This window comes from Arthrobacter pascens, from assembly GCF_017052465.1.
Classification (GTDB): Bacteria; Actinomycetota; Actinomycetes; order Actinomycetales; family Micrococcaceae; genus Arthrobacter; species Arthrobacter pascens.
In genome coordinates, this window is sequence record NZ_JAFHKT010000148.1 from 56964 (window position 1) to 114317 (window position 57354).

The 57354-nt window shown below is 67.1% G+C and carries 50 protein-coding genes and 1 pseudogene (2 of these 51 running past the window's edge); 24 read left to right on the forward strand and 27 right to left on the reverse strand.

The window, feature by feature from the left end:
- The 4 genes in view from JYA52_RS16470 to JYA52_RS16485 are tightly spaced (at most 9 nt apart) and all read right to left on the reverse strand, a layout consistent with a single transcriptional unit that may run on beyond the window.
- Positions 1-146, reverse strand: partial view of an ABC transporter ATP-binding protein gene (locus JYA52_RS16470; RefSeq protein WP_205654241.1) — the 5' end (the start) only. 631 nt of this gene lie to the left of the window's left edge; the window shows 146 of its 777 coding nt (coding positions 1-146); its start codon is at positions 144-146; its stop codon lies off the left edge, out of view.
- On the reverse strand, positions 143-1174 hold the full coding sequence (locus JYA52_RS16475; RefSeq protein WP_205654242.1) for an ABC transporter ATP-binding protein: 1032 nt from the start codon (positions 1172-1174) through the stop codon (positions 143-145). The genes JYA52_RS16470 and JYA52_RS16475 overlap by 4 nt, the downstream gene beginning before the upstream one ends.
- Complete coding sequence (locus JYA52_RS16480; RefSeq protein ID WP_205654243.1) at positions 1171-2139, reverse strand: branched-chain amino acid ABC transporter permease; 969 nt, start codon at positions 2137-2139, stop codon at positions 1171-1173. Before JYA52_RS16480 ends, JYA52_RS16475 begins: the two co-directional genes overlap by 4 nt.
- A gap of 9 nt (positions 2140-2148) precedes the next feature.
- The gene (locus JYA52_RS16485; RefSeq protein ID WP_205654527.1) at positions 2149-3432 is read right to left on the reverse strand and encodes a branched-chain amino acid ABC transporter permease; all 1284 of its coding nucleotides are present in this window, start codon (positions 3430-3432) and stop codon (positions 2149-2151) included.
- A gap of 486 nt (positions 3433-3918) precedes the next feature.
- On the opposite strand from JYA52_RS16485, the gene JYA52_RS16490 reads away from it, so the two are divergent.
- Entirely contained in the window at positions 3919-4821 is a 903-nt protein-coding gene (locus JYA52_RS16490; RefSeq protein ID WP_205654244.1) for a Bax inhibitor-1/YccA family protein, read from the forward strand.
- Between the two features lie 29 nt (positions 4822-4850).
- On the opposite strand, the gene JYA52_RS16495 is transcribed toward JYA52_RS16490, so the two are convergent.
- The 5 genes from JYA52_RS16495 to JYA52_RS16515 are packed head-to-tail and all read right to left on the reverse strand — an operon-like array spanning position 4851 to position 10352.
- Positions 4851-5825 carry a DMT family transporter gene (locus JYA52_RS16495; RefSeq protein ID WP_205654245.1) on the reverse strand — a complete coding sequence of 325 codons (975 nt, stop codon included), beginning with the start codon at positions 5823-5825 and terminating at the stop codon, positions 4851-4853.
- Positions 5826-5827: 2 nt separating this feature from the next.
- A complete protein-coding gene (locus JYA52_RS16500) occupies positions 5828-7066 on the reverse strand; it encodes an acetyl-CoA C-acetyltransferase (RefSeq protein ID WP_205654246.1) in 1239 nt (412 codons plus the stop codon).
- A 21-nt stretch (positions 7067-7087) separates the two neighbouring features.
- Positions 7088-8245: a galactokinase gene (gene galK / locus JYA52_RS16505; RefSeq protein WP_205654247.1), complete on the reverse strand. Its 1158-nt coding sequence runs from the start codon at positions 8243-8245 to the stop codon at positions 7088-7090.
- Positions 8242-9405, reverse strand: coding sequence for a galactose-1-phosphate uridylyltransferase (gene galT, locus JYA52_RS16510; RefSeq protein ID WP_205654248.1), 1164 nt, complete (start codon positions 9403-9405; stop codon positions 8242-8244). Before galT ends, galK begins: the two co-directional genes overlap by 4 nt.
- Positions 9402-10352, reverse strand: a complete 951-nt coding sequence (locus tag JYA52_RS16515; RefSeq protein ID WP_205654249.1) for a DeoR/GlpR family DNA-binding transcription regulator — start codon at positions 10350-10352, stop codon at positions 9402-9404. The genes galT and JYA52_RS16515 overlap by 4 nt, the downstream gene beginning before the upstream one ends.
- Before the next feature lie 134 nt (positions 10353-10486).
- Here JYA52_RS16515 and JYA52_RS16520 point away from each other — a divergent pair, with 134 nt between their 5' ends.
- From JYA52_RS16520 to JYA52_RS16535, 4 genes are all read left to right on the forward strand, one after another.
- The gene (locus tag JYA52_RS16520; protein ID WP_205654250.1) at positions 10487-11446 is read left to right on the forward strand and encodes an aldose 1-epimerase family protein; all 960 of its coding nucleotides are present in this window, start codon (positions 10487-10489) and stop codon (positions 11444-11446) included.
- A 69-nt stretch (positions 11447-11515) separates the two neighbouring features.
- Positions 11516-12838, forward strand: a complete 1323-nt coding sequence (locus tag JYA52_RS16525) for an AI-2E family transporter (RefSeq protein WP_205654251.1) — start codon at positions 11516-11518, stop codon at positions 12836-12838.
- A gap of 3 nt (positions 12839-12841) precedes the next feature.
- Positions 12842-14080 carry a threonine ammonia-lyase gene (gene ilvA, locus JYA52_RS16530; protein ID WP_205654252.1) on the forward strand — a complete coding sequence of 413 codons (1239 nt, stop codon included), beginning with the start codon at positions 12842-12844 and terminating at the stop codon, positions 14078-14080.
- 9 nt (positions 14081-14089) lie between these two features.
- Positions 14090-14701, forward strand: a complete 612-nt coding sequence (locus JYA52_RS16535) for a rhomboid family intramembrane serine protease (RefSeq protein WP_205654253.1) — start codon at positions 14090-14092, stop codon at positions 14699-14701.
- A 90-nt stretch (positions 14702-14791) separates the two neighbouring features.
- On the opposite strand, the gene greA is transcribed toward JYA52_RS16535, so the two are convergent.
- Together greA and JYA52_RS16545 are read right to left on the reverse strand one after the other, a co-directional pair.
- On the reverse strand, positions 14792-15286 hold the full coding sequence (gene greA, locus JYA52_RS16540) for a transcription elongation factor GreA (protein ID WP_205654254.1): 495 nt from the start codon (positions 15284-15286) through the stop codon (positions 14792-14794).
- A 163-nt stretch (positions 15287-15449) separates the two neighbouring features.
- Positions 15450-15920 carry a DUF4307 domain-containing protein gene (locus JYA52_RS16545; RefSeq protein WP_240460442.1) on the reverse strand — a complete coding sequence of 157 codons (471 nt, stop codon included), beginning with the start codon at positions 15918-15920 and terminating at the stop codon, positions 15450-15452.
- Between the two features lie 82 nt (positions 15921-16002).
- Between JYA52_RS16545 and mca the strand changes: the two genes are divergently transcribed.
- The 3 genes from mca to JYA52_RS16560 all read left to right on the forward strand — a co-directional run bounded on the left by mca (position 16003) and on the right by JYA52_RS16560 (position 19516).
- Positions 16003-16908, forward strand: coding sequence for a mycothiol conjugate amidase Mca (mca, locus tag JYA52_RS16550; protein WP_205654256.1), 906 nt, complete (start codon positions 16003-16005; stop codon positions 16906-16908).
- Between the two features lie 123 nt (positions 16909-17031).
- Positions 17032-17355 carry a hypothetical protein gene (locus JYA52_RS16555; RefSeq protein WP_307869407.1) on the forward strand — a complete coding sequence of 108 codons (324 nt, stop codon included), beginning with the start codon at positions 17032-17034 and terminating at the stop codon, positions 17353-17355.
- Positions 17333-19516: a thioredoxin domain-containing protein gene (locus JYA52_RS16560; RefSeq protein WP_205654257.1), complete on the forward strand. Its 2184-nt coding sequence runs from the start codon at positions 17333-17335 to the stop codon at positions 19514-19516. Before JYA52_RS16555 ends, JYA52_RS16560 begins: the two co-directional genes overlap by 23 nt.
- Here the strand turns inward: JYA52_RS16560 and trhA are convergent.
- Complete coding sequence (gene trhA / locus JYA52_RS16565) at positions 19497-20138, reverse strand: PAQR family membrane homeostasis protein TrhA (RefSeq protein WP_205654528.1); 642 nt, start codon at positions 20136-20138, stop codon at positions 19497-19499. The two genes, JYA52_RS16560 and trhA, sit on opposite strands and share 20 nt — an antisense overlap.
- Before the next feature lie 254 nt (positions 20139-20392).
- On the opposite strand from trhA, the gene JYA52_RS16570 reads away from it, so the two are divergent.
- Positions 20393-21154, forward strand: a complete 762-nt coding sequence (locus JYA52_RS16570) for an isoprenyl transferase (RefSeq protein WP_205654529.1) — start codon at positions 20393-20395, stop codon at positions 21152-21154.
- A gap of 272 nt (positions 21155-21426) precedes the next feature.
- Positions 21427-22869 carry an RNA 5'-3' helicase PhoH2 gene (gene phoH2 / locus JYA52_RS16575; protein WP_205654258.1) on the forward strand — a complete coding sequence of 481 codons (1443 nt, stop codon included), beginning with the start codon at positions 21427-21429 and terminating at the stop codon, positions 22867-22869.
- Positions 22870-23096: 227 nt separating this feature from the next.
- Here phoH2 and JYA52_RS16580 read toward each other — a convergent pair whose 3' ends face one another.
- Positions 23097-23741 carry a GNAT family N-acetyltransferase gene (locus tag JYA52_RS16580; protein WP_205654259.1) on the reverse strand — a complete coding sequence of 215 codons (645 nt, stop codon included), beginning with the start codon at positions 23739-23741 and terminating at the stop codon, positions 23097-23099.
- Positions 23742-23775: 34 nt separating this feature from the next.
- Positions 23776-24567, reverse strand: coding sequence for a hypothetical protein (locus tag JYA52_RS16585; RefSeq protein ID WP_205654260.1), 792 nt, complete (start codon positions 24565-24567; stop codon positions 23776-23778).
- Between the two features lie 58 nt (positions 24568-24625).
- Here JYA52_RS16585 and JYA52_RS16590 point away from each other — a divergent pair, with 58 nt between their 5' ends.
- Positions 24626-25198, forward strand: coding sequence for a prepilin peptidase (locus JYA52_RS16590; RefSeq protein ID WP_205654261.1), 573 nt, complete (start codon positions 24626-24628; stop codon positions 25196-25198).
- Positions 25199-25365: 167 nt separating this feature from the next.
- Here JYA52_RS16590 and JYA52_RS16595 read toward each other — a convergent pair whose 3' ends face one another.
- The 3 genes from JYA52_RS16595 to JYA52_RS16605 all read right to left on the reverse strand — a co-directional run bounded on the left by JYA52_RS16595 (position 25366) and on the right by JYA52_RS16605 (position 28195).
- Entirely contained in the window at positions 25366-26787 is a 1422-nt protein-coding gene (locus JYA52_RS16595) for a class II fumarate hydratase (protein ID WP_104172724.1), read from the reverse strand.
- Between the two features lie 87 nt (positions 26788-26874).
- On the reverse strand, positions 26875-27489 hold the full coding sequence (locus JYA52_RS16600; protein WP_205654262.1) for a carbonic anhydrase: 615 nt from the start codon (positions 27487-27489) through the stop codon (positions 26875-26877).
- A 10-nt stretch (positions 27490-27499) separates the two neighbouring features.
- Positions 27500-28195 (reverse strand): DUF4245 domain-containing protein, encoded by a 696-nt coding sequence (locus JYA52_RS16605; RefSeq protein WP_205654263.1) that lies wholly within the window; start codon positions 28193-28195, stop codon positions 27500-27502.
- A 191-nt stretch (positions 28196-28386) separates the two neighbouring features.
- On the opposite strand from JYA52_RS16605, the gene glpX reads away from it, so the two are divergent.
- Both glpX and JYA52_RS16615 read left to right on the forward strand, forming a co-directional pair.
- Positions 28387-29409 carry a class II fructose-bisphosphatase gene (gene glpX, locus JYA52_RS16610; protein WP_205654264.1) on the forward strand — a complete coding sequence of 341 codons (1023 nt, stop codon included), beginning with the start codon at positions 28387-28389 and terminating at the stop codon, positions 29407-29409.
- Positions 29410-29566: 157 nt separating this feature from the next.
- A complete protein-coding gene (locus JYA52_RS16615; RefSeq protein ID WP_240460445.1) occupies positions 29567-30502 on the forward strand; it encodes an endonuclease domain-containing protein in 936 nt (311 codons plus the stop codon).
- Positions 30503-30547: 45 nt separating this feature from the next.
- Here the strand turns inward: JYA52_RS16615 and JYA52_RS16620 are convergent, their stop codons facing one another.
- From JYA52_RS16620 to JYA52_RS16640, 5 genes are read right to left on the reverse strand one after another with little or no spacing between them, the layout of a single operon-like run.
- The gene (locus tag JYA52_RS16620; protein ID WP_205654266.1) at positions 30548-31516 is read right to left on the reverse strand and encodes a lipid II:glycine glycyltransferase FemX; all 969 of its coding nucleotides are present in this window, start codon (positions 31514-31516) and stop codon (positions 30548-30550) included.
- A 5-nt stretch (positions 31517-31521) separates the two neighbouring features.
- Positions 31522-32772: a mannose-6-phosphate isomerase, class I gene (gene manA, locus JYA52_RS16625; protein WP_205654267.1), complete on the reverse strand. Its 1251-nt coding sequence runs from the start codon at positions 32770-32772 to the stop codon at positions 31522-31524.
- Between the two features lie 36 nt (positions 32773-32808).
- Entirely contained in the window at positions 32809-34434 is a 1626-nt protein-coding gene (locus JYA52_RS16630) for an LCP family protein (RefSeq protein ID WP_205654268.1), read from the reverse strand.
- Between the two features lie 9 nt (positions 34435-34443).
- Positions 34444-35031 (reverse strand): 5-(carboxyamino)imidazole ribonucleotide mutase, encoded by a 588-nt coding sequence (purE, locus tag JYA52_RS16635; RefSeq protein ID WP_205654270.1) that lies wholly within the window; start codon positions 35029-35031, stop codon positions 34444-34446.
- Positions 35028-36176, reverse strand: coding sequence for a 5-(carboxyamino)imidazole ribonucleotide synthase (locus JYA52_RS16640; RefSeq protein WP_240460472.1), 1149 nt, complete (start codon positions 36174-36176; stop codon positions 35028-35030). The genes purE and JYA52_RS16640 overlap by 4 nt, the downstream gene beginning before the upstream one ends.
- 244 nt (positions 36177-36420) lie before the next feature.
- On the opposite strand from JYA52_RS16640, the gene JYA52_RS16645 reads away from it, so the two are divergent.
- Positions 36421-36984: a GtrA family protein gene (locus JYA52_RS16645; RefSeq protein ID WP_205654274.1), complete on the forward strand. Its 564-nt coding sequence runs from the start codon at positions 36421-36423 to the stop codon at positions 36982-36984.
- A 12-nt stretch (positions 36985-36996) separates the two neighbouring features.
- On the opposite strand, the gene JYA52_RS16650 is transcribed toward JYA52_RS16645, so the two are convergent.
- Positions 36997-37695 carry a TIGR03089 family protein gene (locus JYA52_RS16650; protein WP_205654276.1) on the reverse strand — a complete coding sequence of 233 codons (699 nt, stop codon included), beginning with the start codon at positions 37693-37695 and terminating at the stop codon, positions 36997-36999.
- A gap of 391 nt (positions 37696-38086) precedes the next feature.
- Here JYA52_RS16650 and JYA52_RS22530 point away from each other — a divergent pair, with 391 nt between their 5' ends.
- From JYA52_RS22530 to JYA52_RS22535, 3 genes and pseudogenes are all read left to right on the forward strand, one after another.
- Complete coding sequence (locus tag JYA52_RS22530; protein WP_240460446.1) at positions 38087-38632, forward strand: WhiB family transcriptional regulator; 546 nt, start codon at positions 38087-38089, stop codon at positions 38630-38632.
- Between the two features lie 29 nt (positions 38633-38661).
- Entirely contained in the window at positions 38662-42015 is a 3354-nt protein-coding gene (locus tag JYA52_RS16660; RefSeq protein WP_205654530.1) for a glycosyltransferase, read from the forward strand.
- Positions 42008-43717 (forward strand): annotated as a pseudogene (locus tag JYA52_RS22535) (DUF5719 family protein); the annotation flags it as partial. The gene JYA52_RS16660 and the pseudogene JYA52_RS22535, both read left to right, overlap by 8 nt.
- Before the next feature lie 7 nt (positions 43718-43724).
- On the opposite strand, the gene JYA52_RS16665 reads toward JYA52_RS22535, so the two are convergent.
- On the reverse strand, positions 43725-44237 hold the full coding sequence (locus JYA52_RS16665) for a metallopeptidase family protein (protein WP_205654277.1): 513 nt from the start codon (positions 44235-44237) through the stop codon (positions 43725-43727).
- 121 nt (positions 44238-44358) lie between these two features.
- Between JYA52_RS16665 and JYA52_RS16670 the strand changes: the two genes are divergently transcribed.
- From JYA52_RS16670 to JYA52_RS16690, 5 genes are all read left to right on the forward strand, one after another.
- Positions 44359-44748: a DUF3499 domain-containing protein gene (locus JYA52_RS16670; protein ID WP_205654279.1), complete on the forward strand. Its 390-nt coding sequence runs from the start codon at positions 44359-44361 to the stop codon at positions 44746-44748.
- A gap of 76 nt (positions 44749-44824) precedes the next feature.
- Positions 44825-45091 (forward strand): Trm112 family protein, encoded by a 267-nt coding sequence (locus tag JYA52_RS16675; protein ID WP_205654280.1) that lies wholly within the window; start codon positions 44825-44827, stop codon positions 45089-45091.
- 52 nt (positions 45092-45143) lie between these two features.
- Positions 45144-46631: an adenosylhomocysteinase gene (gene ahcY / locus JYA52_RS16680; protein WP_205654282.1), complete on the forward strand. Its 1488-nt coding sequence runs from the start codon at positions 45144-45146 to the stop codon at positions 46629-46631.
- A 169-nt stretch (positions 46632-46800) separates the two neighbouring features.
- A complete protein-coding gene (locus tag JYA52_RS16685; protein WP_205654284.1) occupies positions 46801-48033 on the forward strand; it encodes a L,D-transpeptidase in 1233 nt (410 codons plus the stop codon).
- 150 nt (positions 48034-48183) lie between these two features.
- Positions 48184-49401, forward strand: coding sequence for a TIGR01906 family membrane protein (locus JYA52_RS16690; RefSeq protein WP_307869410.1), 1218 nt, complete (start codon positions 48184-48186; stop codon positions 49399-49401).
- A 6-nt stretch (positions 49402-49407) separates the two neighbouring features.
- Here the strand turns inward: JYA52_RS16690 and JYA52_RS16695 are convergent, their stop codons facing one another.
- Entirely contained in the window at positions 49408-51114 is a 1707-nt protein-coding gene (locus JYA52_RS16695; protein ID WP_205654288.1) for a dolichyl-phosphate-mannose--protein mannosyltransferase, read from the reverse strand.
- A gap of 207 nt (positions 51115-51321) precedes the next feature.
- Here JYA52_RS16695 and rsmI point away from each other — a divergent pair, with 207 nt between their 5' ends.
- Positions 51322-52143 (forward strand): 16S rRNA (cytidine(1402)-2'-O)-methyltransferase, encoded by an 822-nt coding sequence (rsmI, locus tag JYA52_RS16700; protein WP_307869426.1) that lies wholly within the window; start codon positions 51322-51324, stop codon positions 52141-52143.
- A 185-nt stretch (positions 52144-52328) separates the two neighbouring features.
- Positions 52329-53828 carry an NAD-dependent succinate-semialdehyde dehydrogenase gene (locus tag JYA52_RS16705; RefSeq protein WP_205654290.1) on the forward strand — a complete coding sequence of 500 codons (1500 nt, stop codon included), beginning with the start codon at positions 52329-52331 and terminating at the stop codon, positions 53826-53828.
- On the opposite strand, the gene JYA52_RS16710 is transcribed toward JYA52_RS16705, so the two are convergent.
- Complete coding sequence (locus JYA52_RS16710; protein WP_307869411.1) at positions 53825-56353, reverse strand: transglutaminase TgpA family protein; 2529 nt, start codon at positions 56351-56353, stop codon at positions 53825-53827. The genes JYA52_RS16705 and JYA52_RS16710 overlap by 4 nt on opposite strands.
- Positions 56350-57354: the 3' portion of a DUF58 domain-containing protein gene (locus JYA52_RS16715; RefSeq protein WP_205654292.1), read on the reverse strand. 423 nt of this gene lie beyond the right edge of the window; 1005 of the gene's 1428 nt are visible here — the last part of the coding sequence; its start codon lies beyond the right edge, outside the window; the stop codon is at positions 56350-56352. Before JYA52_RS16715 ends, JYA52_RS16710 begins: the two co-directional genes overlap by 4 nt.

Here is a 57354-nt window from a genome sequence, read left to right on the forward strand (position 1 = left end):
ATCAGCTCGCCCTTGCGGGCCTCGATGCTGCAGCCGTTGAGGATGTTCACGCCGGGCAGGTATCCGGCCACCAGGTTGGTGACTTTGACGACCGAGCCGTCTGCTGCTGCGGTGCTTGCGGCCGGAGCCGCGCTTGTGGCGCTCATGCTTTGTCCTTCTCTGCGTGGCCGGGGTCCGAAATGCCGGTCCTGAGGTCGGGTGCTACGACGTCCACGGCAATGATGCCGGCGTCTTCGGTGCCGACGATCGACTCCTCATCCGCCACGAGTACCTGCTCCAGCGCCCTGATGCCCTCAGAGTCGCCAAGGTCGACGTCGTGGTGGGCGCCCAGGTAGGCGTCAATCACGGCCGGATTCTTCATGACTTCGCCTGGCGGTCCCTCGGCTACGATCTTTCCCTCAGCCATGACAACAACCCAGTCCGCGATGTGGCGCACCATGTTCATGTCGTGTTCCACGAAGAGGACGGTCATGCCCTCCGCCTTGAGGTTCTTGATGTGGTCCAGCAGGGACTGCGTCAGGGCGGGATTGACGCCTGCCATGGGCTCATCGAGCATCACCAGTTTCGGGCTGACCATGAGGGACCGCGCCATTTCGAGCAGCTTGCGCTGACCGCCGGACAGCGACGCCGCGTAGTCGTCCTTCTTCGTGTCGAGCTTGAACTTCTCCAGCAGGACGTTGGCCTGCTCGGTGATCTCTTTCTCCCTGCCGCCCCACATGCCCTTGAAGAGGGCCTTGGACAGCCGTTCACCGGGCTGCTGGGAGCCGCCGAGGCGCATGTTCTCCATGACCGTCAGTTTGCCCATGACCTTGGTGAGCTGGAAGGTCCGGACCATGCCCATGCGCGCCACCTTGTAGGAGGACACGCCGGCAATGCTTTGCCCTTCGAACTGCCACTTGCCGGAGTTCGGGGTGTCGAAGCCGGTGAGCAGGTTGAAGAGGGTGGTCTTGCCGGCCCCGTTGGGGCCGATCAGGGCGGTGATCTTGTGACGCGGGATCTCAAGGTACTCGACGTCGACGGCGTTGATGCCGCCGAAGCTGCGGGTCACGTTTTCGGCGACGACGATCGGATCCCGTTTCTTGCAGCCGGGGGTGTTCTCGCCGACGGCGATAGCGCGGGCGTCGTTCATGTAGTCGACGCCTGCTTCCATTGAATCTTGGCTGTGCTTGCTCATGCGAACGCCAGCTCCTTCTTATTGCCAAAGACACCCTGCGGCCTGAAGATCATCAGCAGCATCAGGGCGATGCCCACGAGGATGTAGCGCAGCTGGCCTGCCTGGACCGTGGTCAGCCAGGTCACTGCGCCGGATTCGATAAGACCGTACAGAATGCCCTGTGTCAGGGACAGGACCACCCAGAACATCATGGCGCCGATCACCGGCCCCAGAACTGTCGCCATGCCGCCCAGCAACAGGCAGGTCCACAGGAAGAACGTCAGCTCCGTGCCATAGTTGGCGGGCTGGACGGCGCCGCGGGGAAGCGTGAACACCATTCCGGCGAACGCGCCAAGGATGCCGCCGATGACGAGCGCCTGCATCTTATAGGCGTACACGTTCTTGCCGAGGGACCGCACGGCATTCTCGTCCTCGCGGATGCCCTTCAGGACCCGGCCCCAGGGGCTGCGCATGAGGAGCCAGACAATGAGGCAGCAGACGGCGGCGAGGGACCAGCCGATGACCCTGATGAAGAAGTCGCGGTTGTTCATGCCCAGGTAGGAGCCTTCGGGGAACGGGTTCATGGCGTAGAACCCGCCCTCGAATGCGGCCAGTCCGTTGGCCGACCCTGTGACCGACGTGAGCTGGTTGGTGGTGACCACATAGCGCACGATCTCGGCCGCCGCGATGGTGACGATGGCGAGGTAGTCGGCGCGGAGGCGGAGGGTGGGGATACCCAGCACCAGGGCAAACAGCACGGAGCACACGACTGCGATGAGCAGCCCCACGAAGAATGGAACGCCGAAGCTCAGGGTGGAGATGGCAAAGCCGTAGGCGCCCACGGCCATGAAGCCTGCCTGGCCGAAGTTCAGCAGGCCCGAGTAGCCGAAGTGAACCGCAAGGCCGAGCGCGGCGAGCGCGTAGGCCGCCGTCGTCGGGCTGAACAGTTCACCGGCTGCGCTGGAAAGTATGAATCCGAAGTCCATGGCTGTCTCCTAACCCACGCGCTCGCGACGGCCCAGGATGCCCTGGGGACGGAACAAAAGGACAACAATCATGATGAACAGTGCTCCCACGTACTTAAGGTCGGCGGCGAGGCCGAACACGGTGGTCAGTTCGACGAAGATACCGACGATGACTGATCCGATCAGGGCGCCAAAGACGGTCCCAAGGCCGCCCAGCGTAACTCCGGCGAAGATGAGCAGCAGGATCTGGGAGCCCATGTCGAACGTGACGCCGGGACGGTAGTACGCCCAGAGGATGCCCCCGAGCGACGCGAGGATGCCGCCGACGATCCAGACGAGCCGGATGACGCCGTCAACGTCGATCCCTGACGCGGCTGCCAGTGCCGGGTTGTCCGCCACCGCGCGGGTGGCCTTGCCGAGCCGGGTCTTCAGGAGCACGATGCCGATCAGGGCGATGACGATGGCGCTGATCACCAGCGACCACAGGTTGTTAGGGGAGATCGAGACCGGACCGATCTGTATTTCCGAACTTTGCGCGAACGGGAGCTGCTGGGTGGCGCCTCCGAAGTAGAACTGGATGATATACCGGACCGCCAGCGCCAGGCCGATGCTGACGATCATCATCGGGACGAGGCTGGTGCCCCGGCTCCGCAGCGGTTTCCAGAGGCCGCGGTCCTGGGCGTAGCCGAAGAGGCCGCCGCCGAGGAGGGCAAGGATGATGGCCAGCCAGAACGGCAGGTTCATGGCGTTGAAGGCAAAGACCAGGACGGCGCCGAGGGTGACCATCTCGCCGTGGGCAAAGTTGGTGAGCCCGGTGGTGCCGAAGATGAGGGACAGCCCCACAGACGCGAGGGCAAGGAGGAGCCCGAAGCTCAAGCCGGCCACCAGGCGGTTAAGGAGGTTCTGGCCAAAGTCCTGCTGCTGGACCACGATGCCCTTGCCAAAGGCAAAGATCACTGAAAGGTTCGAGGTCTGGCTGAACGTGACATTGCGCGGGTTGGCCTGGCCCTCGGCGAGCTTGATGCCCTCCGGGAGGGTGGATTCATCCAGTTCCACTTCATAGGTTCCCTGGGTGGGAACTCCAATCCGCCAGGATCCGTTGGCACCCGAGGTTGCGGTTCCAGTGAAGTCAGCGTTCTTGGCGGTGATCTTCACGCCTTCGAGGGGTGCGCGTGCATCGTCACGGAGGAAGCCGCTGATGCTGTTTTGGAACTGCTGGTTCGACGGGGGTGGTGTCGGAGAGGGGGTGGCGGCCTGCGATGCGGGTGCAGCTACCAGCAGGAGCGCCAGGACAGTGGCGGCGATTGCCCCCATGGCCTTCAGCAGTCCGGCTGGCCGTCTGCGCGGCAGGCCTCTCGGTGTGCGTCTCAAATTGAAAACCTCCACATGGGGGTGGTCTGGGTTGCGTCGTTGCAACCGCTGCGAACGGAGAAGGTGACGGGGTGGTGCCGTGATGCGGTTGACTGGTTGTGATATGTGTCACCTTACTTCGCTCATGTTACAGCGCGGGCAGTACAAAGTTTGCTGTCCGGCGTCGCCACCAGATAGCGATCAGATAACAACTGTGAAGCGGGACGGGAGCATTAATTCAGCTCATCTAATGAAAACTTTTGTTGTGTCCCAGTATTCCTAAACAGTCCGTTGGGCTGCCCCTCCGGGGGCGTTCCGACGGCGTGTGGCAGGTCACGATTCCGTGTCGGCGCGGGCGCCGGCGGAACTATACCTGCCGCTGGGGCGTGGGAATTGATAGTTTGAACTAAGGAAAGATCCACAAACCCCTTTATTTGGAGGACACCCGCAATGGCACTTGGCGGAAACCCGATCTTCAACGGAAAGAACTTCCGTGGAGCCACCCAGGCACCGCCTGTTCCGCAGGCGTACGGCCAGAACCGGTACGGCCAGGGCGGCTACGGCCAGACCCCCGTCATGGACGCACCAGGCTGGGCTGCCCAGCAGAACATGACGCAGGACCAGCTGCAGCAGATGTACAACCGGCCGGCAGCAGGACCGGCCGAAACCGGGCGGATGACCTATGACGACGTCATCGTCAGGACGGCGGCCTGCCTCGGCGCCGTGATGGCCGGTGCTGCCGTCACGCTGTTCGTGAGCATGCCCCTGGCCAGCATGCTGATGATCGTGGGCGCACTGGGCGGCTTTGTGCTGGCCCTCGTCAACACGTTCAAGAAGCAGCCCTCTCCGGCACTCATCCTGGCCTACGCCGGCCTCGAGGGACTGTTCCTCGGCGGGCTGACCCGCATCCTGGACGGCATGTTCCCGGGCGTCGGACTGCAGGCCGTCATCGGCACGCTCTCCGTGTTCGCTGTGACGCTGCTGCTCTTCAGGAGCGGCAAGGTGCGCGCCACCCCCAAGGCCATGCGTTTCTTCATGATCGCCATGATCGGCTACGCCGTGTTTGCCCTGGTCAACATGGTGATGGTCTGGACCGGCGCCGTGCAGTCCCCGTTCGGCCTCAGCACGAGCATCCAGATTTTCGGCATTCCGCTCGGTGTCTTCATCGGCATCCTCGCCATCGGCCTCGCCGCTTTCTCGCTGATCATGGACTTCACGAGCATTGAAGCCGGGGTCCGGGCAGGCGCCCCCGAACGGTTCTCGTGGACGGCGGCGTTCGGCCTTACCGTCACGCTGGTCTGGCTGTACGTGGAAATCATCCGCCTGCTGTCCATCCTCCGCGGCGAAGAATAGAACGCAACGCCGGCAGACGCCGTCGTGCTCTAACTAGCCGAGAGGGCCCCGCTGGACGCGGGGCCCTCTTTGCGTCTGCGGGTGTTCGTCAGGACGACGCCGGCGATGACGACGAGGCCGCCGATGACCTGGGCGGCGGAATACGGGTGGCCGGTGAGGATGGTGATCGCGGCCGTGAACACGGTGATGAGGTTCAGGAACACGCCGGCGCTGCCGGCGGGGATGACGGTCAGGGCGCGGTTCCACAGCAGGTACGACAGCACCGAGGGGAAAAGCGCGATGAAGGCCAGGGACGTGATCGCTTCGGCCGTGGCCGGCAGGGCGGGCCCGCCGGTGGCGAGGCTGATCGGCGTGAGCACGGCGACGGTGACCGCGGCCTGGACGGCGGTGCCGGTGATCGGCGGCACCTTCGGGGCCAGGCGCCCGGTGACCGTGTAGCCGGTCCAGGCGGCAATGGCGCCGATCATGAGCAGCTCGCCGGGCCCGAACCCGGTGCCCAACAGGGCGGCCGGGTCGCCGCCGCTGAGGACGACGAGGACGCCCACCAGGGCGATCAGCACACCGCCGATCGCCGTCGGGGTCAGTCGCTCGCGCAGGAAGATGGTGGCGGCCAGGGTGATCAGTGCCGGGTTGAAGGCGTTGATGAGGGACGCGCTGAACGCGTCGGTGTGCTCCAGTGCGGCGTACAGCAGCAGGTTGTAGCCCAGCAGCCCGAACGCGCTGAGGGCGATCAGCCACGGCCACGCGGCCGCCACCTGCCGCCACTGCGGACGCTCGACCACCTGCGCGATCACCAGCAGCGGGACCAGGGCAAGAGCCCAGCGCAGCAGGACGAGACTGAGGGGGTCGATGCTCTCCACCGCGCCGGCTCCGACGACGTAGTTGCCGGCCCAGAAGAGCGTCGCCCCCAGCAGCGAGGCGACCGCGATGCCCACGGCGCGCCGGGGGGTGCGGCCGGCCGGCGGGGCGTTTGTGTGGATGGTGCTGGTATCCGGGGCTGTCATTTTCAGCTAAGGCGTTCCAGCACCAGCGCCATGCCCTGTCCGCCGCCCACGCAAAGGGTCGCCAGGCCCAGGGTGCCGCCCGTTTCGCGGAGGCCGTTGAGCAGCGTGGTGGTGATGCGTGCTCCGGTCATGCCAAAGGGGTGGCCCAGGGCAATGGCGCCGCCGTGGATGTTGAGCTTCGCGGCGTCGATCCCCAGTTCACGGGCGCTGGCCACCACCTGCACGGCGAAGGCCTCGTTGAGCTCCACGAGGTCGATGTCGCCGATCTGCAGCCCGGCGGCAGCCAGCGCCCGCCGCGTGGATTCCACCGGCCCCATCCCCATCAGTTCGGGGGAGAGGGCACTGGCGCCGGTCGAGACGATGCGGGCCAGCGGCTCCAGCCCCAGTTCCCTCGCCCGGGTGTCGCTCATGATGACCATGGCGGCGGCACCGTCGTTGAGCGGGCAGGCGTTGCCGGCCGTGACGGTTCCGTCCCGGCGGAACACGGGCTGCAGGGCACTGACGGCTTCGAGGGTGACGCCGGGCCTCGGCGAATCGTCCCGGTCAACGACGGTGCCGTCGCGCCGTTCATAGGGCGTGATCTCCCGGGCGTAGAACCCGGAGGCGATGGCCGCCTCGGCCCGGTTCTGGCTCAGCACTGCCCAGGAGTCCTGCTCTTCGCGGCTGATGCCGTAGGACGTGGCCACATTCTCGGCCGTCTGCCCCATCGCGATGTAAATGTCCGGCATCCGCCCGCCCAGCCGCGGGTCCGTCCACGGGGTGTTGGACTCGGCCCGTGCCGCGGTCCGCTGGCGCGCCGGTTCAAACAGCCGGTTGTGGTTGCCCGCGTCGGTTTCGCCCGCCCCTGCCCAGTTCTGGTACCGGGAGACGGCTTCGACGCCGCCGCTCACGAAGGCATGGCCTTCTCCCGCCTTGATCGCGTGGAAGGCCATACGGACGGTCTGCAGGCTTGAGGCGCAGAACCGGTTGACGGTGGAGGCGGGCACCGTGTCCAGGCCGGCCAGGATGGTGACCACCCGCGCCATGTTGGAACCGGCCTCGCCGCTGGGCTCGGCGCATCCCAGGTAAAGGTCGTCCAGCCCGGGGCCGCTGTTTCCGGTCGGATCGAAGGACGGCAGCTTTGCCAGCGCAGCGGCCACCATGGCGGCCGCCATGTCATCCGGGCGCTCGTCCTTCAGCGAGCCCTTGAAGGCGCGGCCGATCGGGCTTCTGGCGGTTGAAACGATGACTGCTTCCGGCATGCGCCCAGCCTACGCCCGCAGCTAGGCCAGCCGCATCGCCCCGGCTGCGGGGGTGACAGTGAAGATGTCGGGCGCGGTAAATCCCGCCCGGGCAAAGGCCTGTTCGACGGCGGTCCGCACCCGCTGCTCCTCTGCCGCCGGCGTCAGGGCGATGGCAGCCCCGCCGAACCCGCCGCCCGTCATCCGCGCGCCGATGGCGCCGTTCGCCCGGGAGGTTTCGACCGCCAGGTCCAGCTCCTCACAGGAAATCTCAAAATCATCCCGCATGGAAACATGGCTGGCGTACAGGAGCGGCCCGATCGCGGACGGACCGTGCCGGCGCAGCTGCTCGACAGTCTGCAGGACCCGGTCGTTTTCGGTGACTATGTGGCGGACCCTGCGGAAAGTGACCTCATCCAGGAGGCCGCTGGCTTCCTCAAGGTCACCCGGGGCGACGTCCCGCAGCGCCTTGACGCCAAGCACCTCAGCGCCCAGTTCGCAGGAAGCGCGGCGGGAGGCGTACCCGCCGTCGGCATGGGAATGGGAAACCTTGGTGTCGATCACCAGCATGACCAGGCCGGCAGTTTCGGCCTCGAACGGCACCAGCTCGACGCTCTGGTCGCGGCAGTCCAAGAATACGGCATGCCCTGCCGAGCCGCGCAGCGAGGCGGACTGGTCCATGATGCCCGTGGGTGCACCGACGAAGTCGTTCTCGGCGCGCTGTGTGGCCAGGACCATGTCTTCCGGGCTGAGGCCCGCACCGGTGATGTCGTTCAGTGCCGAGATCACAGCGCACTCGATGGCATGGGACGAGGAGAGCCCGGCGCCCAGGGGCACGCTGGACTGCAGCAGCAGGTCCAGCCCCGGGACGTCGATGCCGCGCTGCTGCAGCGACCACATGACACCGAGGGGGTATTTGGTCCAGCCCTTGGCGGACTGTGCCTCCAGGTGCGCCGTATCGGCCGTCGTCATGCCCTGGTCCCCGTAGGTGGACAGGAGGCGGACCGTTGAGTCGGAACGGACTCCCACGGCGATGCGAGCCGTCCTGTCGATCGCGAACGGAAGCACGAAGCCCTCGTTGTAGTCCGTGTGCTCGCCGATCAGGTTGACCCGGCCGGGGGCCTGCCAGATGCCGTCCGGGTCCCGGCCGAATGCGGTGCTGAACTGTTCGGCGAGGTGCGCGGTGCTGGTGGCGGTCATGCGTGGGCTCCTTCGATCAGTGCCGGTGCGGACGGGGCGAGTGTTTCAGCCGGTGAGGCAGGGACAGTGGCGGCGCGGAGCCGCTCGGCCACGAGCTCCGGGGTGGTGTCGTTGATGAAGGCCCCCATTGCGGCCTCGGACCCTGCCAGGAACTTGAGCTTGTCGGCGGCACGGCGCGGGGAGGTGAGCTGCAGGTGCAGGTAGCTGGCCGGGCGGAGCACGTTGTCCACCGGTGCCTGGTGCCACGCCGAGATGTAGGGAGTCGGCGTCGGGTACAGCGCGTCCAGGCGCTTGAGCAGGTCGAGGTAGACGTGCGCCAGCTCGTCCTTTTCCTCTCCGCTGAGGGCCGCCAGGTCCGGGACCTGGCGGTGGGGCACGAGGTGGATTTCAAGGGGCCACCGGGCGGCGAACGGAACGTACGCGCTGAAGCTGTCGCTTTCCATGACCATCCGGCTGCCGTCCTCCCGCTCCGCCTTGAGGAGGGAGCCCGTCAGCGTCTGGCGGCCGTCGGCGGCGTCGTAGAACTTGCGGGCGGCTGCCCCCATCACGGCGGCGCGGGGCGTGACATACGGATAGGCATAGATTTGGCCGTGCGGGTGGTGCAGGGTGACTCCAATATCCGCACCCCGGTTCTCAAACGGGAAAACCTGCTTGACGCCGGGCAGGGCACTGAGCGCGGCGGTGCGGTGCGCCCACGCTTCCACCACGGTCCGGGCACGCGTTTCGGTCAGGCCACTGAACGATCCGGTGTGTTCCGGCGTGAACGTGACCACCTCGCACCTGCCGAAGGCTGGCCCCGTGGTGCCCCAGCCAGGGCTGTCCGGAACCGGACCCACGGCCGGACCGAGGGAGGGGAAGCGGTTTTCGAACACCACGACGTCGTAGTCCGGCGCCGGGATCTCCGAGGGGTTGGCGTCGGTGGTGGGGCAGATCGGGCATTGGTCTGCCGGCGGGAGGTGCGTGCGGGTCTGCCGGTGGGCCGCCACGGCCACCCATTCTCCGGTGAGTGCGTCGAACCGGACCTCGCCGGGTTCGCCGCGGGCCGGGAGGTCACGGCGATCGGGCGTGGTTTCGACTGACCGTGGCCGGGCGGACCCGGCGTCGTCGAAATAGAGCAGTTCCCGGCCGTCGGCGAGATGGGTGCTGGTGATGTGCGTCATGCGTCATGTCCTTTGATCGCTGCAACCGGAAGGTTCCGGCCAGCCGGGAGGTGGGTGGGGGAGCTTGCTGCAGGCCTTGCCGCAGGCGCGTGGGGCGGCGCTCCGCGTGCGGGGTGTCCCTCGGGCGAGGGAAGCGGCACGATGCGGACGTCACGGACCATCTCCCGGAGCAGCCGTGCTGCCGCCGGGCCGTCGTGGCCGGTACGGATCCTGGCGTCGGTGACCAGCGTGCCAACAGCCGAGAGCGGCGCGATTCCGGCCAGTCCGACCAGGCCGTACTTCGTGGCATCGGCCAGTACGGCCAGCGCTCCCGAGGCCGTAATCATGGCGGCGTTGACCTCGGCTTCGAGGAGGTTGGGCGACGTGATGCCTGCCTCCGGGTCGATGCCATGGACTCCCATGAAACAGATGTCAGCGTGCAGGTGATCCAAGGCGTGCATCGTGACAGGGCCCACCAACGCCTCGGAGGGAGTCCGCTGGCCGCCCAGCACCAGCGTCCGGATGCCGCCGCCTTCCGCGTCCGGCCGAGCGGTTTCCGAGGGTGCCGGACCAGCCAGCGCGTTGACCACCATGATGGAATTCGTGGCCACCGTCAGGCCGAGATTGCGGGGGAGGAGGCGGGCGAACTCGTAGGTCGTTGTGCCGCCCGAGATGAGCAGGGTCATGTCCGGCCGCAGCAGCGTCAGGGCTTCCGTGGCGATGGCACGCTTTGCCTCGGTTTCCTGGGCGGACTTGCTGAGGAACGCGGGTTCGACGGCGCCGAAGTCGCCCGTGCGGGTGGCGCCGCCGTGCACGCGGAACAACAGGCCGTCGGCATCCAGGGCGTCGATGTCGCGCCGCACGGTCATTTCCGAGACGCCGAGCACAGCGGAAAGGGCGGCCACGCGGACTGTGCCGTGCGCCTCGAGTTCCTGGAGGATCACGTGCTGGCGCTGTGCTGCAAGCATGGCTCTCCTTCTTCCTGGCCGGTATGGGGCACATCACCATTGTGCCATAAAACGCTCAAAAACAAATAGTTTCTAACAAAACAGAACATCGTGCCCCGCCGTCGCTGGAGGATCGCGCGTTGTACGGTATGTCCATGACTTCCGGCGCCTTTTCCGCATCCAGTGGCCAGCCCGAACGGAGGCGCTGCGCCTCCGGGCTGCAGTACGAACTGAGGCGCGGCGACGCCCTCGCAGTGGTGACGGAGCTGGCCGCGGGCCTGCGCTTGTACAGCCGGGGCGGAGTCCAGCTGACAGAGACGTACGGAGACGCCGATATCCCGCCAGGCGGCAACGGCATCACGCTGGCGCCCTGGGCGAACCGCGTGGAGGACGGCGTCTGGCACCTCAATGGCAAGAAGCAGCAACTGGACATCACCGAGGTTTCCCGGAACAACGCCAGCCACGGCCTGCTGCGCAACGCCTCGTACGCCCCGATAGCCGGGTCGGAGTATTCGGTGACCCTGGAGGCCCCGGTCTTCCCCCAGCACGGCTACCCGTTCCTCGTACGGCACCGGGTGGAGTATTCCTTGGCCGAAGACCTCGGACTGGTGGTGCGCCAAACGCTGACCAACGACTCCCGCGAAGACGCGCCATTCGTGCTGGGAGCCCACCCCTATCTTCGGCTGGGCGGGATCCCCAGTGAGGAGCTGACCCTCACCGTGCACGCCGGTACCCGGCTCGTAGCGGACGACAGGCTCCTTCCGCGGAGCTCCACGCCCGTCAGCGGCGACACCGATCTGCGGCAGGGCAGGAAGGTGGGCGACCTCGACGTCGATGTCGCCCTGACCGACCTCGACTTCGACGGCGGCATCGCCCGCCACACTCTGTCAGCGGCTGACGGCCGCAGCGTGACGCTGTGGCAGGACGCCACATGCCCCTTCGTCCACGTCTTTGTGACCGACAAATATCCGGGCCGGCCCAAGGCGGTGGCGATCGAACCGATGACCGGTCCGGCGAACGCATTCAACTCCGGCCACAGCCTCCGCTGGCTGGCGCCGGATGAGTCGTTCACCATGTCCTGGGGCATCAGCGCGTCGGAGGATATCGCTTCCTGATCCGCAGTAGCGCCCACCCGTTGCGACCTGCCGTTTCCCATAGCCGCACAGCTAGGGAATTATTGGGCTATGACGCCAACTAAGGACGCCACACCAGAAGAACCGGTCAGGCCAGCCATCCTCCCGCCCCCGCGGCCCCGGACCGAAAGGGAACTCGAGCAGGACATTCCCTACGGTGTCCGCATCGCCGCGGCCTGGGCGTGGCGGCTGGGGCTGATCCTCCTGATACTGGGCGCCCTGGTCTGGCTGCTCGGCAAGATCAGCTTCCTGATCATTCCGGTGATGGTGGCGGCCCTGCTGGCAGGCCTGCTCAGCCCGGTCGTGGGGTGGCTGCGCTCGCAGCGGCTTCCAAATGGAGCAGCGGTGGCCGTCACGATCCTTGCCTTTATCGGGCTGATCGCCGGCTCGCTGGCGCTGGTGGGGCGGCAGCTGGCCCTGGGATTCCAGGAGCTGTGGAGCGAGGCGCTTGCCGGAGTCCAGCAGGTCCAGGACTGGCTGGCCCAAGGGCCGCTGCACCTGACCGCCGCGCAGATTGACCAGTACATCCAGGAAGCGACGGCGGCGCTGCAGAACAACAGCAGCAGCATCCTCAGCGGGGCGCTTTCCTTCGGCAGCACGGCGGGACACTTTGCTGCGGGGATGATCCTTGCCCTGTTCATCCTGATCTTCTTCCTGCTGGAGGGCGACCGGATCTGGGCCTTCCTGGTCCGGCTTCTGCCGCGGCGTGCCCGTATTCCCGCCGACGGCGCCGGCCGCCGCGGCTGGACCTCCATGGTCAGCTATGCGCGGATCCAGATGTTCGTGGCTTTCGTGGATGCGGTAGGCATCGGAGTGGGCGCGGCCATCATCGGCGTCCCGCTGGCGCTGCCGCTTGGTGTCCTGGTGTTCATCGGTTCCTTCATTCCGGTGGTTGGTGCCCTGGTGACCGGCGCCATCGCCGTGCTGCTGGCGCTTGTTGCCAACGGCCCCGTCAACGCCCTGGTGATGCTGGGCATCGTGCTCCTGGTCCAGCAACTGGAAAGCCACATCCTGCAGCCGCTGGTCATGGGCAAGGCCGTGGCGTTGCATCCCGTGGCCGTGATCCTCGCCGTCGCCGCCGGTTCCTACCTGGCCGGCATTCCCGGAGCCCTCTTCTCGGTGCCCATCCTCGCCGTAGCAAACTCGGCGATTCGGTATATTGCAGGCAGAACGTGGGAACATGATCAGGTGCTGGCTGGCGCGCGCGGCGGTGTCGCGGGAGGTCCGGCCGGCGCTGACCAGGACAACACCATCAAGGAAGTCCGGTTCCCGGGTGCGAGTCCCGGCCACGGCAAAGACGCCGATCGTGGAACAGGTGCTCCGGCCAGACAGTCTGCGCCGGGCCCCGAAGCTGAATTTCCCAAAGGAGAATAGTTCGTGAATACCCCTGAAAGCCTTCCCGTCACGCTGGACGATGTCCTTGAGGCGCAGAAGCTGCTTGACGGGATCATTACCCGGACGCCCGTCGAATCATCCCGGGCATTGGGCGCGATGGTGGACGGACAGGTCTTCTTCAAGTGCGAGAACCTCCAGCGCGCCGGCTCCTTCAAGGTGCGCGGCGCCTACGTCCGGATGGCCCGCCTGTCCGAGGCGGACAAGAAACGCGGCGTGGTGGCAGCGTCCGCCGGCAACCACGCGCAGGGCGTGGCGGTCGCCGCGAAGAGCCTGGGCATCAAGGCCCGGATCTACATGCCGCTCGGCGTGGCACTTCCCAAGCTCGCCGCCACGCGCAGCCACGGCGCCGAGGTGATCCTGCACGGCCACAACGTGGACGAGGCGCTCGCCGAGGCACAGCGCTACTCCGACGACACTGGCGCGGTCTTCGTCCACCCCTTCGACAACGTGGACGTCGTGGCCGGCCAGGGAACAGTGGGCCTGGAAATCCTCGAACAGGTGCCGGACGTTGACACGGTGGTCATGGGTGTCGGCGGCGGCGGCCTGCTGGCAGGCGTGGCCGTGGCAGTCAAAGCACGGGCAAAGGAACTCGGGCGGGAGATCCGCATCATCGGTGTGCAGGCCGAAAATGCGGCGGCCTACCCGCCGTCGCTGGCGGCCGACGCCCTGGTGCCGCTGAAGAGGGTGTCAACCATGGCCGACGGCATCGCCGTGGGGCGTCCCGGACAGCTGCCCTTCAGCATCATCCGGGAACTCGTGGATGACGTGGTCACCGTCAGCGAGGATTCACTGGCGCGGGCCCTGATCTTCCTGCTGGAGCGCGCCAAGATGGTGGTGGAGCCGGCCGGTGCCGTGGGGGTGGCTGCCCTCATGGACGGAAAGATCGAAAACCCCGGAACCACGGCCGTCATCCTATCCGGCGGCAACATCGACCCCATGCTGATGCTGAAGGTCATCCAGCGGGGCCTCTCCGCCGCCGGCCGGTACATGACAGTCCGCATGATGCTCGATGACCGTCCCGGCTCGCTGGCCACCATTGCACGGATCATTGCCGAGAACGACGCCAACGTGACGGGCCTTGACCACACGCGGGTGGGCGGATCCATCAGCATGGGCGATGTTTCCATCACGGTGAACCTCGAGACCAAGGGCCACGAACACGGGGAACAGGTCCTGGGCGCGCTGCGCGCCGAGGGTTTCCAGCCGATCGTGGTGCACTAGGAGCCAACGATGCTGCAGACACCAGGCGAACCTCCGGCAACGCGGGACACCCCGGCGTCGCGGGCCAAGGGCGGGCTCCTGGTGGTCGGCGCCTTCGTGCTGCTGCTCTTCGCGCTCGAGCTCGTCAACACGGCAATGCTGCACGGCCTGAACCGCGTCTTCGGCCTCAGGCCCCGCAGCGCCGACGGAATCCTGGACATCTTCACGTTTCCGCTGCTGCACGCGAACCTGAACCACGTCCTTTCCAACGCGCTGCCCCTGATAATTTTCGGCTTCCTGGTGTTCATGTCCGGGGTGCGGGTCTTCCTCACCGCCGTCGCCTGCAGCTGGCTGGGATCAGGCCTCGCCGTCTGGCTGATCGGCAACCGCGGAATCACGGTGGGCGCGTCCGGCCTGGTCTTTGGGCTGTTTGCGTTCCTCCTGGTGCGCGGATTCTTCAACCGCAGCTGGTGGCAGATCCTGCTGTCCGTTGTGCTTTTCATGGCTTACGGCGGCATCCTGTTCGGACTGATTCCGAGCGTTGCGGGCTTCGTCTCCTGGCAGGCGCACCTTGGCGGGGCCGTCGGCGGCGTCCTGGCCGCCGTGGTGCTGCGCGTGCGCAGCGCAGCCCGCCAGGACTAACGCGTTAAAGCGCGACGCCGGCCCTCCCGCAAATCGGGGAGGGCCGGCGTCGTGCGTTGCGGCATGACCCGCTGAAACGGAAGCTTCCGCCTAGCCCGCGTACGGCTTGGCGGACAGGATCTCGACAGTGATCTCCTTGCCGTTGGGGGCGGTGTAGCTCAGGGTGTCGCCCTCCTTGTGGCCCATGATGGCCGCGCCGAGCGGGGACTTCTCGCTGAAGACGTCAATGTCGGAGTCTCCGGCGATCTCGCGGGAACCGAGCAGGAACGTCTCGTCGTCCCCGGCGATCCGGGCGACGACGATCATGCCGGGCTCAACGATTCCGTCATCGGCAGGAGCCTCGCCGACGTGGGCGTCGCGGAGCAGCTGCGTGAGCTGGCGGATGCGGGCCTCGATCTTGCCCTGCTCCTCCTTGGCGGCGTGGTAGCCGCCGTTTTCCTTGAGGTCCCCCTCTTGGCGCGCAGCCTCGATCTTCTGGACGATTTCCGCCCGGCCGGCGCTGGAAAGGTGGTCCAGCTCTGCCTTCAGGCGGTCAAAAGCTTCCTGGGTAAGCCAAGCTGCAGGCGCGCTGTTGGTGGTAGACACGGACATCTCCTCTAGTGGTTAGCAAGCAGGTCATACAAGCAAAGACCCCGCCACGGTGGCCACTTGTGGAACTCAGTAACCAACTCAGCGGGGTAAAGGTATTGGTCCATTGTAGTCAATCCTGTGGATAAAACCCAAAGGGTGAGCGGCGTGGGTCACATTCCTACTTGGCGCCATCGGGGACCCAGCAGCTGTCCACGACTGCCGAGACGGACTGGGATTCGGTGCGCAGCACCTCCCGCAGGGCGACGGTGCGGCCGCCGTCAGGACTCTCCGCGCCTCCGGCCGCCGGGGCCGACGGTATGTCCACGACTTTCCAGCCCACGATGGCGAACTTCGAGTCGAGGGCCTTGACCGCGCACTTCACGGCGGTCCCGGGATCGCGGGAAACCTGGAAGTCCAGCTCGGTCTGGGTGGCATCCACGGTCCGGTAGCCGACGTCCTTGAACGTGACCGATGACATGGCAGAGGACGTGGATACCCAGGCCAGGAATCCGATCCCGGCCGCCAGGGCCGCAATCGCCGCACCTCGTTTGGCTTTTCGGGACAGCGTGCGCTTTGGACCGCCATAGCGATTGGCTAGGCTAATGTCTGCAGGCAGGGGGGTGCCCGACTTGTCCTCGGTAGTCACCATTCCAGTTTAGTGGGGATCAGCCGGGGAAATATCCGGTGCCCGGCACTGCAACCGGCAACAGTAGAAAGAGGAGCAGTCCCACATGACAGCGTCCGAGAGCCCGTCAGCTACACTCCGCCTCTTGGCCGTGCACGCCCACCCGGATGACGAATCCAGCAAAGGCGCCGCAACGATGGCCATGTATGCCGCGGCCGGGGTGGACGTCATGGTGGCCACCTGCACCGACGGCTCGCGCGGTGACATCCAGAATCCCGCCATGGAAGGCGAGCCGCACCCCAAGAGGGACATGGCGGGGGCCCGCAGGCTGGAGATGAACGAGGCCGCACGGATTCTGGGAGTGAAGCAGCGCTGGCTGGGCTTTGTGGACTCGGGGCTGCCGGAGGGGGATCCGCTTCCCCCGTTGCCGCCGGGTTCGTTCGCCCTGCAGCCGCTTCACCGTGCCGCAGCACCGCTGGTGCGCCTTGTCCGGGACTTCAAGCCGCACGTCGTTGTCAGCTATGACGAAAAGGGCGGCTATCCGCACCCGGACCACATCATGGCGCACCGGGTGGCGGTGGAGGCGTTCGAGGCTGCCGGGGACCCGGAAAAGTACCCCGGGACCGGCGAGGCCTGGGCACCGAGCAAGCTCTACTACGACCGTGCCTTCAGTCCCGAACGCTTCCGTGCCCTGCATTTCGCCCTCGAAGAGGCCGGACTGCAATCGCCGTACGCTGAACGCCTCGCCGCCTGGCTTGAGGCCGACGCCGAGGGGCACACCGCGCCGCCGCCGGCTCACCAGACCACCACGCAGGTGGACTGCGGGGATTTCTTCGAAGCCCGGGATGATGCCCTCCGCGCGCACCGTACCCAGGTTGATCCGCTGGGGTTCTTTTTCGCCGTCTCTTCCGACATGCAGCGCCGGGCCTGGCCCTGGGAGGATTACACGCTGATCCATTCGCGGGTGCCCGCTGAACTCCCGGAAAAGGACCTGTTCGCGGGGCTAAGATAGAGATAACAAATAGTTTCTATCCCGTGTAGAAAACAGCGGGGCAGAAAATAGCAGCGTAGAAAACAGCGCTTTAGAGCGCCGGCCGGACGTTCCGCGTCACAGCCCACCAAGAAAGTTCCCACAGTGCACCACTTGCTCATCGCCCTGGCGTCCTCGCCGGCCCCCTCGCCTTCCCTGCGGCCGGGCCTCTCCGAGGACCAGGTGACCCCCGGCCTGCTCGGCTTCCTGCTGACGGCCTTCATCGTTGTGCTGACGGCGCTGCTCATTGTGGACATGGTGCGCCGCATCCGGCGCGTGCGCTACCGTGCCCAGGTGGAGGAGGAACGGATGGCGGCGGCCGAGGCTGCGGATATCGCCCACGACGACCTCGCTGCGGGCAACACGGACAACACGGGCATAACCGGCAACGCGGACAAAACAGACAATGCGGGCAGAACCGACGCCTGACTCCGGCGACCGCAACGCCCTGGGTGAGGAGCCCTCGGCGTACCTCCGGCAGCATGCGGGCAACCCGGTGCATTGGCAGCCGTTCGGCGACCGGGCGTTTGACCGTGCCGCCGCCCGGAACGTTCCGGTGTTCCTGTCGATCGGCTACGCCGCCTGCCACTGGTGCCACGTCATGGCCCATGAAAGCTTCGAGGACCAGGCCACGGCCGACTACCTGAACGCGCACTTCGTCTCCGTCAAGGTGGACCGGGAAGAGCGGCCGGACGTGGACGCCGCCTACATGGCCGCCACGCAGGCGATCAGCGGCGAGGGCGGCTGGCCCATGTCCGTTTTCCTGACACTGGACGGGCTCGCTTTCCATGCCGGCACCTACTTCCCGCCCCGGCCGATGCCCGGCCGGCCGTCGTTCCTGCAGGTGCTCGAGGCGGTGCACGACGCATGGGAGGAGCGCCGGGACGCCGTGGAGCAGAATGCCCGCTCCCTCGCCCAGACCATGGGCCACGCCCAGCTCTCCGCGGCAGTGAACCTCAACGAGCTGCCCGGATTGCTCGATCCGGAGCTGCTGCCGGCCGCGGTCCGCTCACTGGGCCGCTCGGAAGACCCCGACGACGGCGGCTTCGGCGCCGCCCCCAAGTTCCCGCCGTCGGCGGTGCTTGAGTTCCTGATGAGGCATGCCGCCGTGCCCTCGGACACGGCCGGGGAGGCCCGCGACATGGCCGGGCGGACGCTGGCCGCCATGGCGCGCTCGGCATTGTTCGACCAGCTTGACGGCGGCTTCGCGCGGTATTCGGTGACCCGGGACTGGTCTGTGCCGCACTTCGAAAAGATGCTCTACGACAATGCCCAGCTCCTGAGGGCTTTTGTCCACTGGGTGCGGCTGGGCGGAACACCGGGCTTTCCCGCGGCGGAAGCGGCCGACGTCGCCGTGCGCACCGCCGAATGGATGCTGGCATCCCTCGGACTCCCGGCTGGGAGCTGGGGGGCTGCCCGCCCGCACGGCGCAGCGGAAGCCCTGGCGTCGTCGCTCGATGCCGACTCGGTGGTCAACGGAGAGCACCACGAAGGCGCCAGCTACCTCTGGACGGCAGGCGAGCTCGAGAAGCTGCTGGGCAACGATGATGGGGCCGCCATCGCCCGGCTCATGAACGTGGGGGAACACGGCACCGTCTCGAAGCTCGGATCGCCGCTGCACCCCGCCAGGGCGCTGAGCCCCGAGGAGGCCGCGCGCTGGGCCGGCGCCCGGCCACGCCTCCTGGCGGCGCGCGCAGCCCGGCCGCAGCCGGCACGCGACGACAAGGTGGTGGCGGGCTGGAACGGGCTGGCCGTGGCGGCCCTGGCCGAGGCGGGCGCGGTGCTGGACCGTCCCGGGCTGGTGGACGCGGCCGTCCGCATCGCAGGCTACCTCGAGGGGGTCCACTGGAGGGCGGCAGGGGAGGAACTCGTCCGCGTGTCACACGCCGGTGCCGCACGCGGGATCGGCGGCCTCCTGGAGGACTACGCGTTCTGCGGCGAAGGGTTTCTCGCACTGTTCGCAGTCACCGGAAATGCCCACTGGTATGGGCTGGCAGAGGCAGTCGTTTCGGCGGCATGCCGGCGGTTCATTGCCGACGGCAGCCTGGCGGATACGGCCGGGGAATCCGCTCAGGTGTCCAACGCCCTGGGCGGCCGGCCCGGCCTCGATCCCTTCGACGGCGCCACGCCCAGCGGTGCGGCGGCCTTCGCCGGCGTCCTGCTGAGCTACGCGGCCCTGTCCGGATCTTCGGAACACCGGACCATGGCAGGCAACATCCTGGCGCTGTTGCCGCCGATCGCGGCGCAGGCTCCGCGCGTGGCCGGCTGGCTGCTGGCCACGGCCCAAGCCGCGGCTGAAGGCCCGGTGGAGGCCGCCGTCGTCGGGCGCCCGGGTGCGGCCAGGGACGCCCTGCACGTGGCGCTGCTGCGGTCGCCCAGCCCGGGGCTGGTCATCGCCGTGGGCGCTGGCGGGGCCGGCGGCGGGCAGGGGGAGGACGCCGGGACAGCCGGGACGGTGCCACTGCTGCGCGGCCGCACGGCCGGAGCGGACGGCGCACCGCTCGTGTATCTCTGCCGCGGCATGGTGTGCGAGCGGCCGGTGGCGTCCGTGCAGGAGGTCAGGGACCGCCTCAGCTCAGGACGGCGATGAGAATCGCCACGAAATGCGCGGCGAAGGCGAGCACGGTGAGCGCGTGGAAAAGTTCGTGGAAGCCGAAGTGCTCGTAGCTGATGTTCGGCTTTTTCAGCGCGTAGAAGACGGCACCAGCTATGTACAGGATGCCCCCGAGGCAGATGAGGAGGGCCGCGGGCACGCTGGCCGCGAAGAAGTCGGGCAGGTAGAACAGCGAGCCGCAGCCCAGGGCAATGTAGATGGGCACATAGAGCCAGCGCGGCGCGTGGGTCCACAGGAGCCGGAACAGCACGCCAAGGATGGCCCCGGACCAGATCAGCCAGAGCAGCAGCACCGCCGTGGGCCGCTCCAGCAGGCTCCAGGCCAGCGGTGTATAGCTGCCGGCGATGACCAGCATGATGTTGGTATGGTCCAGCCGTTTCAGCACCATCTTCACGCCCGGGGACCAGTTGCCGCGGTGGTAGATGGCGCTGATGCCGAACAGCAGAACACCGGTGAGGGCGTAGATGGCGGACGTGATCTTGCGGTCCGGCGTCGGTGCGACCAGGACGAGCACGATGCCGGCGGCAAGGGCCAGCGGAGCCGTGACGGTGTGGATCCACCCGCGCCATTTGGGTTTGATCGTCAGCAGTTCGGCGATGCGGACGGCGGCGTCGTCCACGGGGCTGGACCTGTGCTCCGGGGCGCCCGGCCCGCCCGGCGGGGTGTTGCTCGTCATGGCTCCAGAATAACTTACGGCCCGGTAAGTTACTTCCGGGTAACAAGTGTGCGGGTTGGCTGCCCGCCCGCGCACGGCGGTTCCCGGCCGGGCGTGTGCACACGGCGCCGGCCTTCGGACGGTAGCCTAGGATTTGCACAGAAGTCAGACAGCCAGGAAGTCAGGTGAATCTCCGGATGGAATTGCCCGGGTTCCTCTATGGCTTCTACGAGCGCCGGCTGCTCCGCTCCCTCGGCCCGGACCGGATTCCCAGGCACATCGGTGTCATGGTGGATGGCAACCGCCGCTGGGCGCGCCAGTTCAATGCCCCCACGAGCCAGGGGCACCAGGCCGGTGCGGACAAGATCCACGAATTCCTGGGCTGGTGCCAGGAGCTTGGCGTCAGGGTGGTCACGCTGTACATGCTCTCCACCGACAACATGAGCCGTTCCGGTGAGGAACTGGACCTGCTCATGGGCATTATCGCGAACACCCTGGACCGTCTCGATGAGAACGCCGACATTTCGGTGCATGCCATGGGGGCGCCGGAGCTCTTGCCGGATTATCTGGCGGACCGGCTGACGACGCTGACCGCCCGGACCCCGGTGCGTGAAAAGCTCCACGTCAATGTTGCGGTCGGGTATGGCGGACGCCGGGAAATTGTGGACGCCGTCCGTGAGCTGCTGCACGACGCCGTGGCGCGCAAAGCCGACATCAGCGAGCTCGCCGACACCCTCTCCGTGGATGACATCTCCCGTTTTCTGTATACGCGGGGCCAGCCTGATCCTGACCTGGTCATCAGGACCTCCGGGGAGCAGCGGCTGTCGGGCTTCCTGATGTGGCAAAGCGCCTACAGCGAGTTCTACTTCTGTGAAGCACTGTGGCCTGCGTTCCGGAAGGTTGATTTCCTCCGGGCCCTCCGGGACTACGCCGGGCGGCAGCGCCGCTTCGGCTCCTAGCCCGGCTTCGGCTCCTGACCCGGAACTGTCCGTTCCGCCCGTTCACCTCGAATTCACAAACCGGCAACAGGAATCGCCGCTTCAGGACTTTGGAAATTAGTCGGGGGAGATTTACGTTAAGACCATCAGCAGGCAAAATCGCCGGCTGATCGGGGAGGCCAGTACATGGAGCGAACTTTCGCACCGGTTGTATGGGAGGCCGAGCCCGGCCTCATGGCCGAGCCGCCTCACCAATAACGATTCCGGGCATGTGCCCCGGGGCTGGAGTCGATGTGGCTAATTCTGAACAACTGCCTGAAGTCATCACGGACCAGGGTGAAAAGGCTACCTCTCGCGCCAAGCGAGCCATTCCAAAGACCGGTGCGGCAACGAAGGACGCCGCAGCCGGTCTTGCTGTTTCCGGCCTGACGTCAGAATCCCAGCCAGCCGTCTCGACGTTCGTCATTGACACCTCTGTGTTGCTGTCCGATCCCCGCGCGCTGCTTCGCTTCGCAGAGCATGAAGTGATCGTGCCCATCGTCGTGATCACCGAGCTTGAGGGCAAGCGCCACGACCCCGAACTGGGCTATTTTGCCCGGACGGCGTTGCGGCTCCTTGACGACCTCAGGATCCAGCACGGCGGACTGAACAAGCCCATTCCGCTGGGCGACGCCGGCGGGACGCTGATGGTGGAGATGAACCACATCTCGTCCGAGGTGCTGCCGGCCGGATTCCGGGGCGGTGACAACGACAGCCGCATCCTCGCCGTCGCCATGAACCTTTCCAACGAGGGCCGCAACGTCACGGTGGTGTCCAAGGACCTCCCCATGCGGGTCAAGGCCTCGGCCATGGGGCTGCTCGCGGATGAATACCGCAACGAGCTGGTCAAGGACTCGGGCTGGACCGGGGTGGCGGAAGTTGATGCCACCGAGGACGAGGTGTCCACGCTGTACGGCCACGAGCCGGTCTTCATCCCCGCTGCGGCCGAGCTGCCGGTCAACACCGGACTCGTGCTCCTGTCCAACAGGGGTTCGGCGCTGGGTCGGGTAGGCGCGGACAAGCAGGTCCGCCTGGTGAAGGGGGACCGGGATGTCTTCGGGCTCCACGGGCGTTCCGCCGAACAGCGGCTGGCCATCGATCTGCTGATGGACCCGGCCGTCGGCATTGTCTCGCTGGGCGGCCGCGCCGGCACCGGCAAGTCGGCCCTGGCCCTCTGTGCGGGACTGGAGGCCGTGCTGGAGCGCCGGGAGCACCGCAAAGTGATCGTCTTCCGCCCGCTCTACGCCGTGGGCGGCCAGGAGCTCGGATACCTGCCGGGCTCGGAGGCCGAGAAGATGAACCCGTGGGCGCAGGCGGTCTTCGACACACTCGGCGCCCTCGTCAGCCAGGAAGTCGTCGAGGAAGTCATGGACCGCGGCATGCTGGAGGTCATGCCGCTGACCCACATCCGCGGCCGATCCCTGCATGACGCCTTTGTCATCGTGGACGAGGCACAGTCCCTGGAGAAGAACGTGCTGCTCACCGTCATGAGCCGCATTGGGCAGAACTCGAAGATTGTCCTCACCCACGACGTCGCCCAGCGGGACAACCTGCGGGTTGGCCGTCACGACGGCGTCGCCGCCGTCGTCGAGACCCTGAAGGGCCACCCGCTCTTTGGCCACGTCACGCTCACCCGCTCCGAGCGTTCGCCCATCGCGGCCCTCGTCACGGAACTCCTGGAAGGGGCAGAGATCTAGCCTGGGCATCGGAACGCAGCCGCGCGGAGTCGCCTCCGCGCGGCTGTCGCGTCCCGCCGTCGCCGCCCCGCGGCTGTCGCGTCCCGCCGTCGCTTAGACACCTCCCGCCGCTCCGCTCCAGTCGCTGGGCGACCTCCGTTTCGCTTTGGTCGGCGATGCGCTCCTTTGCGGGACACCACAGCCGCGCTAGTGCTGGACCGCTGGTTGAGCCTGTCGAAACCCCTTGGTCAGATCCCTAGGAACCTGGCTGTGGGTTCGTGGCCCTCCACCTTCAGCTGCCAGTCGGGGCGTTTGAGGGTCTCCGGGGTCAGGCGGACGCGCTGCACCGTCTCCTGCTTGCCGCCCCAGGACATCCGCGTCACGCCGTTCAGTTCGTAGCCGAGGGAGCGTGAAACTCCGAGCGAGGCGGCGTTCCACTCCGCCGCTTCGGATTCCGCGACGTCGGCCTTGAGCCAGTCAAAGGCATAAAGCGCGACGGCGGCGCGCATCTCCTTGCCGAAGCCGCGGCCATGCGCGGTCCTCCGCAGCCAGGAACCGGTATTTACCGTCCTGCGGACGGAAAAATCCCTGGCCTCCACGTCCTGGCAGCCCAGGAAGGTTTCGCCGTGCCAGATGCCGAGGATCAGGGACCAGGACTCCGGAGTGCTGTTGGCCCGGCGCTGCCAGTACCAGCGGCCCATGGTCGGTCCCAGCTGGTCGGGCGGTGATTCGGCCCATGGGGTGCCGAAGGGGTTCCGGCCCTGCTCATGAATGCCGCTGGCTGCTGCCTCCACTGCCGCGGGAATGTCGCCGTCCCGGAGTGGGCGCAACACGAGCCGGGGAGTGGCCAGCGTCAGGGCGAACGGCGGATAAACAGATGTCAGCTCGGTCATCAGGGAAGCCTAGCCCACGCCTGCGCGAGTCAGGCTAGGCGGGGTTGGGACGCAACGGCCACTGGATGTGTTCCCGGACGTCCGTCAGGTTCACCGGCTCGGCCACGAAGAGGTCGTCGAGCATGTACTCGTCGACAGCCAGGATGCGGATCCAGTGGCCGGGCAGGTCCGCCCCGCCGTCGAGGGGTTCGCTGGCCACGCAGACCCCCGTGCCGGCGTCGATCCGGATCCGCGTCCGCCCGGGCCCGCACAGCGGACTTTCGGGGTCCAGCGGACGGTACCCGGGGTTCGGCGAAACCACTGTCTCCCGGGCAGGGCGGCCCTCGTGCTCCACATCGCGCACGGGCTCCAGCAGCTCCACGGCATTGGCGCGGGGGAACTCCAGCGGAACGGGAGCGTTGCCGGCGAGCTCCACCGGGTCCAGGGCGGCGGCGAAGCGGCTGTTCCCGAACGATGGTTCGCCGTACGCTGCCTCGGGGCGGCGCCTGACCAGCCCGCCGTCGTCGTAAACGGGGGTGACGAGGTGCGCCGGAAGCAGCCAGGACCGTCGCGTGGCACTGATGTACAGGCCGTCCCGGGAGTCGTTGATGCCTGTGGTGTTGTGCAGCAGGGTTCCGTCCATGGACTCAAGCCGGAGGGCGCCGGGGCGGCGCAGCCAGGCCCGGACGGGGCCGGCCCCGTCGGGGGAGGTCTCCCGGTATTCGAAGCGGAGGGACTGCCATTTCCAAGGGGAGGAACGGCACAGGTTCCTGAAGGACGCGGCGGAGTCCGAGGGCGTCGCCGCCCCGCCGTGTTCCTGCCGGTGCTTGGCGTCCCAGGTCCCCATATCCACAGTTTACGCGCGGGGCGCGCGCCGGACCGGGCAAATCCAGTAGCATCCGAGAGTGATCCAACGACTTGGCGAACTCTGGCAAGCGGCGCCTCCCGCCTTCTGGCTGGTCCTGGCGGCCTGCGCCTATTTCGCCGTGATGGCCGTCCGGCTGACGGTGATCGATGTGCGGCACCACCTCCTGCCGAACCGGATCGTGTTTCCGTCATACGCCGTGGCGGGTGTGCTGCTGCTGGGGGCGGTGGCCAGCCTGGTCCTGTCGGTGCCCGGCAGCGGAGGGCCCGACGGCGGCGGCGCGCCCGAGGCCGCCGCGCAGCTGTTCGGGGTGCCGGCACTCAGGATCCTGGCGGGGGGAGCAGTCCTGTGGCTGTTCTACTTCGTGCTGCGCCTGGTGTATCCGCCGGGGATGGGGTTCGGTGACGTGAAGCTGGCAGGCGTGCTGGGGATGTACCTGGGCTACCTGGGCTGGTCCCACGTTTTCGCCGGAACCTTCGCGGCGTTCCTGCTCGGCGGCCTGTGGAGCATCGCCCTGCTGGCGTCGCGCCGGGGAACGCTTAAGTCAGCCATCCCGTTCGGGCCGTTCATGCTCGCCGGTGCCGCGGCCGCCATGGCCGTGGTGCCAGCCTGAGCAGTCCGTCCCCACGCCCAGCGCGAACGGATAGTTAAGCCCCACCTCTGAGCGCGAACGGGGCACTTAAGCCCCACCCGCCCGCGACTCCCTTAAACGCAGCGGCCGCCCGCCTTCACAAGGGAAGGTGGGCGGCCGCCGTCGTACCTAAGGGAGGCTGTGGGGATTTATGCCTTGTGCGGCGGGCGCGTCATGGACATGACGTCCAGGGCGGTGTCCAGCTGCTCTTCGGTCAGCTCGCCGCGCTCCAGGAAGCCCATGGCCACCACGGTCTCGCGGATGGTCAGGCCCTCGGCGACGGCCTTCTTGGCGATCTTGGCGGCGTTTTCGTAGCCGATGAACTTGTTCAGCGGCGTAACGATCGACGGCGACGCCTCGGCGAGGAAGCGGGCGCGCTCGACGTTGGCGGTGATGCCGTCGATCATCTTGTCGGCCATGACGCGGCTGGTGTTGGCCAGCAGGCGGACGGACTCGAGCAGGTTCGCGGCCATGACGGGGATGCCGACGTTCAGTTCGAAGGCGCCGTTGGTGCCGGACCAGGCGATGGCGGTGTCGTTGCCGATCACCTGGGCGCAGACCATGATGGACGCCTCGCAGATGACGGGGTTGACCTTGCCCGGCATGATCGAGGAACCCGGCTGCAGGTCGGGGATGGCGATTTCGCCGAGGCCGGTGTTGGGGCCGGAGCCCATCCAGCGGAGGTCGTTGTTGATCTTCATGAAGGAGATCGCGATGTTGCGCAGCTGGCTTGAGGCTTCGATGAGGCCGTCGCGGTTGGCCTGGGCCTCGAAGTGGTCGCGTGCCTCGGTCAGCGGCAGGCCGGTGTCGGTAGCGAGGAGTTCGATGACGCGCTCCGGGAAGCCGGCCGGGGTGTTGATGCCGGTGCCCACAGCGGTTCCGCCGAGGGGAACCTCGGCAACGCGGGGGAGGGAGGCATTGATGCGCTCGATGCCGTATCGGACCTGTGCGGCGTAGCCGCCGAACTCCTGGCCCAGGGTCACCGGGGTGGCGTCCATGAGGTGCGTGCGGCCGGACTTCACGACGTCCTTGAACTCAACAGCCTTGCGCTCCAGCGACTCGGCGAGGTAGCCGAGGGCCGGGATGAGGTCGTTGATCAGTGCCGAGGTGGCTGCAACGTGGACCGAGGTGGGGAACACGTCGTTGGAGGACTGTGAGGCGTTGACGTGGTCGTTGGGGTGGACCACCTTGTCGCTGCCGGCGGCCTTAAGGGCACGGGAGGCAAGTTCGGCGAGGACCTCGTTGGTGTTCATGTTCGAGGACGTGCCGGAGCCTGTCTGGAAAACGTCGATGGGGAAGTCGCCGTCGTATTTGCCCGCAGCTACCTCATCGGCAGCGTCCGCGATCGCCTTGGCCAGCTCGCCGTCGAGCACGCCCAGTTCTGCGTTGGCCTGGGCGGCAGCCTTCTTGACCCGGGCGAGGGCCTCGATGTGTGCGCGTTCCAGGGTTTTGCCGGAAATGGGGAAGTTTTCAACTGCACGCTGCGTCTGTGCACGGTACAGGGCGTTCACGGGGACGCGGACTTCGCCCATCGTGTCATGTTCAATGCGGAACTCTTCAGTGGAAGTCATGGGGCTAGCTTAGGGCGATCTGCGGCCGCATCGAAAACCGTGAACTGCTTGCGACGGCGGTCCCGAAAGGGCCCGCCGTCGTCAGCCCTAGAGCTCGCCGATTCCGGAAACAAGCTCGGCGTGCCCTTCGGCGAGGCTGTAGGAGAGGCCGATGACCGCGGCCCGCCCTGTCTCAATTGCGTCGGAAATCACACGCGAGCTGTCGACGAGCCGCTGGGACGTCTGCTTGACGTGCTCCACCACCATGTCGTTGACCTCGTTTTCGTTATTGCGCAGGGAAGTCAGGACGGACGGCGTGATCCGCTCCACGAGGTCCCGGATGAACCCGGTGGGCATCTGGCCCGTTTCCACGGCGGCTTTGGTGGCGCTGACCGCGCCGCAGCTGTCGTGGCCCAGCACCACGATCAGCGGCACGCTGAGGACGCCAATGCTGTATTCGAGCGATCCGAGCACGGCGTCGTCAATCACCTGGCCGGCGGTGCGGACCACGAAGGCGTCGCCGAGGCCGAGGTCGAAGATGATTTCTGCCGCGAGGCGGGAGTCGGAACAGCCGAAGATCACCGCGAACGGGTGCTGGTTTTCCACCAGGGAGGACCGCCGTGAGGCGTCCTGGTTGGGGTGCGATGATTCGCCGTTAACAAAGCGTTCGTTGCCTTCGCGCAGACGGCGCCAGGCCAGTGCAGGAGTCAGGTAGGTAGCCACGGCCCCTACCTTACGGGCTGGGGCTCACCGAGGGGGAAACTGTTACTGCGGGCTTACTGTCCAGGGACTTCACGACGGCGACGGCCAGCACTGCGAACTCGTCCAGTTGGGCCTCACCGCTTAGGACAACGGTGGTGCCGCGGTGGTTCAGCACCATGCTCTTCTCGCCCCTGCCGGTATCCCTGAGCTCCCATTCCTGGCCGCCTGCCTGCCGTGTGCCGGTCACCGGGGCGTTCTTGGTCTGCTGCAGGAGCCACGTCGGGTTGGCCTTTCGGGTCTGGACCAGGCCGATGAAGGCTTCCTTGGGAGTGAGGTAGCCGACTTCCCAGGTGGGGACGCCGGTTCCTGTGCCGGCTTCCCAGCGGGCGTAATTTGGGCTGAATGTGTCGCCGGTATCAGGGGTGACCGGTGTGAATCCCGCCACATCTGCGGCGTTGCCGGCGACGGCGCTGACGTCGATGTCGGGCCGGAAGCCGTCGGACTTCGGTGAGGGATTCATCAGCACGATCGGCAGGAAGGCAGCAATGCTGACCACCAGTGCGATGATCATCCCAATGACCGACGCGTTGGCCCGCTTGGCGGCAGCGGCGGGAATGACCGGCTTGACCGGCTGTACGGCCGGGTCCGGGGCGGAGCCGTGGCCGGCTGCCGGGGTGTCGGGGGCGGACTTGTCCTGCGTTTCACTCACCCTTCTATAGTCGCCCATGCGGGGACCGATTCCACATTCGGCTTTTCCGGCGGTGAGGGCGCGTTCGGTTCATAGGTTGGTCATCCCATGACCTCGGGAGCCCGCCCCGACTATGATCAGTAACAGAGGAATCACCGCACGTGCCTCCTATGGCATTGCGGGTCCAATGATCGCCACTCGAAGAAGAGGTTCACGTGTCACCAGCGTCCATGACCCAGAAGTATTCAACGCTTTCCCCCTCGCTTGCCGTCGGGATCGACGAGCCGGACCGCAACCTCGCACTGGAGCTTGTCCGCGTCACCGAGGCCGCGGCCATTGCCGGCGGCCACTGGGTGGGCTTCGGCGACAAGAACAAGGCCGACGGCGCGGCTGTCGACGCCATGCGCTCCTTCCTCCAGACCGTTCACTTCAACGGCGTTGTGGTCATCGGTGAAGGCGAAAAAGACGAAGCCCCCATGCTGTTCAACGGTGAACAGGTTGGCGACGGCACCGGCCCTGAGTGCGACGTCGCCGTTGACCCCATCGACGGAACCCGCCTGACGGCCCTGGGCATCAACAACGCCCTGGCAGTCCTGGCCGTGGCCGAACGCGGTTCCATGTTCGACCCGTCCGCAGTGTTCTACATGGAGAAGCTCGTCACCGGCCCCGAGGCTGCCGACATGGTGGACTTGCGCCTGCCCGTCAAGCAGAACCTGCACCTGATCGCCAAGGCCAAGGGCGTCAAGGTCAACCAGCTGAACGTCATGATCCTTGACCGCGACCGCCACCGCCCGCTGGTGGAGGAAATCCGCGAGGCCGGCGCGCGCACCAAGTTCATCATGGACGGCGACGTCGCCGGAGCCATCGCGGCAGCGCGCTCCGGCACCGGCGTTGACGCGCTGATGGGCATCGGCGGAACTCCGGAAGGCATCGTCGCCGCGTGTGCCATCAAGTCGCTCGGCGGCGTCATCCAGGGCCGGCTGTGGCCCACCAGCGACGACGAGAAGCAGAAGGCCATCGACGCCGGCCACGACCTCGAGCGGGTCCTGTCCACGAACGATCTCGTCAAGAGCGACAACTGCTACTTCGCCGCCACCGGCATCACCGACGGCGACCTCCTCAAGGGAGTGCGCTACGACAAGGACAAGGTGCTGACGCAGTCAATCGTCATGCGCTCCAAGTCCGGCACCATCCGCTTCGTGGACGGCGAGCACCAGGCCAGCAAGTGGGAAGGCTACGCCCGCAAGAGCTAGTCCCACCGCACCCCAGCGCGAACTGGCAGGTAATGACCCCAAATCTCAAATTTGCGGGCATTAGCTGCCAGTTCGCGTTTAACGATCCAGATGAGCCTGTGGATAACGGCTCTGGCATGCTGGACAGGGACCAGAATGAAGCATGCCGCGCACGCCGATGCCTCCCCAGATACCGAATGGATCGTTCCTTGTTGAAGACGCAGACCGGCTGGGACTGAGCCCAAAGCGGCTCAGCCGGAACGGCATTTTCACACCGTCGCGCGGCATCAGGCTGCCGCTGCACAGCACAGGAACAGTTGCCGACAACGTTCGCGCTTACTCGCGGCTGGATCCCGCTTGCGTGCTCACCCATTCGACCAGCGCCAGGATCTGCTGCATTTGCCTGCCGGGCTGGCTGGACCAGGACTGGCGCATCCACATTGCCCGTCCGGCGGACGGTTCCAAACCCCGCCGGCGGAATGTTGTGGGTCACCAGTTGTCTTTCAAGCCCGGCGAAGTGGTGATGTTCGACGGCGTGCGGCTCACGTCCCCGGCAAGGACCTGGCTGGACTTGGCCTCATTGTTGAGCATCGATGAGCTGGTGGCTGCCGGCGACTCTGTCGTCGTCGAACACGGTGAGGATTTCCCCATGCCACGGCAGCCGTTGGCGACCATAGGGGATCTGAAGCGAATCGTTGGCCAGCACCCGGGCATGCGCGGAGTGAGGAAGGCAAGGCTCGCGCTGGATCTGATTCGCGTGGGCGCGGATTCGGCGCCGGAAACGATGATGAGATTGGCACTTTTGCACGCCGGCCTCCCTGAACCTGTTCTGAACGTTGTGCTGCGCAACAGGCTCGGCCATCCGGTGGTGTGGCCGGATGCCGCCTACCCTGACCAGCGGATTGCCCTTCAGTACGACGGTGCCCATCACGGTGACTTCGACCAGTACCGGCGCGACATCAAGCGTCAGAGCCTGACGGAGAGTCTGGGCTGGCGCGAGCTTCGAGTGCAAAGCAGCGACCTGGAGGGGGACCGCCCGTTCATTGTCGAAAAGGTCAAGGCTGCTCTGCGGGGACCTTACGCTGCCGCCATAGAAGAACGAACCGGCAGCTAATGCCCCCAAACTGCGGATCTGAGGTCGTTAGCTGCCAGTTCGCGCTCAGGGGGTGGGGCGCTTGACGCGTTTCAGGGCTGAGCGGAGTGCGTCGCGGAGCCTGCGGGCTGCCTGGTAGGCCGCGTAGCGGGGTTTGTTGACCGGCAGGTCCCAGGTTCCGGGGTAGGCGATCTCGCGTCCGCCGAAGGACTTCTTGAATGCTGTGAATCCGGCCCATTTGTGGTCGGGCTGGTCGGCCGGGGCCACTCCCCAGAGATCCACGTGTTTGAGCCCCTTCCCCTGGGCATCGGCCATCAGGGTGACCAGCAGCGGAATTCCCGCGCTGAGCTTCCGGTGGGTATCATCCAAGGCGGCGTGGGCGTACGTACGTGTGTCGGCGGAATCGTAGGCCAGGGCGGCAGCGATGGGCCCGCCGTGGAGTTCGGCGACGAACAGGGTTGCGGCACCGGCGGGCATCAGGGACGAGGCCACCTGGGTGAGGTACTCGTCGCTTTGCGGTTTGAAGCCGTTGCGCCGCGCCGTCATGTGCAGGAAGTTCAGGAGGATGCGGATGTCGTCCGGATCCTGGGTTGAGCGGAACGTCACACCCTTCTTGTGGATGTTCCGGTACAGGTTACGGTTGACCGGCTTCATGTCGGCCAGCACGTCCTTGAAGTCCCGGTCCAGGTCCACAATCCAGCTCAGCTCCGGCTGCTGGTTAACGGGAGCGGGCTGCATTCCCCGGTCTTTCAGCGCGGCAGCCGCCGTCCCCGGTTCCAGCCCGGCCGTCACCGGTTCGATCCGGACGAACACGGCGCCGCAGGATTTCGCCACGGCCACGAGATCGGCCAGGGCGGCGTCAAATGCGGCAACGGAGTCGGCCACGGGACCGTAGGGCGCGTACAGGACTTTGCCTGCCGGGTTCTTTTCCTCGATGGCCAGGAAGCTCCACCCCTGGCCGGACCGCGTGTGGACCCGGCGGCCAAGGGTCTGCTGGAAATCAGCCCACGCCGGGGTCTGCAGGAAGTATTCCACGGCGGTCAGGCTTTCAGTCCGGTGGTCACGGCGAAGGCGACGGCGGTGTCCGTGGAACCGGAAACCGGGTGGACGTTGACCGGGGCATCGGCTGCCGGGAGGAAGGCACTGCCGCCACGCCCCAGCCGCAGGTCGCCCTTGGGCGAATCCAGGTAGACCGAGCCGGCAGTCACGATCACTACGGCGGCCCCTGACTGCGCGAGCGGCACGGGGCCGCCATCGGGCAGCAGTTCGATCCGCTGCAGCTGGAACTCCCGGAAGGGCGGCTGGTACAGTTCCTGGCCCAGTTCGGAAACCCCTGCGCGCAGCATGGGTACGCCCACGGACTCGAAGACGACGGTTTTCAGCAGCTCCGGCACGTCAACAAACTTCGGTGTCAGGCCGCCCCGCAACACGTTGTCCGAGGATGCCATGACTTCCACACCCAGGCCGTGAAGGTAGGCGTGCACGTTCCCGGCGGGAAGGTACACGGCCTCGCCCGGTTCCAGCGAGAGCCGGTTCAGCAGCAGGGATATGAGCACGCCAGGATCGCCGGGGTACTCGCCGTTGAGGCTCAGCACCGTGGCGAGTTCCGGCTGGTACGGCGCCATGGGCGCGCCGGAGGCCAGCGCCTCCACGACGGTCTTCGTTGCTTCGGCCACACCGTCCCCGCCCGCGATCAGCCGTTCAAACGCCGACCGGAGGGCGGCGCCCTCGTCGTCCTGTGACAGGTCATCGATCACGTCGGTCAGGACGGTCGGAACGCCGGACCCCGAAAGCTCCAGGCAGCCGGCCAGGTGGAGGAAAACGTCGCGGGACTTCGCGGGCTCGCGGAAACCGCACAGAGCGTCAAACGGAGTCAGCGCGAAGATCATCTCCGGTTTGTGGTTATCGTCCCGGTAGTTGCGATTGAGGGCGTCCGCGGGAACGCCTTCGCCGTTCTCGCGGGCAAAGCCGGCCCGCGCCTGCTCCAGGCTCGGGTGCACCTGCAACGACAACGGCTTGGCCGCGGCGAGGACCTTGGTGAGGAAGGGCAGGCGCGGCCCGAACGCGGCCACGGAGGCGTCCCCCAGGAAATGGCCCGGGTCCTCGGCGATCAGCGCATCCAGCGGCACCGTCGTTCCGTCAGGGCGGGTGGCAACGGAAGGGGAGTCCGGGTGGGCTCCGATCCACAGCTCTGCCTCCGGCCCGCCCGACTCCGGCCTGTCCAGCAGGCCGGCGATCGCCGTCGTCGATCCCCAGGCGTACGGCCGGAGGACGTTATCGATTTCGTACACAGCCGGGTGTCCTTCTTTCTCGAAGCAGAGTGTCTGTCACAGGGGAGCGCACTGGCCGTTGGTGGCCACGAGTTCGCGGATGGCCTGCTCGTTCCCCTCGCGCTTGAGCTGGTTCAGCATCTCTTCGGTGATGGGCTCACCGTTGGGCGTGGTGGTCACCGGCGTGAAGTCCGACGACGACGACGGCGAGGGTTTGGTGGCCGGTACAGCCGGCCCGGCTGCCGTCAGCCCGCTGCCGCCGCCTGCGTACTGCGGCTGCAGGGCGTCGTCCGGGGCGGCTGCAGGCGACTGCTCCGCGCCCTGGCTGCTGAGGAGCTTACTGACCCGGTCATGAATGACGTCAAAGTCCGGCACTGTGGAGAAAGACGCGTCGAAGTCCGGCGGTCCAATGGTGAGGCGGCTGATTTCCTTGCCCTTGGCCTTCATGGCCAGGTCCACGAAACTGCCCAGCTGGCTCGAGGAGATATTGGAGTCCACTACCTTGGTGCCGGCGTTGGCGATGTCCTCGAACTTGGCCAGGAGCGTCGCGGGATCCAACTGCTTGAGCATGGCCTGCTGGACGCACTGCTGCCGCTGGATCCGGGCGTAGTCATCGACGAACTCCCTGGAGCGTCCGTACCAGAGCGCACGGAAGCCATCCAGCTTTTGTTCGCCGGCGGGGATCCATCCCAGCGGCATGCCGTGGATGCCGTTGGCTTCGTCGATCATGTTGCCGCTCATGGGCACCCAGCCGCCGGCCTTGATGCGGATCCCGCCCATCGCGTCGATGAGCTTGGCGAAGCCATCCATGTCCACGAGGACGTACGCCTGGACAGTGATGCCGAGGGTTCCCGAAACCGCCTCCAGGGTGGCCTGTGCGCCCGGATCTGCAGCGTCCGGGTAGAGGTCCTTGTGTTCGTTGGTGACCTCGGTGTTGATCGCGTTGATGAGGCACTCGTTGCCGCAGTTGTAGCCGTCAGGGTAGATCTGGCGCATAGGGGAGCCCTCGCTGAAGCGGGCGTTCTGCAGGTTGCGGGGGATCGAGATGATGGCTGTCTTGCCGGTCTCGGCATCAACGCTGAGCACGGACAGGCTGTCGGGGCGCCGGCCGGTGCGGTCCGCGCCGGCGTCGCCGCCCATCATGAGGAAGTTGTAGCGGCCGTCCACGGGCTCGATGGCGGGGCCGCCGGCAAAAATGCTGCCGATCGCATTGCGGCTGACGTTGAGCAGGTACGCCGCGTAGCCGAGTGAACCGCTGCTGAGCACCAGTGCCAGTGCGAGTGCGACGGCAACGGCCGGCCGGCTGCGCTTGGGCAAGAGCACGGGGCGGATCAGCCGCAGCGTGTTGATGAACAGCACAGCCCAGCCGACTGAGAGCGCGGCCAGTACCAGGACGATGACGAGGGAGGCCACCGGATTGGTGATGATGTTGATGAGCAGGGTCCGGTTGGCGAGCAGCAACACCAGGGCAAGGATCACCAGCGCCCACACGGTCAGCGTGACCCGCAGGGCGATACGGCCCAGTTTGCGGTCACCGGCGGCGATCTGCGCGCTCCCCGGTACGAACAGGGTGAGGAGGATCAGCAGGAAAGCGCGCTTGGTCCGGACGGGCTCAGCAGCACTCGCGGGGTACCGTACGGGGTCCGTCAGGAGGCCATCGGAGGGCAGTTCGGTGTTGGGCATCGGCGTTCCTTAGTGGCTGCTCCGGGAGGCCACGTTTGCTTCGGAGAAGACTTCGTTGACCTTCTGCCGGAGATTGGCGCCCTTCCGGCTGGCAACGTCGTTGAGTTCCTGTGCGAAGTCCAGGAGGTCACCGCGGAGGCGCACCGCGAGATCGTCCGTGCCGGAGGCGAGCATCCGGACGGCAAGCAGACCCGCATTCCGGGCGCCGGCGATGGAGACTGTGGCCACCGGGACGCCGGCCGGCATCTGAACAATCGAGAGCAGCGAATCCATGCCGTCCAGGGTTTTCAGCGGCACGGGAACGCCAATCACGGGAAGCGGCGTGACCGAGGCCAGCATCCCCGGAAGGTGCGCGGCGCCCCCGGCGCCGGCGATGATGACGCGCAGGCCGCGCTCGTGGGCCGTCTGGCCGTACCGGATCATTTCGGTGGGCATCCGGTGGGCAGATACGACGTCGGCCTCGAAGGGAATGCCGAACTCCGCCAGCGCGTCAGCGGCGGCTTCCATGACGGGCCAGTCTGAATCCGATCCCATGACCAGGCCCACCAGCGGGGGGAGCGCACCTGTCTCCGGTGCGGCTGCGGTTTCGGGGTTCATGCGTTCTCCTCGGTGTTTCCTGGTGCCGCTTGGGACGGGATCCTGCCGTCGCGGATGATGTTGGCGACGGCGGTGGCCCGTTCGCGCAGGGATTCCACGTCCGCGACGCTGGCCCCCACCAGATTGACATGCCCTATTTTCCTGCCCGGCCGGACTGATTTCCCGTAGCAGTGGACTTTCGCGGCGGGTTCGGCAGCCAGCGCCGCGGGGTAGGCGGAAAACAGGTCCTGGTTATCGCCGCCGAGGAAATTCTTCATCACCACAACGGTGCCGAGAACGTCCGTCGCCCCCAGCGGAAGGTTCAGGACTGCCCTCAGGTGCTGCTCAAACTGGCTGGTCACCGATCCGTCCTGGGTCCAGTGGCCGGTGTTGTGAGGGCGCATCGCAAGTTCGTTGATGAGGAACCCGGCCCCCGACCCCGGTGTTTCGAACAGCTCGACTGCCATGACGCCGGTGACGCCGAGTTCGTTGGCGATCCGCAGGGCGGCATCCTCGGCAGCCGCGGCGACCTCCAGCGGAATGTTTTGCGCCGGGGCGATCACTTCATCGCACACGCCGTCAACCTGAATGGTGTGCACCACGGGCCAGGCCCGTGATGCGCCGTCAGGCGTGCGGGCCACGAGCGCCGAGAGTTCGCGGCTGAACTCCACCTTGGCTTCCGCCAGGAGCGGGCTCATTGCCTCGAACCAGTCTGTTGTCTGGGCGGCTTCCTCGGGCGACCCGACAATCCGGACGCCCTTGCCGTCATATCCGCCCCGGGGCGTCTTGAGCACCACGGGCCACCCCGTCTTGTCGCCAAAAGCGACCAGGGCTTCCACGCCGTCCACGGACGCCCACTCGGGGTTCGGCAGTTCGAGCCGGTCGATGGCCGCGCGCATCACGAGCTTGTCCTGCGCGTTGATGAGGGCGTCGGGGCCGGGCTGGACGTTGACCCCCGCTGCGATCAGGGCATGCAGGTGATCGGCCGGTACGTGCTCGTGGTCGAAGGTCATCACGTCCAGGCCCTCGGAGAACTCCAGAAGGGCATCCAGATCCTTGTAGTCGCCGACCGGGGCGTTGGGCACGGCCGACACGGCAGAAACGTCTTCACCTTCTGCCAGGACGCGGAGTTCGAAGCCTAATGCGGTGGCGGCTGGGGCCATCATGCGCGCAAGCTGGCCGCCGCCAACCACGCCGATTACTGGAAAAGTCACATCTCTCAGACTACAGAAAAGGAGCGCGGTTACCGGCTTTCGTGGCGATGAAGCCCCGTAAAGTCAGCAAATCCGGTAGCAGGGGAGGGCGCGGAGCAGCCCCGATCTGCACGCCCGTTGGGGCCGCACCGGGCAAACCGGGCTAAAATGGGAGCTTGGCCCATCGGCCCCAATATCCATACGGCCACGGAGGGTCATGATTAACACACTTGCAGAGCGCATCCGGGGACTCGCCTCGCTGTTTTGGCGCGAGGTGGCGAAATTCGGTGCCGTGGGCGGTGTGGCGTTCGTCATTGACAACGGACTGACGTACTACCTCATGCATGGGCCGATGACGGACAGTGAGGCCAAGGCACGCTTCGTGGGCGCTTCGGTCGCTACCGTGTTTTCCTGGATCGCCAACCGTCTCTGGACGTTCCGGCACCGCCGCCAGGCCAACGTGCTGCGTGAATTCTTGATGTTTGTGCTCATCAACGGCATCGGCATCGGCATTTCCACCGGGTTTACCGCCCTGGCCAAATACTCCCTGGGTGTCACGGACAAGAACATGCTTTTCGCTGCCGGCGTTCTCGGCATTCTGGTCGCGACCGTCGTCCGCTTCTTCGCCTACCGGTTCCTCGTGTTCAACCAGGAACTGGACCAGGAGCCGGAGTTCTCCCACGACCACGAACTCATCGAGGGACACCGCCACGCGAAGCCGGCCGCATCCCGTCCCCAGACCGAAGCAAACGATCCGGAGATTCCTGCCCGCCAGGACTAAAGCGCGGGCGGGTCAGTCCCCGTGCACCCGTTCCGCGGCGAGGAGCTTGTCCGTCAGCTCCACATCCCTGTGGACCAGCACCACTGATCCGTCGTTCGTCCACGCACCCAGCACGTTTGCCAGGGCCGCTTCCAGCCCGTCCTCCGCGCGGACCACGAGCCGCGCACCGGAGCCGTGGCCGGCGGCGAAGCCTTCCAGCAGGTCGGCGTGGTTCACGGCAACCCCTCCGGAGCTCCGCAGCGCCGGATGCTGCGGATCGGGTTCGCTGTGGGCCATGAAGACGTCGCCGTGCGACCGCACTTCCGCCGCGTAGTCGACCACGCCGGCGGGCAGGTCGCCAGGCCATTTCATGGCCAGGGCCGGCAGCGTCACGGCCACGACGGCGTCGAATCCGCCTTCCGCTTCCGCGGGGGCGGCCGTGACAAGCAGGTCTGCGTCGTCGCTGTCCAGCACCACTTCCATGCCCAGCTGCCAGCCCGCAAGGGCCCAGATGATGGACTTCCAGTGGGCCGGCAGGTCCAGCCGGAGGCGCATGCCGGGTGCGGCGTCGAGCTCGTCCTGCAGGAGATTGCTTGTTTTCGCGACCCAGTTGTCCAGGACGCGGCCGGAGAGCTCGACGCGTTCCCCGTCCGGGCCGTACCAGGTCAGCCGCGGGGAAGTGGAGTGGCCCGATCGCAGGGCCGTCATCAGGTCAGTGGCCGGGATATTCATGGCTTCATCTTGCCACGCAGGCTCCCAGTGTCTACCCGGCTGTCCACCCGCAGGGGACGGACAGGCGTATGACGTCCGCCACAGGATTTACTAACGTCATTTGCGTTAACACGCCGTCGTCTGCCGTTTTCCCAGCAATTGCACAGGCGCGGGTCAGACCGTAAGCTTGCTGTCAAATTCCCCGGCTCCGCGCCTGAGGTGTCGAATTCGAATCCCGGGCGTGGCGCGGCACCCATTTGGCTCCGGAATTGATTATTATCCCGTCCGCAGCTTGACTCCCCCTAGTTACACGCGTGTAATTAGATATCGAAAGCCATCGCGAAGTCTCCGGCACACAGACCTTATGTCTCAAGTGTCCGGGCAGAGGCTGACTAATTCAGGAGGGGACGCCATGGGGCAAGTTGAGCGTATCCATGAAGAAGCCGTTGTGGCCGGCCAGGCCACGGCAAAATACCGTTCACGCGGAGTGCCGAGCGACTGGTATGTCGATCCGGCCGATCCGGACGCCGCCGAGCGGTACAACCTGGACACCACCGCATCCTTGCAGGACCAGGCCACTGCCTTCCTCGCGGAGCACGAGGCGCTGCTGGGTGCAGGTCCGGGACACGAAGAGGACCTCAACGATCCTCCGATGGAGCTCCGGAACCCAGGGGTGGGGACCCTGGCGCAGCCGGTCTGGATTGGACTTCCCCGCGCCGACGACTTTGACGACGAAGGCGAACTTGGCTGGCAGACGGACGCACTCTGCGCACAGACCGATCCGGAAGCCTTTTTCCCGGAGAAGGGCGGCTCCACGAGGGACGCCAAAAAGGTTTGCGGAGCCTGCAACGTGCGGTCGCAATGCCTTGAATATGCTCTGGCGAACGACGAGCGTTTCGGTATTTGGGGAGGCCTCTCCGAGCGTGAGCGCCGTCGGCTGAGGAAGCGGGCAGTCTAATTCTTCAGGAAGTACACGTCACTGCGGTGGTGGTTGCCCACAACGGCAGTGAATATCTCCCCAGGACCCTGGCGGCGCTGGCGGGCCAGACCCGGCCGGCGGACATGGCAATCGGGGTTGATACCGGTTCACATGACAATTCTGCTGCCCTCCTTGAGCGCGCGCTCGGTCCGGGCAACGTCACCGGCGTCGGTGCCGGCAAAGCCGGCATGGGGGCTGCCGTCAGCGCCGGGCTTTCCGCCTTGGCGCCGTGGGATGCAGAGTCACCGGACGCAGGTTCGGAATGGATCTGGCTGCTGCACGATGACGCCGCGCCGGCACCCGAAGCGCTTGCCGAGCTGCTGCACGCCGTTGAACGTGCCCCGTCGGTCACGGTGGCCGGCTGCAAGCAGCTGGACTGGGACGCGAAACGCAGGCTCATCGACGTCGGCCTTTCGACGAGCCGCTGGGCCGAACGCCTCACCCTGATTGAGGCGGACGAGCTGGACCAGGGCCAGTACGACGGACGCTCTGACACCTTCGCCGTCAACTCGGCGGGCATGCTGGTGCGGCGCGATGTCTGGGAACTCCTCAAGGGGTTTGATCCCGCCCTTCCCGGAACCGGGGACGACGTCGACTTCTGCTGGCGCAACCGCCTTGCGGGTAACCGCGTGGTGGTGGTCCCCAGCGCCAAAATGTTCCACGTGTCCCACCGGCCCCATGCCTTGGGCAATGCCGCGGCGGCGCGGCGGGCACAGGTCCACCTGCGGCTCAAGCACGCACCCCTGTGGCTGGTTCCCGTCCATGCTGTGGCGGCAATCCTGGGCAGCATCTTCAAGCTGGTCTTCAGCATCGCCGTCAAGGACCCGGGGCATGGGTTTTCCCAGCTCCTGGCGACGGCCGCGGCTCTCGGCCGTCCGGGCGCAGTTTTCCGGGCGCGGCGGACCGCCGCACGAACGCGCCGGGTCCGGCGGTCCGTGGTCAACGCTCTCCAGACTGAACGGCGCGAGGTGTGGAGCCACCGCCGCTCGCTGATGGAGGCCCTCGGCGCGGACGACACCCAGGCGGCGGGGAACAGCGGCGACTCCCTGGCAGAACAGCCCAGCGGCGACTCCACCGATGACTTCGCCGCCCTCTCCGTCAACGAACGGGGCTGGGTGGGCAATGGAGCCCTCGCGGCAGTGATGATCGCCTGCGCCGCTTCGTTCGCAGGCCTCGCGGGGCTCTTCAGCGCCGACGCCCTGGCCGGCGGTGCCCTCCTGCCGGTCTCCGCCAGCCTGGAGGATATCTGGCACCGGGCCTCTACCTGGTGGATTGGGCTGGGGGCCGGGCTTCCCGGCCACGGCGATCCGTTCGGCTATGTCCTCTGGCTGTTGGGCCTGCTCGGCGGCGGAAACGCCAACGCTGCTGTTGTCTGGCTGCTCCTGCTGGCCATGCCGCTCTCCGGCCTCGCGGCCTGGTTTGCCGCCGGCGCCCTGACGTCCCGCCGCAGGCTGCGGCTGGCCGCGGCCCTCGTATGGGCAGCGGCGCCCGCCCTCCAGGTCGCGCTGAACCAGGGGCGCATCGGAGCCCTTCTGGCCCACCTCATGATGCCGCTTCTGGTGCTGGCATTGCTGCGTGCCACAGGGACGGCCATCGGCCGCGGACGATTTGCCCTGCCCGCAGGGCCCGAGGGGCACTTCACGGAGAATGTCCCGGTGAAACCGGGCGTCAACGGAACCCCGTCGTGGACCGCGGCAGCCGCCGCGGGACTGGCGCTGGCCGTGGTCACCGCTGCTGCGCCTGCACTGCTGGTGCCGGCCGCCGTCGTCATCATCCTCGCCGGCTTCCTGCTCAGGGGGAGGGGCCGCACCCTGTGGTGGGCCCTCCTGCCGAGTGCCGTGCTTTTCATCCCGTTCGCAGTGTCGACGCTGGACCGCCCGCGCGCCCTTTTGGCGGATCCGGGGCTGCCGCTCGCCTTCGACGCAGCGCCGCTGTGGCAGCAGGTGCTTGGCCAGCCGCTGAACTTCGACGTTGCCGGCGGGCTGTCCGGCCTGGCACCGTTCGCGGGCGGCCCTGTGCCGTGGGCACTGCTGCTCGCCCTTCTGACCGGTGCTCCGGTGCTGGTACTGGCCGTGGCCGCCCTCTTTCTTCCCTCCAGGCGCGCCCTCGTGGCCCGCGCCCTGTGGGTGGCTGCCCTCATTGCCCTGGCGGGCGGCTGGCTGGCCGGGCATGTGGCCACCGCCGCCGGCGCCCAGGTGCTGGTCCCGCCATTCCCCGGTGCCGCTGTATCCGCTGCGATTTTCGCGCTGCTGGGGGCCGCGCTGATCGGCGGGGAAAGCCTGCTGGACCTCGCCGGGGATACGGCTCCCGGCGCTATGGCGCCGGTGGCCCCTCCGCGGCAGGGCCGGCGCGCCGTCGTCCGTGCCACGGCCGGGCTTGCCACAGCACTCCTGCTGGCGGGACCACTGGCCGGGCTCGCGGCCTGGACTGCGCAGAACGTTGTCCAGCCGGCCGCGCAGTCCCCGCAGGACCCGCAGGCGCCGCGGGGCCTCGGTGCTCCCCGAATGGTGGCCGCCACTGATCCGCGGACGCTGCCGGCCACCGCGATCGACCGGGGCGAGGGGCCGGAACAGACCCGCACCCTGCTGATCAGCATCGGCGGGAACGAGACCTACAGCGCTTCGCTCATGAGAGGCGGGGGCACAACACTTGATGCGCTCTCCACCATTGCCTCGGCCCGCGATATCCGGGGCGTCCCCGGCGGCGAATCGGTGCGTGAGGATGATGAAGTGACCGCCGCCCTGCGCACCACGGTCGCCACTGTGGTCGCCGCCCACGGCGTCGACCCGCGGCCCGAGCTGGAGCGGCTGGGCGTGGGATTCGTGGTCCTCCGTTCCACGGATACCGCCGCCCAGCTGACCGCAAGCCGGATGGACGCCGTCCCGGGCCTCGTAGCCGTTGGCCCGACCGACTCCGGCTGGCTCTGGCGTGTCAGTCCGCTGAACGACCGTGTTCTTCAGCCCGCCGACGTCGCACACCGCGCCCGCATCGTTGACGGCGCGGGCGCCACCACCAACCTGCTTCCCTCCGGACTGACGGGGGTGGACAGCGAAGTACCTAAGGGTCCCGAGGGAAGGCTCCTGGTCCTCGCAGAACGCTCGGATCCGGGATGGACGGCCTGGCTGGACGGACGGAAGCTGACGTCCACCACGTCCGGCTGGTCACAGGCATTTACGTTGCCTCCGCAGGCCGGCCACGTCACGGTCCGCTACGAAAACCCGTGGGCCCTCTGGACCGGCATCGTCCAGGCGGCCGTGATCGGCCTGACGGCCCTGCTGGCGCTTCCCATGCCCGCGCGGCGCCCCAACACCGGCCTGTCCAGGGACGAAGGCTCGCTGCGTAAGGAATACCAGAATGCATAAGGAAGAGAACGACGGCGGCACACCGGCGCCGCCGGCGTCCGCACCCGGGCTCCCCACGGCGGCCGCTGCCCGCGGCGGCGGACGGTCGAAACCCGCGAAGAGGACCGGGTCCACAGCGGTGAACAAGGGCCGGGGTCCGCGCGGCCGCGGAACGCTGGCAGGCCTGCTGTCGGCTGCAGTGATTGTTGCGGCCGGGGGCGGGCTGGTAGCGGCGGCGTCGCTCGCGCCGCAGCCCTCCGGCGGTCAGGAACTCGAGGTTCCGCTGGCATCCGTCCCGGCCGGCATGAGCCAGGATGTATGCCCCGGCCCGGCGAAGCTGCTGGAGGGGACGCCGGTGGGAACGGACCCGCAGTTCAGTCCCGAGTCCGCCACCGCCAGGAGCACGGTCTCAGCGGCAGTGGTCGGCGCGGCGGGGGCACTGCTTCCGGGCAGCAGGCTCTCGGCTCTGGACGGTTCCGAACTGGTGCGCATAGCCAAGGATCCGGGGACCGCATCGGCTCCGGCCGGCGCCTCGGCACAGCTGGCAGGAGTCGTCGCCCAGCGCGAAGTGAAGGATGTCAGCGTCCTGAGCGCCGACGCCCTCGGCAACCGGCAGGCGGCCGCGGCAGGAGTCATGAGCTACTCGGCAACGGACGGGGACCTGCAGGGGTCGGCCGCGGCAGCCTGCCAGGCACCGCTTAATGACCTGTGGCTGACAGGGGCCAACACGGCGGTCGGCCGCAGCAGTGTCCTGCACCTGACCAACGCCTCGACCACTCCTGCCACGGTCAACCTCGAACTGTTCGGCAAGGACGGCCAGATTAAGGCCCCCGGCAGCCGCGGACTCCTGGTTGGGCCGGGAACGACGCGCTCCATCGTCCTCGCGGGTCTTGCCCCCGGCCAGGAACGGCTGAGTGTCCACGCCCGCAGCACCGGAGGCCCCGTGAGCGCCTTCATCCAGCAGAGCGCGCTCCGCGGCCTGACCCCCGGCGGCGTAGACTTCATCGCCCCGGGAACGGCACCCTCGGCCCTCCAGGTCATGACCGGCGTCGACATCCAGGACGCCGCCGGCCTGGAAGATCTCACCGCGACCCGTGGCTTCAGCGACGCGGCACCATCCCTGCAAATCACCGTCCCCGGACCCGTCGACGCCGTGGTGGAAGTCAAGCTCTTCGGCCGCGGCGGTCAGAAGGCACTGCCAGGCGGTGGTGTCGTGACAGCCAAGGCCGGCACCGTGACAGAGGTCCCGCTGGCCGGAGTCCCGACAGGGCAGTACACGGTCTCCGCAAGCGCAGATGTGACCATCGTGGCCGCCGCCCGCGTCACTCGAGGGCTGAAGGCTGCCCAAAGCACGGACTTCTCGTGGGCGCCGTCCACCGGCAGGCTCGGCAGCCAGCACGTCGTTCCGGTGCCCGGTGAGGGCGAGCGGTTCTTGGTGTTCGGCGCCCTCGCGGACCGCGCCACCATCTCGTACACACCCATCACGGCGGACGGCAAGGTCCGGCAGTCGGCCACCGCGGACATCGCCGGCGGAACCACCACGTCCCTGAAGGTGCCGGACCAGATTGAGAAGTCGTCTGTGATCGGATACCTCGTCTCGGCGGCGGGCGGCGCCGCTTACGGCACGGTGCTCCTGGAAAGGGAGGGGAGGAACGACGTCTCAACCGTCGCGATCACTCCTGGCGCAGAAGGGCAGCAAAAAGTCCCGGTAACGCTGGGGTATTCGGCCCTCAGTAGCGCCGGCGGTAGACCGGGTCCAGGGTTTCCGGGGCAACACCGAGCATCTCCGCGGTGTGTTCGACCACCACGTCATGCACCAGGTCCTGGAGCTCCTCCCGGACCGGGCATCCCTGCTCGACAACCCGCCGGTACAGCGTAATGATCGGCCCCTCGTCCTCCGTGGCGGGCGTATAGCAACCCATCGGCGCGGGCGAACCGTCGGCCACGAGCTGCTCCAGGTTCGGCGGGATCTCATCCACCGCAAAACGCACGCCATCGAGCGGCTTGCCCCAGATGTCGTGCAGCCGTTGCGCGGAGTCCATCACCAGTTCGTCGAACCGGTCCGAGCGCGTCCGGTAACCGGGCAGACTGGGCAACATGAGTTCCCCGCGAAGACCGCGTCCGTGGCGGTTGCGGCGTCGTTGTGCAAAGCTCCGCCCGGCGGCCGAGCCGGCGGCATCCTGCGGAGCCTCGGGGTCAGCCAACCGGACCGTAAAACCCGAATCATGGTGCGATGACTGCATATACAGACTCTAGACCCGCCGGAACATTTGCGCGACATAATCCCCGCCGGGCCGCATTGCCGTGGCGCGGGGTGCCGTCAATGTCGGAAATCAAGCGCCATCCGGAGTAGTCTGTGATGTCGTGGGTGCTATCCGTCAATGTTCAAGGTCAGCCTGCCGCCAGTCTGCGGTGGCCACTTTGACGTACGTCTACGCCGATTCGACGGCCGTGCTGGGACCGCTGGCCACGTACGCCGAGCCGCACTGCTACGACCTCTGCGAGCGGCATGCCGGCTCACTCACTGTTCCGCGGGGCTGGGAAGTCCTCCGGCTTGCCATGCCGTCCCAGCCGCAGCAGCCCGGGCCTGACGACCTTCTTGCCCTCGCCGACGCCGTCCGCGAGGCGGCCGCCCGGCCCGCAGCATCGGCACCACAGCAGGGTCAGCGCGGATCCCATGCCGCGCTTGAGGCGCCGGCCGGAACGGAAGGCACGCGCCGCGGGCACCTCCGCGTCCTGCGCGAGCCGTCCTGACGCCAACTGGCGGTAGGCTGGAAGCTGCAAATCCGTCAGCCACGGCGCGCGTTCGCCCACCCAGGGAGCATCCACCATGCCAAAGATCAGTCCCGAACTGCTGTCCGTCCTGAGGTGCCCGGTCACCGGCTCGGCTCTGACCCAGGAGGGCGAAGAACTGGTGTCCACCGCCGCGGCGGCCGGCGGCGAAAAGCTGCGCTACGCGATCGAAGACGGAATTCCGCTGCTTCTTCCTCCCGAACTGCTGGCAGCCGCGAACGCCGCCCGGTCAGACCAGCACGATGCCCGTGTGGGCAGCCCTCAAACTCCCAGCCCGGAAACTCCGGACGCGCCAACAGCCTAGACCCCAGCCCGCACCGCAGAAGGCAAGACGCCGGATACAGCAAAGGACTCCAATGACCCTCGATTACAAGGTTGCCGACATCTCCCTCGCGGAGGCCGGACGCCACCAGATCCGCCTCGCCGAGCACGAGATGCCGGGCCTCATGTCGCTCCGCAAGGAATTCGGCCCCAGCCAGCCGCTGAAGGGCGCCCGCATCGCGGGCTCCCTGCACATGACAGTGCAGACCGCAGTCCTCATCGAAACCCTCACGGCCCTCGGCGCAGAGGTCCGCTGGGCGTCCTGCAACATCTTCTCCACCCAGGATGAAGCCGCGGCCGCGGTGGTGGTGGGCACCGGAACCGTCGAAGATCCCCAGGGCGTCCCGGTCTTTGCCTGGAAGGGCGAAACCCTCGAGGAATACTGGTGGACGGCAGAGCAGATTCTTACTTGGCCCGGTGCGGACACCAATCCTGAGCTTGGCCCCAACATGATCCTCGACGACGGCGGCGACGCCACGCTGCTGGTGCACCGCGGCGTCGAGTTTGAGGCTGCCGGCGCCGTTCCGGCCGCCGCGGAGAACGACCCCGAGGAATACGCCATCGTGCTGGACCTGCTGCGCCGGACGCTGGCCGAGGACCCGAAGAAGTGGACCCGGCTCGCCGCCGGAATCCACGGCGTCAGCGAAGAGACCACCACCGGCGTGCACCGCCTCTACCAGCTGGCTGAGCAGGGCAAGCTGCTCTTCCCGGCCATCAACGTCAACGACTCTGTGACCAAGAGCAAGTTCGACAACAAGTACGGAATCCGCCACTCCCTGCCGGACGGCCTCAACCGTGCCACCGACGTCCTGATCGGCGGCAAGGTGGCCATCGTCTGTGGCTACGGCGACGTTGGAAAGGGCGCGGCCGAGGCACTCCGCGGCCAGGGTGCCCGGGTGATCGTCACCGAGATCGACCCCATTTGCGCGCTGCAGGCGGCCATGGATGGCTACCAGGTTGCGAAACTTGAGTCGGTGCTCGCCCAGGGTGACATCTTCATCACCACCACGGGCAACAAGGATGTCATCATGGCCGAGCACATGGTCGGCATGAAGAACAAGGCCATCGTGGGCAACATCGGCCACTTCGACAACGAGATCGACATGGCAGGCCTCGGCCGCGTGCCCGGCATCAAGAAGGTCGAAATCAAGCCGCAGGTCCACGAGTGGGTCTTCGAGGGCGACGCCGCGGACGGTTCAGACCCGCGGTCCATCATCGTGCTCTCCGAGGGCCGGCTGCTGAACCTCGGCAACGCAACGGGCCACCCGTCCTTCGTCATGAGCAATTCTTTCGCCAACCAGACCATCGCCCAGATTGAGCTGTTCACCAAGAAGGACCAGCCCGAGGGCGAGCGGGAATACGACAACCAGGTCTACGTCCTGCCGAAGATCCTGGACGAGAAAGTGGCCCGCCTGCACCTCGATGCCCTGGGTGTGGAACTGACGGAGCTGTCCAAGGACCAGGCCGACTACCTCGACATGGATGTGGCAGGGCCGTACAAGCCGGAGCACTACCGGTACTAGAGCGCAACACCCGCCGAGGGCCCCGGAAACCGGGCTCCCGGAAGGGCAGCCCCGGGCCGTTCGGACCGGGGCTGCCTTGGTGTGGGATAAAATTGACTGGTCAGCGTTTCTGCTGGGCATACGGACGGACGCCGATTGGCGGCCCGGCGGGGGACATGGAGAACCAGTCATGACGGAAAAGAGCAACCGGAAGATCGGCAAGATCCTCGCGGTCGCTGCGATTTGCGCGGCGGTTGCCGCCGGCGGATTCGGTGTTGCCACCGCGCCGGGATGGGCCAACCCCGCTCCGGAGTCCGAGGCTGCCACCCCCGTCCGCAACGAGCCCGGCCTCGCAGCCCCCGTGGTGAAGGCCGTGGAACTGGGTGTCACTCCGACCGACGGCGCAAAGGGCGTCAATCCCGCAGTGGCACCGTCCGTCAAGGCCGTCAATGGCAAGCTCAAGGACGTGGTCCTCGCCCCGGCAGCCGGCGGAGCGCCGGTCAAGGGGAGCACGAGCGCCGACGGCAGCACTTGGACGGCGCTGGATCCGCTGCTGTTCAACTCGGTGTACAACTACAGCTTTACAATCGTTGACGAGGCCGGCCGCGAGACCAAGAAGGCACAGACCTTCACCACTGTCGAGAGCGCCAACGAGGCCGACGCCGCCGTGTACCCGGAAAACGGCTCAACAGTCGGCTCAGGCCAGCCCATCGAAATCGTCTTCAGCGAACCCGTGGCGAACAAGGCCGCGGTGGAGAAGGCCGTCAAGATCTCCGTCTCCTCGAAGCAGCCCGTGGCGTGGCACTGGTACACGGACCAGCGTGTGCGCATCCGTCCCGAGAAGTTCTGGGCCTCCAACAGCCAGGTCACGGTGGACATGAAGCTGTTCGGCGTTGATTTCGGCAACGGCATGATCGGCAATTTCAACGCCAAGGTGCAGTTCAAGGTGGGACCCCAGCGGCTGGCCGTGGTGGATGACCTGACGAAGACCATGAAGGTCTATTTCGACGGCAAGCTCGTCAAGACCGCGCCCGTCACCCTGGGCGATGCCGAATGGCTTTCACCCACGGGCTACGCAGTGATCATGGAGCAGGAGCGCCGTTCCAAGTTCAACGCCGGAAGCATCGGCCTCAAACCGGGCGACAAGGGCTACTATCCGCCGCTCACCGTCGAATACGCCAACAGGCTGACGTCTTCCGGTGTCTACGTTCACCAGGCCCTGCAGTCCGCTTGGGGCGCCGTGGGAAGGTACAACGTCTCCCACGGCTGCGTCGGCCTGCTGCCCGCGGATGCTGCCTGGTTCTTCAACAATATGAAGAGCGGGGATGTGGTGCAGACGCTCAACACCGGCGCGCCGGCGGTCGAGCCGCTGGAGGGCTACGGCGACTGGAACATCCCCTGGGCGCAGTACGCCAAGAGGTAACTGCACGGGTTATAACGAAATAGCCGCATGATTCCGGCGACGCGGGTTTCTTATCGCGGTGCCAGAGGACCGGACGGTAGGCTCTTCAGGAGATATACAGCGTGCCTGGCACTGACCTGGAGCGCGGAAGCCTACGGAAGTGAAGCTGCAGTGAACGACAATACTTCGACCCCGTCCAGACGGCTCGATCCGCAGCCGGCAGCCGACGATCCGGCGGTTGATCCTGCGCACGACTCAGATGAGCCGGCGTTCGAGTGGATGAAGGGTGCCCCCGCGGCCAAGTCCTCGGACGGGACCGCCGCCGACGGCGCTGCAGCCGGCCGTCCAGCGGCAGATGACGACGCAGCACACCCGGACCCGGCCGCCGACGAGCCAGCCGGGCGGGTCCAGGCCGGAAGCAGGGCGGACCGCAAAGCCGCTGAAGCTGCGGCCGCCGCGGACGGCTCATCGGATGTGGCGCCGGACGTGGAGTCGGACACCGGCGAGCCGTCGTCCGGGGGTATCCCGGGCGCCCACTACAGCGAGCCTCTCCCGACGTCGGCCCTCCAGATCCGCCCTCCCCGCGAGGACGTGGAGCGCCGCAACGCGGAGCGCGAGCACGCGGCCAACGCAAAGCCCGTGCTGCCGCGCGTCATGCAGGTCATCCTCGCCGTTTTCTACCCCGTCATCCTCCTGGTCCTGGCAGTCCGCGCCGTGACCAGTCCGCTCTTCCTTTGGGCCGAGTACCACCGGCCGGGCTTCCCGGGCGACGGCTATGGCTTCAACTCCGACGACCGCATGACCTACGGATCCTACGCCGTGGACTACCTCAGCAACTGGTCAGGACCGCGGTACCTGGGCGAGCTCGTTAACCGCAGCGGAGAGAAGCTCTTCCAGGACGGCGAAGTCAGCCACATGGCCGACGTCAAGCTTGTGATCCTTTCGGCATTCGGCGCAGGCGCACTGCTGATCCTGGTGAGCATCGCCGCCATCATCTACCTGCGCCGCCGCAGCACTGGCGGTGTCCGGCGCGGCCTGTTCGCCGGCTCCATCGTCACGCTTGCGCTCATCGGCGGCCTTGCCGGGCTCGCCCTGCTCGGCTGGGAGCAGTTCTTTACCGAGTTCCACCGGATCTTCTTCGCCAACGGCACGTGGACCTTCGCACTGGAAGACACGCTTATCCGGTTGTTCCCGGGGCAGTTCTGGATCGATGCGGGCATTGTCATCGCAGCGCTGGTCGTGCTGGCTGCAGTGGTGACCCTGATTCTGACCTGGCCCACGCGGCGCCGCCGCGGCCTGCCGAAGCGGGCCAGGAAGTCCCGCAAGGGTGAGGGTGCGGAAGCGGAGTCCGGCGCCGACCTCGGTGAGGACCGGTCCGTTCGGCTGTGAGGCGCCTCAGATCCAGGAAGGCATCCACATCCTGAATCGCCAGTCCTGGTAGGGGATGACCTCCGCGGTCCAGATCGGATAGAAGAACGCCGAGAGCAGGACGGCGCCCACAAGGAAGAGCACCACCCCGTACAGTCCTGACCGCCGGCGCCACAGCGGGTCCGTCCTGCGCCCCAGGACCAGGCCCAGGCCGTATGCAAGCGCCAGGATGAGGAACGGTTCGAAGGATACCGCGTAGAAGAAAAACATGGTCCGTTCCGGATACAGGAACCAGGGGAGGTAGCCGGAGCCCACCGCGGCGAGTACGGCGCCTGCCCGCCAGTCCCGGCGGCCCGCCCACCAGAACAGCAGCACCACCAGGGAAATCGCGGCACCCCACCAGATCAGCGGGTTCCCGACGGACAGGATCGCCGAGGTGCAGCTGGGCACGTCGCAGCCGGGGGTGCCCTGCTTCGGGGATTCGTAGTAGAAGGAGGTGGGCCTGCCCATCACCAGCCAGCTCCATGCGCTGGCCTCGTACGGGTGCTCCGAACTCAGCCCCTGATGGAACTTGTACGCCTCGAGGTGGTAGTGCGCCAAGGAGCGCAGGCTATCCGGGAGCCAGCCCCAGTCCGCACTCGGGTTCGTCGTAGCCCATTGCCGGTAGTAGGCATCCGTGGACCGGAACCATCCGGTCCAGCTTGCGGCGTATGTCAGCGCGGCCACGGGGACGATGCTGAGGAACGCCACGAGGCCGTCCTTGATGACGCCGGCGCTGATCCATCCACGGATGCCCGCGGTACGGCGTGCGCTCAGGTCCCAGAACACCGTGAGGAGACCGAAGCCGGCAACGAAGAAGAGCGCCGACCATTTGGTGCCGACGGCCAGTCCCAGGCAGACTCCCGCGAGGACGCGCCACCAGCGGATCCCCAGCCACGGCCCCGACAGCAGCTGGAGCTGGGACGGCCGGCCCGTCGGGGAATCAGCCGCGAGCCGCGCCAACCGGACAGCCAGCCGGCGCCGGCCGTCATCGCGGTCCATCAGCAGCGCACCGAATGCGGCCAGGATCCAGAACATGAGGAAGATGTCCAGCAGCGACGTCCGCGACATGACCAGGTGGTGACCGTCGACGGCGAGCAGCAGTCCCGCTGCGGCGCCCAGGATGAGGGAACCAAAGAGCTTTTGGGCGATGAGGGCCACGAGGGCAATGGACACCGTGCCCGCCAGTGCCGCCGAAAACCTCCAGCCCAGAGGGTTGTCCGGACCGAAGATCCACATGCCGCCGGCGATCATCCACTTGCCCACGGGCGGGTGGACCACGTATTCGGGCGATGCCAGCAGCACGCCGGGGTTCCCCGCGTTGAAGGCGTCATTCGCTTTGTCCGGCCAGCTCCGCTCATAGCCGCTGACAAGGTACGAGTACGCGTCCTTGACGTAGTACGTTTCGTCGAAGACCAGGCTCCCCGGCACTTCCAAACGGGTAAAGCGCAGTACCCCGCCCACCGCGGCGGTCAGGGCAGGCACCAGCCAGAACCACAGCCTGAGCGACGGCGGGTAGTCGCGCCAGCTCCGGATGCTCCCGATGAGTCGCCGCGTCAGTTCGCCGGCCGTGAAGGCCTCTGACGGGCGGCTGACCCAGCCGCGGCCCGCCAGGTTGCGTGCCGCAGGTTCGGTGGCGGAAGCCGGTGTACTGGCGGAACCGGCCGCGTCAGGCCGAACGGAGGTCTGCGTCACGTGCCCATGCTACCTTTCGCTGCTGTGTGTCTCCTGCAGGAACTGCCTCTTGCAGGATTCTCCTGTCTGGTTGCTGGATCGGCCGTGTGCCGCGGTGGACGCCCGCGGCAGTAGGCTGGATGCGTGGACCATGAACCGAACAGCACGCAGGCCGTTACTTCCGAACAGGCGGCGGGTTCGGACCTTTCCGGCGACCGCCCCGGGAGGATCGTGCTGGCGGCCACGCCCATCGGCAACGTGGGAGACGCTTCTGCGCGGCTGGTCGAGCTGCTGGCCTCGGCGGACATCGTGGCGGCCGAGGACACGAGGCGGTTGCACCGGCTCGTGCAAAGCCTGGGAGTAACGGTCGGCGGCCGGATCATCAGCTATCACGAGCACAATGAGGCCACCAAGACGGCCGAACTGCTGGACCAGGTCCGTGCGGGAAAGACCATTGTCATGGTTACGGACGCCGGCATGCCGGCGGTCTCCGATCCCGGGTTCAGGTTGGTCGAGGGCGCCGTGGCGGCGGGGCTCACGGTGACGGCCGTCCCCGGCCCCTCCGCCGTCCTGACCGCCCTTGCACTGTCCGGGCTTCCCACCGACCGCTTCTGCTTTGAGGGATTCCTTCCGCGCAAAGCCGGTGAACGCGCATCGCGGCTGGCCGATCTCGACGCCGAACGCCGCACCATGGTCTTCTTCGAGGCGCCGCACCGCCTCGAGGCGATGCTGCGGGCGTTGCATGAACGGTTCGGTCCGGACCGCAAGGCGGCCGTGTGCCGCGAACTGACCAAGACATATGAGGAAGTGCTCCGCGGCACGCTGCGGGAGCTGCTGCAGTGGGCCGAGTCCAACGAGGTCCGCGGAGAGATTGCGGTAGTGGTGGGCGGAGCACCCGAACGGGCGCCCGGGACGCCGGAGGATAACGTGGCGGCCGTCAACGAGCTGGTCGCCCAAGGCCTCCGGCTCAAGGACGCCGTGGCCGCCGTGGCCGAAGAGGTCCGCGTCAGCAAGCGCGAGCTGTATGCGGCGGTGCTCGCAGCCCGGTAATTCACCGGGCGGAGCGCTGTGCATTTGCACAGCAGTGCGGGTCATGCGTAGTGCGCACATGCGTAGACACTGGCGAGATCCGGGCAGTAGCGTGGCATTAAACCAGCCAAGAAAACAGCAGCCCAGGCGTTCCGCTGCAGGCAGCTGCACCAACCCGCAACCCCATTGCTGACGAGGGAGTCACCGTGTCTGTTACTACACAGTCCACCGTAACCGCAGAGCGCGAAGGCGAACTGCTCGCTTCTGTTCCCACTGGCCTGCTGATTAACGGCGAGTGGCGTCCCGCAGCATCAGGCAAGACCTTCGACGTCGAAGACCCATCCACCGGCAAGGTCCTGCTGAGCATCGCCGACGCCGGAGCCGAGGACGGCATGGCCGCCCTCGACGCGGCTGCCGCCGCCCAGGAATCCTGGGCCAAGGTTCCGCCGCGGGAGCGGGGCGAAATCCTGCGCCGTGCCTTCGAGCTGGTGACCGAGCGCGCCGAGGACTTCGCGCTGCTGATGACCCTGGAAATGGGCAAGCCGCTGGCCGAGGCCCGCGGTGAGGTCACCTACGGCGCCGAGTTCCTGCGCTGGTTCTCCGAAGAGGCCGTCCGTGCGTTCGGCCGCTACTCGGTCTCCCCGGACGGCAAGTCCCGCCTGCTGGTCACCAAGAAGCCGGTGGGCCCGTGCCTGCTGATCACTCCGTGGAACTTCCCGCTGGCGATGGCCACCCGCAAGATCGCCCCAGCCGTTGCCGCAGGCTGCACCATGGTCCTCAAGTCTGCAAACCTGACCCCGCTGACGTCTCAGCTGTTCGCCGCCGTGATGCAGGAGGCCGGCCTGCCCGCCGGTGTCCTGAACGTCATCCCCACGTCCACTGCCGGGGCCACCACCGGACCGCTGATCAAGGACGCGCGGCTGCGCAAGCTCTCCTTCACCGGCTCCACCGAGGTGGGCCGCCGCCTGCTCTCGGACGCGTCAGAAACCGTGCTCCGGACCTCCATGGAACTGGGCGGGAACGCCCCCTTCGTGGTGTTCGAGGACGCCGACATCGACGCCGCCGTCGCCGGTGCCATGCTGGCGAAGCTGCGCAATATGGGCGAGGCCTGCACCGCCGCCAACCGTTTCATCGTGCACGAATCCGTCGCGGACGAGTTCGCCGAGAAGTTCGCAGCCAAGATGGCGGAGATGACCACCGCCCGCGGCACCGAACCCGAGTCCAAGGTCGGTCCGCTGATTGATGCCAAGAGCCGGGACAAGGTCCACGAACTCGTCACCGATGCCCTCGCCTCCGGCGCCAAGGCTGTCGTGGGCGGCGCGCCGGTCGACGGTGCGGGCTACTTCTACCAGCCCACCATCCTGAAGGGTGTCACGGAGGGGACGCGGATCCTGTCCGAGGAGATCTTCGGCCCCGTCGCACCGATCATCACGTTCGGCACCGAGGATGAGGCCATCCGCCTGGCCAACAACACCGAATACGGACTCGTGGCGTACGTCTTCACGAAAGACCTGAACCGCGGCATCCGGATGGGTGAACGCCTCGAGACCGGCATGCTCGGCCTGAACGCCGGTGTTGTCTCCAACGCCGCGGCGCCGTTCGGCGGCGTCAAGCAGTCCGGCCTCGGACGCGAAGGCGGACTCGAAGGCATCGAGGAATACCTCTACACCCAGTACATCGGCATCGCCGACCCGTACGCAGGCTAGCCCTCGCGGAGCCGCCGCAGGCCGTCGCGGGCCCTCGTCCAGGAGCCCGCGGCGGCCTTTCCTGCGCGCGCCACGCCACGTGCGACGGCCCGGAACGGCGCACCGGCGAGGCTGCCCCACCGTGACATCACCGACGGCGGCAGCCACTCGGCGCGCAGGCGTCCCAGAAGTCCTGCGTTGCGGCGCAGGGCCTTCCGGACCACGGCGATCTCTTGTGCCGCCCGCGGGTCCGGGGAGGCAGCCGTCCCAGCCGGGCCCGCGGCGGCCGGCCGGCCGTACTGGTGGCGTTCAAAGGCGGTGGTGAGACCATGCACAGCGGTCTCTGCCTCGAGGTGCCCTGAGGACCTGGGTGCCCGTGCATCAGGGGCATTGGGATGTGGGGCCGGCCTCAGCGCCGGCGAACTGCTGAGCCGGGCAGAAAATGCGCGGGGGGTCTCACTGGGAAGCGGGCGCACGCCGTAGTCCGTGGCGAGGTCCCGCAACTCAGCCCATGCGAGCGGAGCGGCCGCCTGCCCGGTCCGGGCTGCCGGTCCCCGCAGGCGCCGGGAGCGCAGGCCCGTCCGTACCATCCGCGGCGCCGTGGCAATCAGCACCAGCAACAGCCCGCCTGCCGCCCCATAAAGCATTGCAACCGTCTGGTTCCCTGCCCTGGCCTCGCCGCCTCCGGGGAGGGGGAGGGGATCGGGTGTCGTTGCGGGAGGCGGGGTGGCGCCGTTCGTGGGCAGCAGGCCGTCATTGGTGCCGTCATTCGTGCTGGCGCCGCCGGAAGAGGAGTCCTGGGCGTACGGCGGCACTTGGCCGCGAGAGGGGGTGGGCTCGAACGGCACCCAGCCAAGCCCCTGAAAATACAGTTCCGGCCAGGCATGGGCGTCACGGGCGTCCACTTCGAATTCGGGAAGCGCGCCCTGCCCGGCGACCGATACCGTGGCGCCCGTCAGCCGGCCCGGGGCATAGCCAACCGCGATCCGGCTGGGAATCCCCTCAACCCGGGCCATGACGGCCATGGCGGACGCGAAGTGGATGCAGTAGCCGCTTTTCTGCGTCAGGAAGTCCGCCAGCACCGACAGGCCGTTGCCGTCATAGCCTCCCTGGACCGGTGATTCGAGGGAATAGGTGAACGCCCCGCCCCGCAGGTACCTCTGAATGGCCATCGCCTTCTCGTAGGCGGTCCTGCTGTCCGATGTCACCGAGTCGGCGGTGGTCCGGACGACTTCCGGCACGTTGGCCGGTGGCCTGATGAACTCATCGGGTATACCCCTGACCGGCGCTGATGACCCGTCCAGGAGTTCCGTGGTCAGCTTCGGGGCCGAGGACCGAACCAGGTACTGCTGGTTCCGCGAATTGGTGTCGGTACCCCTGATGCTCAGGGTGGCGGGATCCCAGCTCCACCGGCCGGTCAGTCCGTTGACCGCTTCGGGCGCGTAGGGGACAGGCAGGTACGGGCTGGTGAAGTCTCCGGTGTTGACCACAGTGACCTGGCGGACCTGCTCCGGAGCCAGCATCTCGTGCCCCACCTCCATGCGCCCGGGCCCCGTTCTGCGGGAGGAATTGCGGTCGTCCGGGGACCAGGCCTCGCCGTCGAACCGGTCCACTGTCACGGAGCGCAGATACAGGGGCGTGGTGGCATTGGTGGCGTAGGTGATCCGTCCGTCGCCGGACGGGCGGCGCAGGCTGTTGCCCAGGCTGATCATGGGATTCAGGCCGCTGGAGGAGGCCCACGGATTGAGCCGCGATCCTTGCGGGAACGTGCCTTGGTCGAAGCCGGGAATGACGAGCTGCAGCACCAGCGTGGCCACCAGCGCAACGGCACCGGTCATGGCGGCGCGTTTGATCTGCCCGGGATTCCGCGCGGTGTCCGCCTGGACCCGGGCATCCGGGGCGAACCACTGGCTGCACGCGAGAATGAGCAGGAAGCCCGTCGCCGTTCCAAGGAATCCAGCCAACCCGACGCTTTGTGGCTTGATCATGGCCGGCACCACGAGCACTGCCAGGAGGCCCAGGCCGCTCGTGGCGGGCATGCCCAGGGGAAGGGCAAGCGCGTCGATGAGAATGACAACCAGGCCCAGGGCGGCGCATGTCACCAGGACGATGCCTGCGTTTGGAGCGACCGGAGAGCTTTCCGACAGGACCGTTTCGCTGGCCCTCCGGAGGTGCCTGCCCAGTGACGTCATGGTGGCGTCCGAGGGAATGAAGCCGGCGATGCTGTCCCGGCGGAAGAACGTGAAGATCAGGATGAACAGCAGGGACACGAACCCGCCCAGGGTGACCAGCAGCGGCTGGGCCCGCAGGGCGCGGAGCCCGGCCATGGTCAGGGACACCACCAGGATGGTGGTGAGCACCGGCAGGAACCAGGCCCATCCCCTCAGCACACCGTTGAGGGAGACGGCTGCCCCGATCACGGCGACCGCCACTGCCCCCGACATGGCCCACGGATAGGCGCCGGCGCCCGGACGGCGGCGGGGTTCCGATGCGGCCGTCGAAGGCTGCGGCGCGGCACCGGTCTGACGTTGGGGAGCGAGAGTCACCGCGTCACCTCCGCACCGCGGCGCACGTCGGCAGCCGCAGCTGCCAGGGTGGCGTCGCCTTCATCGAAATACGTCCATGCTGCCGGCAGGGATGTGGCCGCATCCACGGACACGGCACGCCAGCCGCCCAGGCGCAGTGCCTCGAGGACCTCGGAGGACTCCGCGGGCCTGTCGGTGATCACGATGGCAAAGGCGTTGGCCGCGTAACCGGCGGCAGGCGCCAACGCCCGTGCCTCGGCCAGCGAGATTCTTCCGAGGACCGCCAGCACGGGGCCGCGCATCCGGTGCGCTGCAAGTTTGTCAATGAGCCGGTCATCGAATACCGACTGCCCGGATTCGCTGCCTCCGGAGTGCTCCCGGAGGGACGCATCGTGCTGCTCCCGGCGCAGGTGGTGCGGACCGGAAAGCTGGATGGCCGCCAGGCTCTCGGCGATGGACTGGAGTCCCGCCGCGCCGCTGTATTCCTCGCAGTCAGGTTCCGGCGCGGACGGCGAGCGGTGGAAGGCGGGGTCGCCGGCGGCGTCGAGGAACCGGAGGGAGTAATTCCGATCGGAGAGGTGGGCGCTGACGGACATGGCGGCCGTGACGGCCCATTCGAAGGTGTCGCTCGTGACGAGGTCGTTGCCGTCGTCGCCTGAACCGCTGAAGACCGAGCCGAAACCGCTGGAGTGTGCACCGAACCGCTGGTCGAGGATGATCGTCGCCTCGGGCGTGGTCACCGATTCCTCCTGCCGCACCATCAGGGCGCCGTGGCGTGCAGTTGCGGGCCAGTGGACCCGCCGCATCGGATCGCCGTGGCGGTACTCCCTGGTCATGACGTCATCGTCACTGGGATTGGCCCGGATCCGCGTGGCGGTGATGCCGTCGTTTCCCCGTGCCCCTGCGAGTCCCGTGACGGGAAGCTCGACGGCGGCCGGCGTCACGGTGAGCGTGTCGCCGTCGTCAATCGTGTGCCTGTGCAGCGAAAGCCCGAACGGGTCTGTGAACTCGGCCGTGACGGG

Bases quoted from the DNA above. Each gene is read 5' to 3' on its own strand.
- JYA52_RS16485 (WP_205654527.1), bottom strand. From the start codon at position 3,432: ATGGGGGCAATCGCCGCCACTGTCCTGGCGCTCCTGCTGGTAGCTGCA.
- JYA52_RS16545 (WP_240460442.1), bottom strand. From the start codon at position 15,920: ATGGTGACTACCGAGGACAAGTCGGGCACCCCCCTGCCTGCAGACATT.
- JYA52_RS16650 (WP_205654276.1), bottom strand. From the start codon at position 37,695: ATGAATATCCCGGCCACTGACCTGATGACGGCCCTGCGATCGGGCCAC.
- mca (WP_205654256.1), top strand. From the start codon at position 16,003: ATGACAGCGTCCGAGAGCCCGTCAGCTACACTCCGCCTCTTGGCCGTG.
- JYA52_RS16675 (WP_205654280.1), top strand. From the start codon at position 44,825: ATGCCAAAGATCAGTCCCGAACTGCTGTCCGTCCTGAGGTGCCCGGTC.
- JYA52_RS16515 (WP_205654249.1), bottom strand. From the start codon at position 10,352: ATGCTTGCAGCACAGCGCCAGCACGTGATCCTCCAGGAACTCGAGGCG.
- JYA52_RS16535 (WP_205654253.1), top strand. From the start codon at position 14,090: ATGCTGCAGACACCAGGCGAACCTCCGGCAACGCGGGACACCCCGGCG.
- JYA52_RS16630 (WP_205654268.1), bottom strand. From the start codon at position 34,434: ATGCCCAACACCGAACTGCCCTCCGATGGCCTCCTGACGGACCCCGTA.
- JYA52_RS16500 (WP_205654246.1), bottom strand. From the start codon at position 7,066: ATGCCGGAAGCAGTCATCGTTTCAACCGCCAGAAGCCCGATCGGCCGC.
- JYA52_RS16480 (WP_205654243.1), bottom strand. From the start codon at position 2,139: ATGGACTTCGGATTCATACTTTCCAGCGCAGCCGGTGAACTGTTCAGC.
- JYA52_RS16640 (WP_240460472.1), bottom strand. From the start codon at position 36,176: ATGATGGCCCCAGCCGCCACCGCATTAGGCTTCGAACTCCGCGTCCTG.
- ahcY (WP_205654282.1), top strand. From the start codon at position 45,144: ATGACCCTCGATTACAAGGTTGCCGACATCTCCCTCGCGGAGGCCGGA.
- JYA52_RS16570 (WP_205654529.1), top strand. From the start codon at position 20,393: ATGGAATTGCCCGGGTTCCTCTATGGCTTCTACGAGCGCCGGCTGCTC.
- JYA52_RS16615 (WP_240460445.1), top strand. From the start codon at position 29,567: ATGCCTCCCCAGATACCGAATGGATCGTTCCTTGTTGAAGACGCAGAC.
- JYA52_RS16645 (WP_205654274.1), top strand. From the start codon at position 36,421: ATGATTAACACACTTGCAGAGCGCATCCGGGGACTCGCCTCGCTGTTT.
- galT (WP_205654248.1), bottom strand. From the start codon at position 9,405: ATGACGCACATCACCAGCACCCATCTCGCCGACGGCCGGGAACTGCTC.
- galK (WP_205654247.1), bottom strand. From the start codon at position 8,245: ATGACCGCCACCAGCACCGCGCACCTCGCCGAACAGTTCAGCACCGCA.
- JYA52_RS16605 (WP_205654263.1), bottom strand. From the start codon at position 28,195: ATGGGCGACTATAGAAGGGTGAGTGAAACGCAGGACAAGTCCGCCCCC.
- glpX (WP_205654264.1), top strand. From the start codon at position 28,387: ATGACCCAGAAGTATTCAACGCTTTCCCCCTCGCTTGCCGTCGGGATC.
- JYA52_RS16585 (WP_205654260.1), bottom strand. From the start codon at position 24,567: ATGGGGACCTGGGACGCCAAGCACCGGCAGGAACACGGCGGGGCGGCG.
- purE (WP_205654270.1), bottom strand. From the start codon at position 35,031: ATGAACCCCGAAACCGCAGCCGCACCGGAGACAGGTGCGCTCCCCCCG.
- JYA52_RS16560 (WP_205654257.1), top strand. From the start codon at position 17,333: ATGCGGGCAGAACCGACGCCTGACTCCGGCGACCGCAACGCCCTGGGT.
- JYA52_RS16490 (WP_205654244.1), top strand. From the start codon at position 3,919: ATGGCACTTGGCGGAAACCCGATCTTCAACGGAAAGAACTTCCGTGGA.
- JYA52_RS16595 (WP_104172724.1), bottom strand. From the start codon at position 26,787: ATGACTTCCACTGAAGAGTTCCGCATTGAACATGACACGATGGGCGAA.
- JYA52_RS16665 (WP_205654277.1), bottom strand. From the start codon at position 44,237: ATGCAGTCATCGCACCATGATTCGGGTTTTACGGTCCGGTTGGCTGAC.
- JYA52_RS16525 (WP_205654251.1), top strand. From the start codon at position 11,516: ATGACGCCAACTAAGGACGCCACACCAGAAGAACCGGTCAGGCCAGCC.
- JYA52_RS16495 (WP_205654245.1), bottom strand. From the start codon at position 5,825: ATGACAGCCCCGGATACCAGCACCATCCACACAAACGCCCCGCCGGCC.
- JYA52_RS16685 (WP_205654284.1), top strand. From the start codon at position 46,801: ATGACGGAAAAGAGCAACCGGAAGATCGGCAAGATCCTCGCGGTCGCT.
- JYA52_RS16520 (WP_205654250.1), top strand. From the start codon at position 10,487: ATGACTTCCGGCGCCTTTTCCGCATCCAGTGGCCAGCCCGAACGGAGG.
- JYA52_RS16580 (WP_205654259.1), bottom strand. From the start codon at position 23,741: ATGACCGAGCTGACATCTGTTTATCCGCCGTTCGCCCTGACGCTGGCC.
- JYA52_RS22530 (WP_240460446.1), top strand. From the start codon at position 38,087: ATGGGGCAAGTTGAGCGTATCCATGAAGAAGCCGTTGTGGCCGGCCAG.
- JYA52_RS16475 (WP_205654242.1), bottom strand. From the start codon at position 1,174: ATGAGCAAGCACAGCCAAGATTCAATGGAAGCAGGCGTCGACTACATG.